The sequence below is a fragment of the Rhodoferax sp. GW821-FHT09E07 genome, assembly GCF_059416145.1.
In genome coordinates, this window is the sequence record NZ_JBWKOP010000003.1 from 450,491 (window position 1) to 507,076 (window position 56,586).

The following is a 56,586-nucleotide window of genomic DNA, read 5'->3' on the forward strand; positions in this document are numbered from 1 at the left end:
ACCAGCGGTTTCACCTACGAGGAGCTGATCGGCCAGCCGCACAACCTGGTGCGCCACCCGGACATGCCTCCCGAGGCCTACAAGGACATGTGGCAGACCATAGGCCGCGGCCACCCCTGGACCGCCCTGGTCAAGAACCGCCGCAAAAACGGCGACCACTACTGGGTGCAAGCCAACGTCACGCCCATTTTGGAAAACGGCAAGCCCAAAGGCTATATGTCCGTGCGCGTCAAGCCCAAGCGCCAGGATATCCAGGCGGCCGAAGCCCTTTACGCACAGATGCGGGCCGACGCCGAGCGCGGTGGTGGCTCCGTCTACCTGCGCGGCGGCGAGGTGCGCTACAAGGGGCTGCGGGGGCTGGGCGGCACGCTGTCGCGCCTGACACTGACTGCGCGCCTGGGACTGGCCCTGGTGGGCATGACCGCGTTGGCCATGGTGCCGCAGTTTCTGGGCATGCAGGGCTGGGAGGCCGTGGCCCTGCAACTGGCGTCGCTGCTGCTGGGCGCTGGCTGCGTGCTGGCGTGGTTCCAACTGCGTTTTTCCGCCGCCATTGGCGCCGCCGAGGCCTTTGCGGATGACCTGGCCGGCTGCAACCTGACCACCGCGGTACATGGCGAATACCCGCCGCCGCTGGGCAACATGATCCGCGCGCTGCGCCAGATCCAGATCAACCTGCGTGCCGTGGTGGGCGACGTGCGGGGAGAGATTGAAACCTTTACCCGCTCGGCGGCCGAGATCGCTGCCGGGGGGATGGACCTGTCTTCGCGCACCGAATCCCAGGCCAGCAGCCTGGAAGAAACTGCCGCATCCATGGAGGAGTTGGCCAGCACAGTGAAACAGACGGCCGAGACGGCCACCCGCGTCGCCAGCCAGAGCGCCAACAGCACCGATATCGCGGCACGCGGTGGCCAGGCGGTGCACCAGGTCAGCCAGTCCATGCAGGCCATCGACGCGTCTTCGGGGAAGATGCGCGACATCATTGGCGTCATCGAGGGCATCGCCTTCCAGACCAACATCCTGGCGCTGAATGCGGCGGTAGAAGCCGCCCGTGCCGGGGAGCAGGGTCGCGGCTTTGCCGTGGTGGCCAGCGAGGTGCGGGCCCTGGCGCAGCGCAGTGCAACGGCGGCCAAGGAAATTCGGGAACTGATTGCCCAGTCTGCCGAACAAATCTCGGCCGGCCACCACCAGATGACCGGGGCAGGCCGCACCATCGACGAGGTGGTGCAGTCGGTCAAGGAGGTTGGCGAACTGATCCAGCTCATCACCAGCGCCACCAAGGAACAATCCATTGGCATTGCCCAGGTCAACGAAGCTGTGACCCAGCTGGACACCGTGACCCAACAGAACGCGGCCCTGGTGGAGGAGTCCGCCGCGTCCGCCGCCGGGCTGAACACCAGTGCGGTCACGCTGGCGCGGTCGGTTCAGGTATTCCAGCTACCTTAGAAGACCGCCGGACGCAGCCCTGCCGCACACCATGCCCACCAGCCGACTCGACACCCTGCCCCTGTCGGATCTGCAACGCTTGCTCGACGCGGTGCCCGTGCCGCTCTTTATCAAAAATGCGGCGGGCGAGGTGCTCTACCTGAATGCCGAGTGGACGCAGGCGCTGGGCTTGGGCCAAGGCCCTCTGGCAACCGCCAACAAGCCCCGCTTTTTCTCGCCCGAGCAGATGGCGGCCTTTGCAGCCCAAGACCAGGTGGCCTTTGCGCTGCGGCACTCGGTCACCAACGAGGACGAGGTCTGGCGCGAAGACCTGCAACACCACCGGCGCATGCTGACCACGCTGGCCCCGGTGTTTGACGACGCGGGGCAGCCCCAGTTTCTGGTCGGTACCACGCTGGATGTCTCCGAACAACGCCTGCTGGAGCGGCAGGCCCACTCCGAACGCCAGCTTCTGGAGATGCTGGCCAGCAGCGCCAAGCTGGTGGACATCATGACCACCTTCATCCTCGACTTCGAAAGCATTTTCCGCGGGGTGACCTGCTCGGTACTGCTGCTGGACGACGACGGCGTGCACCTGCGCCATGGCGCTGCGCCCAACCTGCCGGAGGCCTACTGCCAGGCGATCGACGGTGTCGCCATTGGCCCCCACACAGGTTCGTGCGGCACGGCCGCCTACACTGGGCAGGACACGCTGGTGGCCGACATTACCGCCGATGTCCGCTGGGACGACTACCGGGAACTGGCGCTGGCGCATGGCTACCGCGCCTGCTGGTCGATCCCCATTCGCTCCACCAAAGGGGTAGTGCTGGGCAGCTTTGGCAACTACTACCGCCACGTGTGCGCGCCTTCCGAAGCCGAGCTGCAAGCCATCACGCGCAGCGCCTACCTGCTGGGCCTGGCCATTGAACGTGACCGCAACGAACGCCAGATGCTGGCCGACCGCCACGCCTTGGAAGAAGCCGGCCGCTACCGCCAGGCCATTCTGGACAGCATGGTGGACGGCCTGCTGACGCTGGACCGGCGCGGCGCCATCCATTCCTATAACAATGCGGCCTGCCACATGCTGGGCTATGGCAGCGGCATGGGCTTTCACCGCACGCTGAATGACCTGCTGGCCGTTCCGCTGGATGCCGAAGCCGACGGCACCCTGCACCTGCTCTCTGACGCCAACACCCTGGCTGGCGCGGGCAAGACCGTGGAGGTGCAGGGGCGTCACCAGAGCAGTGCCGTCTTTCCCATCAGCCTGTCCGTCTCACGCATCCCGCAGTACGCCCAGGAAACCTATGTGGCCGTGTTACGCGATGTCACGCAACAGCGCCAGGACGAGGAGGAAATCCGCCGCCTGGCGTTCTATGACCCGCTCACGGGCCTGCCCAACCGGCGCCTGCTGATGGACCGGGTGCGCCAGGCCATGGTGAACTCGTCGCGAGTGGGGCAGCACGGGGCGCTGATGTTCCTGGACCTGGACCACTTCAAGCTGCTCAACGACACGCTGGGGCACGACGTGGGCGATGAACTGCTGCAGCAGGTGGCCCAGCGGCTGCGGCTGTGCGTGCGCGAGGGCGACAGCGTCGCACGCCTGGGCGGTGATGAATTTGTGCTGCTGCTGGAGGCACTAAGCCCGCACATGCACGAGGCCGCCACCCAGGCCGAAGTGGTGGCCCACAAGGTGCTGGACGCGCTGGCGGTGCCCTACAACTTGCGCCAGCACACCTACAGCAGCACCCCCAGCATCGGCATCGTGATGTTCATGCAGGACCACGAAAGCATGGACGATCTGCTCAAGAAAGCCGATGTCGCCATGTACCAAGCCAAGGCAGCGGGGCGCAACACCGTGCGCTTCTTTGACCCGGTGATGCAGGCCGCAGTGGCGACCCATGCGGAGCTGGCCAAGGAGATTCGCCTGGGCTTGCAGCGGCATGAGTTTGTGCTGCACTACCAGGTGCAAATGGACACACAGGGCCATTGCATAGGGGCCGAAGCCTTGGTGCGGTGGAACCACAGCGTGCGTGGCCTGGTTGCGCCAGCACACTTCATCCCGCTGGCCGAAGAAACCGGCATGATCCTGCCGCTGGGGCAGTGGGTGCTGGAGGCCGCATGTCGCCAGCTGCTGGAATGGGGCCGCCACCGTGCCACCGCACAGTGGACGCTAGCCATCAATGTGAGCGCCTCCCAGCTCGCACAACCCGATTTTGTGGACAGTGTGACCACCGCCCTGCGCACGACCGGTGCGCCCCCCGAGCTGCTGAAGATGGAGCTGACCGAGAGCATGCTGGTGAACGACGTGGAAGACCTCATCGTCAAGATGGGGGCCGTGCAGGCCCTGGGCGTGAAGTTCTCGCTGGACGACTTCGGCACCGGCTACTCCTCGCTGTCCTACCTCAAGCGGCTACCGCTGTCACAGCTCAAGATCGACCAGTCCTTTGTGCGTGACGTGCTCACCGACCCCAGCGACGCGGTCATCGCGCGCACCATCGTGGCGCTGGGCCACAGCCTGGGCCTCTCGGTGTTGGCCGAAGGCGTGGAAACGGCCGAGCAGCGCGACTTTCTGGCGGGCATCGGCTGCGATGCATTCCAAGGCTACTATTTTGGCCGACCCATTCCGGCTCTGGCCTTGGCCGCCACCATCGCCCTGGCGCCACACTAGGCAGTTTCCATAGGGTTCGGGCCCGCCACTTGGCGTTACAGTGGCGGCCATATACGTTGGATCCGGAAAACAAGCGCGCGAAAGGCGACGATGGGTGGTACGCATCACACAATGGCACGACAGTTGGCAGCCACCCGCCGGGTGCTGGGCCTATCGGCGTGCCTGTGCGCAAGCCTGGTCAGCACCGTGTATGCCCAGGCCATACCCAGCACGGCGCCGGGGCAAAAGCTCCACATCGTGGGGGGCTTGGCGGGGGTCAACCAGTACACCCGCAACGAAGAGCCCTTCTGGACCAAGGATCTGCCGCGCCTGACCGGCGGTAAATACTCTGCCGAGATTGCGCCGTTCGACCGCGCCGGCGTGCCTGGCGCCGAGATGCTGCGGCTGATGCAGCTGGGCGTGGTGCCATTTGGCACGGCACTGCTAAGCAATGTCTCCGCCCAATACCCGGAGTACGCCGCGCCCGACCTGGCCGGACTGAACCCTGACATGGCCACGCTCAAAAAGACGGTGGCAGCGTTTCGCCCTTACCTGCAAAAAGCATTGCGCGAACGCCAAGGGGTGGAAATGCTGGGCCTGTACACCTACCCCGCGCAGGTGGTGTTCTGCAAACGTCCTATGGGCAGCCTGGCTGACTTGTCAGGCCGCCGCATCCGCGTGGCGTCGCCCACGCAGGCCGACTTTGTGAGCGCACTGGGCGGCATTCCGGTGCTGGTGGGGTTTGCACAGCTGCTTCCCAACATGGCGTCGGGCAACACCGAATGCGCCATCACCGGCACCATGAGCGGCAATGCGCTGGGACTGTTTGAGGTCACCACCCATGTACACGCGCTGCCGGTGAGCTGGGGCCTGGCCATCTTCGGGGCCAACCAGAGCGCCTGGGACTCGTTGCCCGGGGATTTGCGCGCCGTGCTGACGAATGAGCTCCCCAAGCTGGAGGCCGCCATCTGGCAGGAGAGCGAGCGGGAAACCGCCGAGGGCATGGCCTGCAACCGCGGCCTGCCCGCCTGCACCAGCGGGCGCAAGGGCCATATGCAGGAAGTGCCCATCTCGGCCCAGGACGAACGCACGCGCAAGGACATCTTCACCAGCACCGTACTGCCGCGCTGGCTGCAACGCTGCAACAACCGCTGCAAAGAGATGTGGGACCAGACCATAGGCGCCGCTCTGGGCCTGGCCGCCCCCCCTGCCAAGTGATGCGCACGACACAAACCAAAGCCGCCGCCGTGGTGGCAGGCATCGCCAGCTTCTTCGTATTGGCCGTGGCCGCGCTGGCCATCGTGCTGGTGCGCGACGGCCGCGAGTCTGCGCTGGCCGACGGCAAGGCCCAGGCCGAGCGCTTTGTGACCGGCGCGCAAGCAGCCGTGAACCGCAGCTTCCTGGGGGTGGACGTGTTGCTGGCCAGCATCGACAGCCTGCTGGGCCTGCAGACCATGCAGCTGGACTGGCTAGAGGGCCCGCTGGCCAACAAGCTGATCGAAGGCGCCACGCGGCAGAACCTGCTGGTGCGCAATGTGGCTCTGGTGGATGCACAGGGCGTGGTGGTGGCATCGTCCGACGCATCGGACACCGGCCAGGCCATGTCCCTGCCCCCAGGATTTGTGACAGAGGCCATAAACCAGCAGGTGTCCACCCTGTTGGTCAGTGATCCCGTGGTGAGTTTCAACAGCACGGAGCCGGTGCTGTACTTTGCGCGCCATGTGCGCCTGGCCGATGGCCACAAGCTACTGGCCGTGGCCGAGGTGCAGGTCAACCTCATCACCGCCATTCTGGTGCAGGGCGCCGATATCAGCCAGCTGGAAGCCACCATCGAGCGGAGCGACGGAACCCTGCTGGCCAGTGTGCCCGCGCAGGAGTCGATGAGCGGGGCCCAGTTGCAACCAGCCCTGGGCATGGCCAGTGCCACGCCCGAGGCGCAAGAGCTACCCTCGCGCCTGAGCAAGCGCCCGGCCGTGGTGGCCACCCGCAGCATGCTCTACGGCAATCTGTTGATCACGGCCAGCATTCCCCTGGATTCGGTGCTGGGCGAATGGCGCAATGAACGCAAGATGGTGGTGGCAGTCGCCGCGGTGTTCATCTTGATCATCGTTGTGGCGGGCATCGTGGGCCTGCGCTACCTGCGCCACATGGGGCAGGCACAGCGCTCCATCAGCCAGGCCAAAACCACCATGGACCAGGCGTTGGAGTCTATGGAAAGCGGATTCTTGCTGCTGGACGCACAGCGCCGCGTGGTGAGCTGGAACCGCCGCTATCTGGAAATCTACCCCTGGCAGACCACGCTGATTGCCCCCGGCATGGCCTTCGAGACCATGCTGGCCAACACCGCCCACCAACTGCTGGGCGATGTGAGCGACGAAGTGCGCCATGCCTGGATTGCCAGCCGCATGGACATGCTGTCCCAGCACCTGCACAGCCACGAGCGCGTCATGCCCGATGGCGGCGTGATCGAAATCACCGAACGCGCCACCGCCGACGGCGGCGTGGTCATCGTCTACCAGGACGTCACCCGCCTGCGCCGGGCTACGGCCGAGATTGAGCAGCTCGCGTTCTTTGACCCGCTCACCGGTCTGCCCAACCGGCGCCTGCTGACCGACCGGCTGCAGCAGGCCATCGCCGCCTGCGCGCGCAGCGGTCGGCGCGGCGCCTTGCTGTTCATGGACTTGGACCATTTCAAGACGCTGAACGACACCCTGGGCCACGACGTGGGCGACCTGCTGCTGCAACAGGTGGCGCAGCGCGTGAAGACCTGCGTGCGCGAGGCCGACACCGTGGCCCGCCTGGGTGGTGATGAATTTGTGGTCATGCTGCTGGACCTGAGCCCTGACCCACTGGAGGCCGCCCAGCAGGCCCAGCGCGTGGGCGACACCATCCTGCACACGCTGAACCAGCCCTACCTGCTCAACGGAACGCAATACCGCAGCTCCTGCAGCGTAGGGGCCGCGCTGTTTGGCGACATGCACCAGGCCTCGGCCGAGCTGCTCAAGCAGGCCGATATCGCCATGTACCAGGTGAAGAATGCCGGGCGCAACGCGCTGTGCTTCTTTGACCCGCAGATGCTGGCGGCCATCCAGAGCCGGGCCGATCTGGAGAGTGACCTGCGCCATGCCCTCACCGACCACCAATTTGAACTGCATTACCAGCTGCAGACCACCGACCAGGGCGTGCCCGTGGGCGCCGAGGCACTGGCGCGCTGGCGCCATCCGCAGCGTGGCCTGGTGTCGCCGCTGCAGTTCATCGGCTTGGCCGAAGAGACGGGGCTGATCCTGCCATTGGGCCATTGGGTGCTGCAGACCGCCTGCGCCCAACTCAGGGCCTGGCAAGCCACGCCAGACAAGGCCGCGCTGCAGCTGTCGGTGAATGTCAGCGCTCGCCAGTTTCGCCAAACCGAGTTTGTGGAGCAGGTGCGCAGCGTGCTCGAAGAATCCGGCGCCAACCCCAACCTGCTAAAGCTGGAGCTGACCGAGAGCCTGGTGCTGGACAACGTGCAGGACACGATTGCCAAGATGAAACAGCTCAAGGCCATGGGCGTGCGCTTCTCCATGGACGACTTTGGCACCGGCCACTCCTCGCTCACCTACCTCACGCAGCTGCCGCTGGATCAGCTCAAGATCGACCAGTCCTTCATCCACAACATTGGCGTGCATGCCTCGGACGCGGTGATCGTGCAAACCATCATCGGCATGGCCAACACGCTGGGGCTGGAAGTGATTGCCGAGGGTGTGGAAACGGAGGCGCAGCGCGACTTTTTGGCCGCGCATGGCTGCTACCTGTGCCAGGGTTACCTGTTTGCCAAGCCTCTGCCGATTGCAGAGTTTGAAGCCATGCTGTTGCCGAACGAAATCACCGTCTAGCCCCGTCGAATAAGGGCCAGCAGCTCCTGATTCAATAGCATCCTCTCAGCGGTGCGTTATTGGCGTGCGGTACGCGTATTGGCTGGCAGAGCCTGCGGGTGGCTCGTACGGAAGGGGTTGATGTCCAGCCCGCCGCGGCGCGTGTAGCGTGCATACACGGTCAGCTTGGTGGGCTTGCAGCGTGTCCAGATATCCATGAAGATGCGCTCGACGCACTGCTCGTGGAACTCGTTGTGGTTGCGAAAGCTCACCAGGTACTGCAGCAGCCCTTCCTGCTGGATCGGCAGGCCCGAGTAACGGATCTGCACACTGCCCCAGTCCGGCTGGCCGGTCACCAGGCAGTTGCTTTTCAGCAGGTTGCTCACCAGCACCTCGTCCACCGCGCCCTCGTCAGGCACCGTGGTTAGCAGCTCGGGCGCGGGCTGGTAGTGGGTGCATTCCACGTCCAGCCGGTCCAGGTTCAAGCCATCCAGCTCGTGCACAGGCTCGCGGTCAAACAGCGTGGCGTCGATCAGCTTCACACCGATCGAGCTTTGCACCACGCCGCCGCGCCACACCGCTTCGGAAATATCGGAGCGCAACCGCTTCAGCACCTCACTCGCATCGGCAAAGCGGGTGTTGTTGTAGCTGTTGAGGTAGAGCTTGAACGATTTGCTCTCCACGATATTGGGCGACTCGCAGGGAATGGTGAAGTGCACCAGCGCCACCTGCGGTTTGCCGCGCGTGTTCAGCCAGCTCAGCTCAAACGCGGTCCACATGTCGGCACCAAAGAATGGCGCCGCACCGGTGATACCGATTTCGGCACGCTTGCCCGCACGCGGGATGGGGAACAGCAAGGACGCGTCGTACTGGTCCACATAGGCCGAGGCCTTGCCCAGCTGGGATTGTTCGGGGGTGTTCATCACGGACCTTTCAGGCGGCGGTGTGCAGGTGCGGGATCAGCGCGGCCAGGATCTGGCGCACGGGTTCGGGCGGCAGGTCGTGGCCCATGCCATCGATGGTGAGCAGCTTGGCGCCGGGAATGCGGCGTGCTGTGTCTTCGCCGCAGGCCAGCGGCACCAGCGGGTCTTCCTTGCCGTGGATCACCAGCGTGGGCGCGGTGATGCGGGTGAGCAGTGCGGCGCGCGTGATGTCGGCCACCACCGCCAGCATCTGCCGCGCCGTGCCCACGGGGTGGAAGGCGCGCAGCACCCCCTCGGTCACCCGGGCGCGCATGTCAGCTTCAGGCAAGGGGTAGGCGGGGCTGCCAATGGCCTTGAAGAGACGCATGGTGTGGTCCACCACGGCGGCGGTGCTGGTGCCAGAGGGACGGCTCAGCAGCACACGCACCACCTCGGGCGCGGCCTGCGGCAGGCCGCGTGCACCGCTGGTGCTCATGATGCTGGTCAGGCTCAGCGTGCGCTGGGGCGCGGCAATGGCCACGCGCTGCGCAATCATGCCCCCCATGCTCACGCCCACCACATGGGCCTGGTCAATCTTCAGCGCGTCCAGCACGCCCAGGGCGTCGGCCGCCATATCCGCCAGGCTGTAGGGCGCAGCGGGCACCAGCCCCAGCTTGTACTTGAGGCTGGCCCACAGCAGGTTGGGCTTGCCCAGCGTGTCAAAGTGGCTGGACAGGCCCACATCGCGGTTGTCAAAACGCACCACGCGGTAGCCCGCCTCTTCCAGCGCGCGCACCATCTCGGGCGGCCAGGCAATCAGCTGCATGCCCAGGCCCATGATGAGCAACACCGCGGGCTTGCTGGCGAAGGACGCGTCCGTTTGGGCGCTGTCTTCCACTTCGATGTTGATTCCGTTTGCTCTTATTTTCATAGCTGCTCGCGCAAGTAATTCAGGGGCTCAGACCTGTTTTCTTCTGAAAACCAGGCGCTCGGGGGTGGATTCAGCCGCGGCCCAGGTGTAGCCGTCCACGTCGAAGCCGCGCAGTTGGTCCGGCGTCATCAGGCGGTGTTCAATCGCGTAGCGCGCCATCAGGCCACGGGCCTTTTTGGCGAAGAAACTGATGACCTTGTACTGGCCGTCCTTGTACTCCTGGAACACGCACTCCACCACGCGGCCTTTGAGAGCCTTGGTGTCCACCGACTTGAAATATTCGTTGGAGGCCAGGTTGACGACCACGGGCGAGGCGTCCTTGCGCAGGCGGGTGTTCAGGTAGTCGGCAATCTGGCGCCCCCAGAAGTGGTACAGGTTGCTGCCATGCGGGCCCTTGAGCGCCGTGCCCATCTCCAGCCGGTAAGGCTGCATCAGGTCCAGCGGGCGCAGGACGCCATACAGGCCGCTGAGGATGCACAGGTGGTCCTGCGCCCAGGCCAGATCGTCCGCACCCAGGGTCTTGGCCTGCAGGCCGTCGTACACATCGCCATCAAAGGCCAGTGCGGCCTGGCGTGCGTTTTTCTGGGTGGCACGGGACGACCACGCCGCGTAACGCGCCACGTTCAGCGTGGAGAGCTTGTCGCTGAGATCCATCAGACCCGAGATCTGGGCGGGCGTGTATTCGCGCAGCAAGCCAATCAGCTCCTTGGACTGCTTGACGAACAGCGGCGCCGTATGCGGCTGGCCATTCAGCGGGGTGTCGTAGTCCAGAGATTTAGCAGGAGAAAGCAGGAACAGCATGGTGATGGGTGAGAAGCAGACAGGGTGCGCCACACGGGGGTGCGGGGCAGTTTAGCGTGAAAGGCTGGGCCAGCGGCGTAGCGGGTCTTGCGTCACGGGGGTTTCACACAGCCGCCGTAGGCTAGGCCGCTTGATCCACTTGCGCCCCTCCCCCATGCCCCGTTTCACCCTCTCCCACCTGGCTCTGGCCTGCGCGCTGGCCCTGCCCGCCACCGTATCCCTGGCACAGACCGAAGTGACTGCCATCCTGGCCGGCCATGCAGCCCTGCCCGCCAGCAGCACCGTGGCCGCGCCCAAGGCCGCTGGCAAGTTCTTCGAGACCACCGGCAAATTCACCGCCGCCAACCGCCAGCGTACCGAGGTGCTGCACAGCATCGAGGGCATCAGCTTCGTGGGCGACCCCAAATACCAGCGCAAGTCGGGGGGCACACTGCCGATCCGTGGGCAATCGGTGCAGGGCTTCTCCGGCATCGTGGCGCTGGGCAAAGACCATTTTCTGACCCTGACTGACAACGGCTTCGGCAGCAAGATCAACTCGCAGGATGCACTGCTCATGGTCCACCATGTGCAGGCCGACTGGGCCAAGGGCAACGTCAAACGCCTGCACACCACCTTTTTGCACGACCCCGACCGCAAGGTGCCATTCGCCATCCAGAACGAGGCCACGCGCGAGCGCTTTTTGACCGGCGTGGACTTCGACCCCGAATCCATCCAGGTGGTGGGCAAGGAGTGGTGGATTGGGGATGAATTCGGCCCCTATGTGCTGCGCGTGGACGGCAAAGGCAAGGTGCTGGGCGTGATCGACACCGTGGTGGGCAACAAGGCGTACCGCGGCCCCGACCACTACCTGAACGGTCGCCTGCCCAACTACCCCGGCGACGCCGGTTTTGAAGTGCGCCGCAGCGGCGGCTTTGAGCCCATGGCCAAGTCCATCGACGGCAAGACGCTGTACCCCATGTTTGAGTGGCCCTTGTGGGATGCCGCTGCCAAGACGCAGGAGATGCGCAACGGCAAGCCCTACACCCGCATCCTGGAGCTGGACGTGGCCAGCCAGAAGTACAGCGAACGCCAGTGGAAATACGCATTTGAAGAGGCCGGCAATGTGGCCTCGGACTTCCAGATGCTGGACGCGACCACCGGTCTCGTCATCGAACGCGATGACGCCTCGGAAGGCTCGGGCAACGTCTGCAAGGACGAGCCGCGCACCGACTGCTTCACCCGCCCCGCGCGCTTCAAGCGCATCTACAAGATCGACATGGCACAGCTGGACGCCGACGGCTTTGTGAAGAAGGTGGCCTTCATTGACCTGACCAAGATCGCCAACCCCAAGCACCTGGCCAAGCGCGGCCCCAACGACGACAGCTTTGTGCTGCCCCACCTGGGGCCTGAGGGCCTGACTGTGGTGGACGCGACGCACATCGTGGTGGTGAACGACAACAACTTCCCCTTCTCCAGCGGCCGCACGCTGGGCCAGCCCGATGACAACGAGATGACTCTGCTCGATATTCAGGCCTTGGTGGAAGCCAAGTAGCCCCCGAGCGAGAGCAGCATGGCGCCGCATAATGGCGGCGCCATGTCTACCCCCCTGCACACCCTGAATTTCTCTGCCCCGCCGCGCAACGGCGGCGCCCTGTTCGCCAGCCTGTTTGCGGGCCGTCCCACGCAGGTGGCAGCAGACCAGCAAGCCATCCGCTTTGACGCCCGTTGGCAAGGCGCCCGCGCCGATGCGGCCCGGCTGGCCCGTTACCGCCAGGTCTGTGACCTGCCCGACACCGGGACCCTGCCGCTGCTGTACCTGCATGCCATGGCCATGCCGCTGCACATGGCCATCCTCAGCCATGCGCGTTTTCCGCTACGCCTGCTGGGCCTGGTGCACTGGAGCAACCAGTTGGAGAGCCTGCGCCCCATCGCCAACGGCGAGGCCGTGGACATGCACTGCACGCTGGAAGGCATCCAGACCACCGAGCGCGGCCAGTCCTTTGCCATCCACACCACGCTCAGCACCAGTGGCAGCGTGGCCTGGCGCGAAACCAGCACCTTCCTGTCGCCGCTGGCCCGCAGCAAGAGCGGAAAAAAACCAGCAGCAGATGGCAGCGAACCCGACTGGGGCGCGCCCATCGCCCAGTGGGCCGTGGCCGCCAACGCCGGGCGCCGCTTTGCCGGACCCTCGGGCGACTGGAACCCCATCCATGTGAGTGCACTGACGGCCCGCCTGTTTGGCTACCCGCGTGCCATTGCGCATGGCATGTTCAGCGCCGCTCGCTGCCTGGCGCTGCTGCAGCAGGGCCTGCCGGCCGACGCCCCGCTAGTGCTGGATCTGCGCTTCAAGCGTCCGCTGTTGATTCCGGGACAGGTGGCCCTACATACGGCGCAGGGTGCGGACCAAGACCCGGGTGCGACCCGATTTGTTTTGAAAGTGCAGCCCAGCGGCGAGCCACATATCGACGGCACGCTGCGTCTGCTGTGAGCCATTGACTTGACGCATTGCCTACAGGATTGACCATGACCGATACCAACCCCTCTGCCCTCACCCACTTCGACACGAAGGGCGATGCCCACATGGTGGACATAGGCACCAAGCCCCTGACCGCACGCAAGGCCGTGGCCGGCGGCCGCATCCAGATGAAGCAAAGCACGCTGGACCTGATCCAGAGCGCCCAGGCTGCCAAGGGCGATGTACTGGGCGTGGCACGCGTGGCCGGCATCATGGCCGCCAAGCGCACCAGCGACCTGATCCCGCTGTGCCACCCCATCATGCTGTCGCGCGTGGCCATCGAATTTGAAGTGGTGCCCGCCACTGCCACCAGCGGCCCCGCCGTGCAGTGCCTGGCGATTGCCGAGACCACAGGCGGCACCGGCGTGGAAATGGAAGCCCTGACCGCCGTGCAGATCACCCTGCTGACCATCTACGACATGTGCAAGGCCGTGGATAAAGGCATGGTGATGACCGATGTGAAGCTGCTGGAAAAGCACGGTGGCAAGTCTGGCACCTACCTGGCGGCACCTTGAACGTTTGCTCGTGAAACATTGTTTGTGCGTCCCGCAAGCATGTAGCCCCTGATCCCCAAGCACTCCAAGGCGACCCAAATCAAGGGTGTCGAACCCGCATGTCTTCGTGGCACGGAGGCCAATTTAACATTTGTTCCCAAATATGGAACAAGTGTTATACTGTGGGCCATGCCAATGAAAATTGTCGGAACTTCTCGCCTTGACGAGTTTTGCCTTAAACACCCCTTAACCAGATCTTGGGTTAAGTCATGGCTGGCCGAGTGCAAGGCGGCAAATTGGCACGTACCTACCGACATTAAGCAAAGATATCCGTCAGCAAGTTTTTTACAGGACAACGTAGTCATCTTCAATGTCAAGGGGAACGACTACCGCTTGGTGACTCAGATCGCCTACAAGACCAGTGTCATTGTCGTGAAGTGGATTGGCAGTCATCAGGCCTACAGCAGCATCAATTGGGAACAAAGCAGCAATGAAACCCGCAGTAATTAAGAGCAAAGAACAGTACTCAAAGTACTTAGCTCGAATCGAGGAACTGGTCGTTAGTGATCCAGAGCCCAGTACTGCCGTGGGCCAAGAGCTCGAGCTTTTGTCACTACTGGTTGAAGACTATGAATCTAAGACTTATCTGTTTGAGAAACCTGATCCTGTTGACGCAGTGAAATTTCGGATGCTTGAACAAGATCTGAAACAGATTGATCTAGTTCCCTATTTCGGGTCTAGAAGTAGAGTCTCTGAGTTCCTCTCGCGACAAAGACCTTTGACTGTTGGCATGATTCGCGACATCTCTGCCGGCTTAGGAATACCCGCCGACGTACTTTTGCAAGAATCTGTGCGAGAGGAGTCTGCCGCTGATGTTGCCAGCGATTGGGATTGGCTTAAGTTTCCAGTGAAAGAAATGCTTTCAAGAGGCTGGATTTCTGTAGCGAAGAAGGCTGCCAAACCAGATGATGTCGCTCATATTGTTCAAGCATTTATAGAGAGGTCTCTTGGTGGTGCTCAGGCTGGCGTATTGACGCGCAGAACATTCAAGGGGGATGCATTTTCTTGGCCAGCTGTTTACTCTCTAACGGCATGGCAAGCACGAGTGCTTCAAAAAGCGGCCTCTGACAACTCATGGAGTGAGACTCCCTTTAGATACGAAGACCTAACTGAAGAGTTTCTACGTGATTTAGTTAAATTGAGCAGACATTCAGATGGTCCAAAGCAAGCGATCAGCGCATTGCGCGATATTGGTGTAGCGGTTGTAATTGAAGAACACTTGGCGCGCACCAAACTAGACGGAGCTGCAATGCTGGCGGCAAATGGTAAGCCTGTGATTGGGTTAACGCTGCGCTTTGATCGACTAGATAATTTTTGGTTCACTCTGATGCATGAAGTGGTGCACGTTTGGAAACATCTGAGCAATCCAGGGGAAGTCTTTCTTGATCGACTAATGGACAAGGAAAGTACAGAAGTTATAGAAAAAGAAGCAAACAGACTCGCTAGAGATTTGCTTATATCCCGTTCAGAGTGGAGAACTGCTGCCGTTCGGCAGATGCCAACAAAGGGTGGGATTTTGTCTTTAGCTGCCGAACTAGAAATACATCCTGCCATTGTTGCCGGACGCATTCAAAAAGAACAAGAAAACTATGCGATCTTCACCGATCTGGTAGGACGCGGAGTAGTCAGAGAAATGTTGAATTAGCTCTTAATTTCAAAAAACTGCGAGGTAATCCATGGATATGAACTTCACATACGCCCCTGTAATTAAGGGCAAGCTGAACGACATCAAAGCGGCCTCTTATCTCGCACACGACATTGCTGACCAAACGAAGCCTATTTTTGAACTGCCGCCGTTTGTCGAAACAGACAAACCAGAGGCTGTGCTCTCACGCTTTGCGGTCCGGTTGTCAAAGCTATTCCCTAGTCGTCCATGTTTTATCGACTTTCCTCTATTGAAAGCGGGCAGCAGAACATCTGATGGGCACAACACGCTATCAGTTGCTTACGCCCAACTTAATCTCCTGGGAATTAACTTCGATCCTGTGTACGGATTTGATCGTGATGAGTCTCAATGGGGAGTTGTAATTGAACAGGCAAATCTGTCAGGCGGAATGCTCTTACGTCTCGAGCCTGACGACTTGGAGTTTGCAGACGACACATTGGACCGAATCCAAGAACTACAACTTCGCGGATTGTCAACCCGACAAATGGATGTGCTTATCGATTGCCGTTATTTGCAAGGATCATCTTCGGCGATTGCACTTTCAGAAACGATCGCTGATTTTGTAGAAAAACTATCTGACACTTTCCACGTTCGAAAATTAATTGTTGCGGCCTCTAGTGCGCCCAAAACAGTTGGCGGCATTGAGAAAAATTCATGTGGCGGAGTACTAAGAAACGAACTTTCGTTGTGGACCAATCTTCGGTTTCGGAGTTTGTCTCTTGAAGCTATCTACGGAGACTATGGAGTCATTCATCCCGACTTTACTGACCTAACCCCAAGTCCAAACATCAATGGAAAAATACGTTACACGCAAGGAAAACACATACATATTTTCCGTGGCTACAGCCTCCGCCAAGGAGAAAAGTATGAGCAATATAGAACGCTCTCACATCGCGTTTTAAACAGCGGATTTTTCCAGAATCATTCTTTTAGTCATGGCGATCGGTACATATACGACTGTGCTACTGGTCATGCAACAACGGGCAACCCAGGCACATGGGTTATGAATGATCAGAATCATCATTTCACTTATTGCGTACGACAAATCAATCGACTTGAGACTCTGATGTATAGAGGCTACTCAGAAGACGCCGTTTTGGAAATGGCGTAACTTGGTTTGGAACGTTTGCTTTGCAAAAGCCCATGCTCATAGTAGTTTGGGCGCTTACGGCACCAAAGTTCAAGGAAATAGCCAAAACAAATCAGTACGGCGTACCGTCCTTGTGCAAAAAGCGCCATTGGCCAGTGGCCACCAGCACCGCTTGCAGGTCATCGTCGGGGTAGCTCCCCGCATCACCCGGTGTGCGGTCGCCCACCTCCAGGTACAGCACCTCGGCATCGGTCTCGTTCTTGAGGCAGTGACCATTGCCCGTACCGGCCTTGAAGCCTGCACACATGCCGGGCGCCAGTGCAGTCAGGCCTTCATCGGTGTGCAGCGTGGGGTGCCCCTGCAGCACATAAATGAATTCGTCCTGCTTGGTGTGCGCATGGCGCAGTGCCGACACCGACTGCGGCGCCAGCCGCACCAGATTCACCCCAAAGTTGGCCAGGCCAAACACGTCGCCCAACTGGCGCTTTTCCCGCCCTGCCATGCGCGAGGCAAAGGGCTCTGGGTAGTTGGAAGGTTTGGTGCGGGGCGTCACCTCGGTGGCCATCACGGCAACGGGGACAACAGGGCTTGGGCGGGTGTCGGGCATGGGTCCTCCTGGGCTGGCTCCGTAGCTTAGCGCCTGCCCGGTAAAATCACGGGTCCTCCCAAGAGAACCCCATGTCTGACCAAGCTACCCCCACGCCCTCCGCCCCCGAACAACCGGGTCTGCAGTCCCTGTCCAAATCGTTTGAGCCCGTCGCGCTGGAAGCGCACTGGGGCCCCGAATGGGAAAAGCGCGGCTATGGCGTAGCGGGTTACCGCGGCACCCAGGCACCCCGAGCCGGCCAGCCCGCCTTTGCCATCCAGCTGCCGCCGCCCAATGTGACGGGCACGCTGCACATGGGCCATGCGTTCAACCAGACCATCATGGACAGCCTGACGCGCTACCACCGCATGGCCGGTTTCAACACCGCCTGGATTCCGGGCACCGACCACGCCGGCATTGCCACGCAGATCGTGGTGGAGCGCCAGCTGCAAGAGCAAAAGATCAGCCGCCACGACCTGGGCCGCGAGGCCTTCACCGCCAAGGTGTGGGAGTGGAAGGAAAAGTCCGGCAACACCATCACCGGCCAGATGCGCCGCATGGGCGACAGCGTGGACTGGAGCCGCGAGTACTTCACCATGGACCCTAAACTGTCCAAGACGGTGACCGAAACCTTTGTGCAGCTCTACGAGCAAGGCCTGATCTACCGAGGCAAGCGCCTGGTGAACTGGGACCCCATCCTCATGAGCGCGGTGAGCGATCTGGAGGTGGAGAGCGAAGAGGAAGACGGCTCGCTGTGGCACATCCGCTACCCGCTGGCCGATGGCTCCGGTGACATCACCGTGGCCACCACACGGCCTGAGACCATGCTGGGCGACGTGGCCGTGATGGTGCACCCCGAAGACGAGCGCTATACCGCCCTCATCGGCAAAATGGTAAAGCTGCCTTTGTGCGACCGTGAGATCCCGGTGATTGCCGACGACTACGTGGACAAGGCCTTTGGCACCGGCGTGGTGAAGGTCACGCCCGCCCACGACCAGAACGACTATGCCGTGGGCCAGCGCCACAAGCTGCCCATGATCTGCGTGCTGACGCTGGACGCGAAGATCAACGAGAACGCCCCCGCGCCCTACCAGGGTCTGGACCGTTTTGTAGCGCGCAAGAAGGTGGTGGCCGATCTGGAGGCCGGCGGTTTCCTGGTCGAAGTGAAGAAACACAAGCTGCAAGTGCCGCGCTGCGCACGCACCGGCCAGGTGATCGAGCCCATGCTGACCGACCAGTGGTTCATGGCCATGAACACTGTGGGCAAGGGCGACGCCACCGGCAAGTCCGTTGCGCAGAAATCCATCGACGTGGTGCAGAGCGGCGAAGTGAAGTTTGTGCCCGAAATGTGGGTCAACACCTACAACCAGTGGATGAACAACATCCAGGACTGGTGCATCAGCCGCCAGCTCTGGTGGGGCCACCAGATCCCGGCCTGGTACGACGAAGACGGCAAGGTCTATGTGGCCCGCAACGAGGCAGAAGCCCAAGCGCAAGCCCCCGGCAAGACACTCAAGCGCGACCCCGATGTGCTTGACACCTGGTACTCCAGCGCCATGGTCCCCTTCAGCACCATGGGCTGGGGCAACAAAGGCGTAGGCACCGGCGCCACCGACGACTACAACCTGTACCTGCCCAGCAGCGTGCTGGTCACGGGCTACGACATCATCTTCTTCTGGGTCGCCCGGATGATCATGATGACCACGCACTTCACCGGGCGTGTGCCGTTCAAGCATGTCTACATTCACGGCCTGGTGAAAGACGCGCAGGGCAAGAAGATGAGCAAGTCCGAGGGCAATGTGCTGGACCCCGTCGATCTGATCGACGGCATCTCGCTGGCGCCCCTGCTGGACAAGCGCACCACCGGCCTGCGCAAGCCCGAGACCGCACCCCAGGTGCGCAAGAACACCGAGAAGGAATTCCCCGAAGGCATTCCCGCCTACGGTGCGGACGCGCTGCGCTTCACCTTTGCGGCACTCGCATCCCTGGGTCGCAGCATCAACTTTGACAGCAAGCGCTGCGAGGGCTACCGCAACTTCTGCAACAAGCTGTGGAACGCCACCCGCTTTGTACTGATGAATTGCGAAGGCAATGACTGCGGACTGAACGAGCACACCAAAGAGCAGTGCGCACCCGGTGGCGAAGCCCATGGCTACCTGGAATTCAGCCAGGCTGACCGCTGGATCGTCTCGCTGCTGCAAAAGACCGAGGCCGAAGTGGCCAAGGGCTTTGCCGAATACCGCCTGGACAACGTGGCCAACACGATTTACGACTTTGTCTGGAACGAGTTCTGCGACTGGTACCTGGAAATTGCCAAGGTGCAGATCAACACCGGCACCGACGCGCAGAAGCGCGCCACCCGCCGCACACTGATCCGCACGCTGGAAGTCATCCTGCGTCTGATCCACCCCATCACTCCCTTCATTTCTGAGGAGCTGTGGCAGAAGGTGGCGCCGGTGGCGGGTCGTCAGGGTCCTTCAGTGTCCATTGCGGCCTACCCCGTGAGCCAGCCCGAGCGCATCGACGAAGCATCCATTGCCCACGTCGCCAAGCTCAAGGCTCTGGTGGATGCCTGCCGCAACCTGCGCGGCGAGATGAATGTGTCGCCCGCCGTCCGCTTGCCGCTGTTCGTGGTGGCCCATAGCGCGGCCGAAGGCGAGTTCCTGCAAGCCTCCGCCGCCGTACTGCAAGCCCTAGCCAAGCTGAGCGAAGTCAAGGTCTTTGCCGACGAAGCCAGCTGGCAGGCCGCCGCCCAGTCCGCCCCCGTGGCCGTGGTGGGCGAGGCGCGTGTCTGCCTGTTCGTGGAAGTGGACGTGGCGGCCGAAAAGATCCGCCTGGGCAAGGAAGTGGCCCGCCTGGAAGAGCAGATTGCCAAGGCGAACGGCAAGCTCAGCAACGAAGCCTTTGTGGCCAAGGCCCCGGCCGCCGTGCTGGAGCAGGAACGCAAGCGTGTGGCCGACTTTGCCGCCACGCTGGAGAAGGTGAAAGAGCAGCTGGCCCGCCTGGGCTAAGGAACTGGCCCGCTGGGGCCTGCGCCAAAAACAAAACGCCGCACGGGAAACCCTGCGGCGTTTTTGTTGGAGTGCAGAAATGCTTAGCGTCGGCGCAGCACGTGGATGTATTCGGCACCCACGGTTTCCTGTTCCAGCAGCTCATTGCCGGTTTGCTTGGCAAAGGCCTGAAAGTCGCGGATGGAGCCGGGATCGGTGGCCACCACTTTGAGCGTCTGGCCGCTCAGCAGCTCCGCCAGGGCCTTCTTGGCCTTGAGGATGGGCAGCGGGCAGTTCAGGCCGCGGGTGTCAACTTCTTTGTCGGTGTGCATGCGATGGGCTTTCTGGCGTTGACGCTGATTTTAAGTCGCCAGCTTCTCGGCGTCCTGGCGCCACACCGGGTCGATGAAGGTGGGCTCGTGGCCGCGCGAGCGCAAAAACTCGGCCAGCGCATAGCCGGTGCCGGCGGGCCAGCACCTCACATCCTCGAAGTTGTAGAGGCGGTAGTCCACCAGCTCGGGGCTGAGCTTCACGTCGCCATGGCAGACGGCATGGTAGGCAATGATGACCTGGTTCATGCGCTGGAAGTCGTAGGCGCCCAGCAGCTTGAGTGCACTGGTGGTCAGGTTCGTCTCTTCCGAAATCTCGCGTGCAATGCCTTCCTCCGGCGTCTCACCGGCCTCCATGAAGCCGGTGATCAGCGCGTACATCTTGCCGGGCCAGGCTGCGTTGCGCGCCAGCAGGATTTGCCCGTTGTACTGAATGACAGCCGCCAGCACGGGCGTTGGGTTGTTCCAGTGCGTGAAGTCACAGGCCGGGCAGCGCAGGCGGGTCTTGTCGCCACCGTCTTCAGCCAGTGTGATGTGCTCCAGCGCCGTAGCACACTGCGGACAAAACTTGAATGCGGCAGACATAGGGGTTCCTTTACGCTATTGATTCCATAGCTACCCGCGCAATCAGCACGGGGGCTAGAGGCCAATTTGATTCAGATTCAGGCGGGAAACACGCCCGTGGAGAGGTAGCGGTCGCCGCGGTCGCAGACCACGAACACGATCACAGCATCGCGCTCGCGCTTGGCAATCTCCTGCGCCACCCAGCAGGCGCCAGCGGCCGAGATGCCACCAAAGATGCCCTCTTCGCGCGCCAACCGGCGGCACATGTCTTCGGCATCGGCCTGGCTCACGTGGACCAGTTCGTCCACGTTCTTGGGGTCGTAAATCTTGGGCAGATAGGCCTCTGGCCACTTGCGGATGCCGGGAATGCGCGAGCCTTCCGAGGGCTGGGCGCCAATGATGCGGATGGCCGGGTTCTTTTCCTTCAAGAAGCGCGACACGCCGGTGATGGTGCCCGTGGTGCCCATGGCGCTCACAAAGTGGGTGATGCGGCCGTTGGTCTGCGCCCAGAGTTCGGGGCCCGTGGTTTCGTAGTGGATGCGCGGGTTGTCGTCATTGCCAAACTGGTCCAGCACGCGGCCCTTGCCTTCGCGCTGCATTTGTTCGGCCAGGTCGCGTGCGTACTCCATGCCACCGCTCTTGGGGGTCAGGATGAGTTCGGCACCAAAGGCCTTCATGGTCTGGGCGCGCTCAATGGACAGGTCTTCCGGCATGATCAAGACCATGCGGTAGCCTTTGACGGCCGCGGCCATGGCCAGCGCAATGCCGGTGTTGCCCGAAGTGGCTTCGATCAGCGTGTCGCCAGGCTTGATATCGCCACGCTCCTGCGCACGGCGGATCATGGACAGGGCCGGGCGGTCTTTAACGGATCCGGCCGGGTTGTTGCCTTCGAGCTTGCCCAGCACCACGGTGTTGCGGGACTGGTTGTCGGTGGCCTGGATACGCTGCAGTGCGACCAGCGGGGTGTTCCCGATGGCGTCTTCGATGGTGGGAAATGTCATGCCCATAAATGTGCCATAATTCGCGCTTCACAGAATGACCTGCCCAGGTGGTGAAATTGGTAGACTCAGGGGACTCAAAATCCCCCGCCGCAAGGCGTGCCGGTTCGAGTCCGGCCCTGGGCACCAGATCAAAAAGCCTGCTGTTTGCAAAAACAGCAGGCTTTTTTCTTGCGGGTAACCCTGTGCGACACCCGCACACTGCGGTCAACCCTATGATGGTGCACGCTAGACCGCACACGCAAAGGAGACACCCATGGAGTTGAACATCAATGGCAAGGCGGTGACCGCCGACGCCCCGCCCGACATGCCCCTGCTGTGGGTGCTGCGCGATGTGCTGAACATGACGGGAACCAAGTTTGGATGCGGTGTGGCCGCCTGCGGTGCCTGTACCGTACATGTGGACGGCCAACCCGTCCGCTCCTGCGTGATGCCAGCCTCTGCCGTTGCTGGGCAAAAGATCACCACCATTGAAGCCCTGGGTACCCCCGACAAGCTGCACGCCCTGCAAGCCGCCTGGATTGCCGAGCAGGTGCCCCAATGCGGCTACTGCCAAAGCGGCATGCTGATGGCCGCCGCCGCCCTCTTGGCCCGCAAGCCCAAGCCCTCAGACGCGGACATCGACGAGGCCATGACCAACATCTGCCGCTGCGGTACCTACCAGCGCGTGCGCGCCGCCATCCACCGCGCGGCTGGCCAGCCCCAGGGAGCGGCAGCATGAAGCGCCGCACCTGGATACTGAGCGCCCTGGGCGCTACCGGTGCGCTGGTGGTGGGCTGGGGCCTGATGCCCCAGCGCTCGCGCCTGGGCGATGGTGCGCTGATGCTGCCGACCGAAGGCGAAGTGGGCCTGAACGGCTGGATCAAGATCGCCAGGGACGGCACCGTAGTGCTGGCCATGCCGCGCAGCGAAATGGGCCAGGGCGTGCATACCGCGCTGTCCATGCTGGTGGCCGAAGAACTGGATGTTCCCTTGGCCAAGGTGCGCTTGCAGCAGGCCGGGCCCGACACCCTGTATGGCAACGTGGTGATGCTCACGGCCACCCTGCCCTTCCACCCGCTGGAAACCGAGGGTGACAACCCGCCCGCCAAGGTGAAGCTGGGCCAATGGTTCGTCGGCAAGATTGCACGGGAACTGGGTATCAACGCCACCGGTGGCTCATCTAGCGTGGCCGATGCCTGGGAACCGCTACGCACTGCCGCAGCCCTGGCTCGCGCCAGTCTGCTGGAGGCCGCCGCCGCGCAGTGGAAGCTGCCGCGCACCGAACTGAAAATCCAGGACGGCGTGGTGCAGCATGCCTCCGGCAAGTCTGCCCACTTTGGTGAATTGGCCGCAGGCGCTGCCGGATTGAAGCCTACCGATGTAACACCCAAGGACCGCAAGGACTGGAAGCTGCTGGGCACTCCAGCGCCACGCCTGGACATTCCCGCCAAGACCAACGGCACGGCCCGCTTCGGGCTGGATGTGCGCCTGCCCGACATGCTGTTTGCCTCCATTCGCCTTGCCCCCCAGTTGGGTGGCACCGTGGGCTCGCTGGACAGCAAGGCCGCGCTGGCCATGCCAGGCATTGAGACCCTGGTACCGCTGGACGCCCTGGGTGGCTCCACCGCCGGGTTTGCGGTGGTCGGCAAGACTACCTGGCACGCACGCCAGGCGGTGCAAGCCGTCGAGGTGCAGTGGCAAGCCCCGGCCAACGGTGCGCTGGACACCCAGAAAATTAAGGAGCGCCTCAAAGCGGCACTGCAAACAGAAGACGGCTTTGCGTTCTACGACAAGGGCGATGCCAAGGCCGCTGAAGCTGCAGCGGCCAGCACTGTAGAGGCTGCTTACCAAGCACCCTACCTGGCCCACGCCACCATGGAGCCCATGAATTGCACGGCGCAGGTGAAAGACGGCGCTGTAGAGGTCTGGGCCCCTACCCAGGTGCCGGAAATGGCTCGCGCCATCGCCGCCAAGGTCGCAGGCGTGAAAGAAGACAAGGTGACGCTGCATGTGACGCTGCTGGGCGGTGGCTTTGGCCGCCGTCTGGAGGTGGACTACGTGGCCCAGGCCGTGCGCGTGGCGATAGCCTGCAAGGGCCACCCGGTACAACTGGCCTGGTCACGCGAGGAAGACACCACGCACGACTTCTACCGCCCCATGCACGTAGCCCAGCTGCGCGCATCCATCGACGGCCAAGGTCAGGTCAGCAGCCTGCGCATCAAGTCCGCAGGCGATGCCATCAGCCCGCGCTGGATGGCACGTGGGCTGCCAGCGCTGTCTGGCCCCATCGACATGCCCGACAAGACCACGGCCGAGGGCCTGTTTGACCTGCCCTACGGCTTTGCCAACCAGCACATGGCCCACGTGGCTACGCACATGGAGGTGCCGGTGGGCTTTTGGCGCTCGGTTGGGCATTCGCACAACGCGTTTTTCTCTGAGAGCTTTATTGACGAGCTGGCCGCACAAACCAAGCAAGACCCCGTGGCATTCCGTCTGGCCCTGCTGAAGGACGCGCCCCGCTACGCCGCAGTGTTGCAGCTGGCCGCCAACAAGGCGCGCTGGGGCAGCCCCTTGCCCGCCGGACAGGCGCGCGGAGTGGCGCTGCACGAGTCATTCGGCTCCATCGTTGCCGAGGTGGCCGAGGTGTCGCTGAAGAACGGCATTCCACGCGTGCACAAGGTGGTGTGTGCCATCGACTGCGGTACCGTGGTCAACCCCAACATCGTGGCACAACAGATGGAAAGTGCCGTGGTGTTTGGCCTGACGGCCGCGCTGTACAGCAAGATCGACATCAAGGACGGCGCGGTGCAGCAGACCAGCTTCCCCAGCTACCCCATAGTGCAGCTGGCCGCAGCCCCGGTGGTCGAGACCTGGCTGGTGCCCAGCACACGCCATCCCGGTGGCGTGGGCGAGCCTGGTGTGCCGCCTGTGGCACCTGCGGTGGCCAATGCACTATTTGCACTCACGGGCAAGCGCCAACGCACCCTGCCGCTGGTCACTGCGGCCTGAGCGTTTAAGGTGCCGCTGCGCCCGCAACCAAGCGGGCCAGCAAGCGGCCCGTTGCGTCTTCGAGTAGCAGCTGCCCATCTTGCAATCGCACCGTGCGGGTCGACTCCAGAGCCTTGAAGAAGCGGTCTTCCTGGCCTTGGGGCGCGGTCAGACACATCTTGCCAGTGGCAGCCAGGGGGCCCAGTGTCAAAGCCCCCTGCTCCACCACGGCGCGCCCCATGAAAGAATTGCATCCTCCGCTGCCAGCCAAGCGATCAGGGGCGGTCCACCGCAGTCGGGGCGCGGGGGCAGCCACACCGGCAATACCGTCGATATAGCTGGCCACCCATTCAGTCCCCTGCAACTGGGCACCGGACACCGGGCCCGCCTGCGGTTGCACCGGGGCAATGTCGCAGCCGGTCAACGCCAGCACCAGTACGGCCATGGCAACAGGTTTGAACGAGGTAAACAGCATGGTTGGGGTCCGGAGAATCGGGTGACAAAAGCCAATGGTAACCAGCACCGCGCCAACATCCCGCACAATCACGGTCTCCCGCGCTTCGAAATTATCCGTCTTCATGCCCACCCCCACTCCCGCTGCCACCGTAGCCACACCCCGCCTGTTCTGGGCCCTGCTGGCTCTGGCGCTGCTCGCTGCCCTGGTTCCCACTGTGTTTCCTGCGCTGGACTTGGCAGCCGCAGGCCTGTTCACTGGCGCACAGTCCGCCATCGCGTCGGGAGACTGGTGGTGGGTGCAAGGAATCAACCTGTACATCCCCGCCATTTTTCGCGGCGTCCTGGCGCTGTGTTTTGTGGGCTGGCTGGTGTCCACTTTCTCGGGACGCTGGAAGCAGCTCCGCCTGCCCCTGGCGTTTGTGGTGCTGGCAGGTATCGTCGGGCCCGGTGTGGTGGTGAATGCCGGGTTCAAAGACCACTGGGCGCGCGCACGGCCTTACCAAGTGGAGAACTTTGGTGGCACGCAGCAGTTCACGCGCGCCGCCGTCATGACCGACCAGTGCGACAACAACTGCTCCTTCGTGAGCGGCCACGTAGCCTGCGGTTTCTTTCTTACCACCCTGCTATTGGTGCATCGCCGCCGGCAAATCGCCTGGGCCGTGGTGGGCACGGCCAGCGGATTGGTGATTGGCTTCGCCCGCATGTCGGATGTGGCGCACTGGCTCAGCGATGTACTCTGGGCCTACCCCATTACTCTGGCAAGCAGCTGGTTGGTGTGGCGAGCCCTGCAATGGGCTTACCGGCGCTACGCGCCCTGAGTGCTGCGCAACCCCTGCTCAACATCCGGGTAACGCAGGGCCAGGCGCAGCTCCTGCTTCATACGCTGGTTCACCAAGCGACGTGATTCGCTCATGAAACTCAACAAGACCACGGGCAACTGCTCGCGTGCGCAGTCGCGAGCCACCCGGGGCGGACGAGGCAGGCCGTACAGATCGGCCGCCATATCGAAGTAGTCGCCCATCTTCAATTCAGAGTCATCACAGATGTTGTAGGTGCGCTGCGGAGCACCGCGCCACAGCGCCAGCCAGCAAGCGCGCGCCAAGTCGTCGGCATGGATGTGGTTGGTGTAAACGTCATCCTCCGCGCGCAGCACGGGCGTTCCCTTCAGTAATCGGGCATAGGGGGTTCCTCCCTCGCGGTTCGGCGCGTAAATGCCGGGAATGCGCAGGACGCTCAGCGGTACCCCGCTGGCCCGACCCCAGGTGCGCAGGGTTTGCTCCGCATGCACGCGGCGCTGGGCACGTGGCGTCTGCGCACCTGGCGTGCGCGTTTCGGCAACCCATTCGCCTTGGCAGTCGCCATACACACCGCTGGTCGATCCATAGACCGCATGCTGTGGGGCGCTGCGCCGACGCAGCGCCTGCCCCAATTGGCCCGCGCGGGGATCCGACCACCCCTCTGACGGCGGGGGTGCCAGGTAGACCACACGGTGGGCCACACCGGCCAGACGATTCAGCGTCGCGGCACGGTCCAGGTTGCCCAACAGCGGAACAGCACCCAGCGCACGCAGCTCCGGCACGCGCGCGGCACTGGAGGTCAGCGCTAGCCAGCGCACCGAGCGCTGGGCAGCCACCATGCGACCGCCCACGTCTCCACAGCCCACCACCAGGACACGTTGGCGTTTGAAGCGGGATGGCAGGGCACCAAGGGGGGATTGGATTGAGGGCAAAATCGGGGGCTAAAGACAGATTAGCCCTTGAGGATACCCAAAAGATGACCGCCCCTGCGGACGCCGCCACCACTTTCTCCGTCACCGTGCAGCCCAGCGGACGTACATTCAGCACCCAGGTCGATGAAACCATTTTGGCCGCCGGCATCCGCCAGGGGATTGGCCTGCCCTATGGGTGCAAGGACGGCGCTTGCGGTTCCTGCAAGTGCAAGCTGCTCTCAGGTTCGGTGCGGCATAGCCTGCACCAGGCCAAGGCGCTGAGCGAACAGGAAGAGGCCGCGGGCCTGGTGCTGACCTGCTGTGCCACGGCGCAAAGCGATGTGGTGCTGGAGTCGCGCCAAGTGACAGAGGCAGGGGCAATGCCCATCAAGAAAATGCCCACGCGCGTGACCACCATGCAGCGTGTGTCCAGCGACGTCATGGTGCTGCAACTGCAGCTACCGGCCAATGACAGCTTTGCCTACCGCGCGGGCCAGTACGTGGAATTCATCCTGCGCGACGGTGCACGGCGCAGCTACTCCATGGCCAACGCACCGGGCCAGGGCGCCGGCATGGAACTGCATATTCGCCACATGCCCGGTGGCAAGTTCACCGACCACGTGTTTGGCGCGATGAAGGAGAAAGAGATCTTGCGGCTGGAAGGGCCTTATGGCTCCTTCTTCCTGCGGGAAGACTCGGACAAGCCCATGATATTGCTCGCTTCCGGCACGGGTTTTGCCCCCGTGAAGGCCCTGCTGGAACACATGTTGGCCCAGGGCATTGCGCGGCCTGTGGCGCTGTACTGGGGCGGACGCCGACCTGCGGACCTGTACATGGACACCTGGGTGCGGGAAATGCAGCAGCGCATGCCGCATCTGGTCTACGTGCCCGTGGTGTCCAACGCGCTCCCCGAGGATGCATGGCAAGGGCGCACCGGCTTTGTACATCGCGCCGTGCTGGATGACCTGCCCGACCTCCGCGGGCATCAGGTGTATGCCTGCGGCGCACCGATTGTGGTGGACTCAGCCCGCACCGATTTTTGTGCACTTGCGGGCCTGCCAGACGAAGAGTTTTTTGCGGATGCGTTCACGTCGGAGGCCGACAAGGCACACGCCTGAAACAGCAGCGGGGCTAGAAGGCCCCGCTCGTCTTGTAGGTCGCTGGCTTACAGCTTGCCGTTCTTGCGATCACGCTTGCCGTCGTGGTTCAGGTCCACTTGGCGGTCATGCTTTTGGTAAGCAATGTCCCGGCTCTCCGCGCGTTGCAAATGGGCAATGCGCTTGCGCTCTTGGCCAGTAACTTTGCCATCGGCTTCGGCGCGGTCTTCCACCTTGTCAATCCGGGCCTCTCCGCGATTCAGACGACGCGCTTCACGCTTGGTAAGTTGGCCAGAATCCACGCCCTGTGCGATGCGCTTTTCCTGGTTCGTCTCCCGCTGGTCGATTCTGGGGGTGGCCAGCGGGTCTTTGGGTACAGGGCTTGCCGTTTGCGCAAACGCGGTGCCGGTCGCGACCAATACCAGACCAGCCAGCAAAGCGTGAATTTTCATCGTGAACTCCTGTAGAGGTTATGCATGGAATGGCTCCATGCTCCGTCAACGGGCCCACAGCATCTCCGTCTGACATCCCGAATGCAAAGTGCCGTAACCACTTGTATCCGGGATGCCAGTCAGGCTTATTCGCCCAGATAGGCGGCCCGCACCTTGGGATCGGTCAACATGTCGGTTCCCTTGCCCGTCATGGTGACGATGCCGGACTCCATGACATAACCGCGGTTGGCAATGGACAGCGCGCGGCTGGCGTTTTGTTCCACCAGCAACACGGTCACGCCCTGGGCGTACACGTCTTTCACCACTTCAAAGATCTTGTCGACCATGATGGGCGACAGGCCCATCGAGGGCTCATCCAGCAGCAGCACCTTGGGGCGGCTCATCAGTGCGCGGCCCATGGCCAGCATTTGTTGCTCACCGCCCGACATGGTGCCGGCCAGTTGGTCCTTGCGTTCGCGCAGACGGGGGAAAATAGTAAACATCTTCTCGATGTCAGCCAAGATACCGGCCTTGTCGGAGCGGATGTAGGCGCCCATCTGCAGGTTTTCGGTAATGGTCATGCGGGTGAACACACCGCGACCTTCCGGCACCATGGCCAGGCCTTGTTTGACCAAGTCCCATGGGCCCTGGCCCTTGATGCTTTTGCCCAGGTATTCGATGTCACCTGCGTTGATGGGCAAGATGCCGGTGATCGCTTTCATGGTGGTGGTCTTGCCCGCACCGTTGGAGCCGATCAGCGATACCAATTCGCCTTCATGGACTTCAAAATCCACACCTTTGACGGCCTGAATACCGCCATACGAGACCTTCAGGCCTTTTACTTTGAGCAGAGTCTGGGTTGTCATGCTAATTCCTTAGTGGCCGCTCGTGCCCAAGTAGGCCTCAATCACTTTTTCGTTTTTCTGTACATCGGCAGGCGTGCCTTCGGCAATCTGCTTGCCGTAGTCCAGCACCGTCACGCGGTCGCACAGGCCCATCACCAGCTTCACATCGTGCTCAATGAGCAGGATGGTGCGGTTGTCCTTGCGAATGCGGTCAATCAGTTCGCGCAACATGACCTTCTCGGTCGCGTTCATTCCGGCGGCCGGTTCGTCCAGGGCAATCAGTTGCGGGTCGGTTGCCAGTGCACGGGCAATTTCCAGGCGGCGCTGGTCGCCGTAGCTCAGCGTACGAGCCTTGTAGTCGGCAAATTTGCCGATGCCCACATAGTCCAGCAACTCCTGTGCGCGCTTGGCAATCGCCAGTTCTTCCGCCTTAAAACCAGGGGTACGGAACACGGCGCCCAGCAACCCGGAGTGGGTGCGAATGTGGCGACCCACCATCACGTTTTCCAACGCTGTCATTTCGGCGAACAGGCGGATGTTCTGGAAGGTGCGCGCGATACCGGCCTTGGCCACGGTGTGCACCGCAGTGGGCTGGTAGGGCTTGCCGGCCAGCTCGAAACTTCCGCTATCCGGCGTGTACAGGCCGGTCAACACGTTGAAGAAAGTGGTTTTGCCAGCGCCGTTGGGGCCAATCAGGCCGTAGACCTGGCCGCGTTCGATTTTGATGCCCACGTCACTCAGGGCTTGCAAACCGCCAAAGCGCTTGGATACGCCGGAGACGTTCAATACTGTATCTGTCATATGGATTCCGTTCTGTTGAGGGCCAGCGGGCTTGCACGCGGTGCGAAGCCGTGGCCCTGCAAAATTCAGGTTTTGGCGCTTTGCAAAGACTTGCCGTGTTCCGGCGAAGGCCAAAGCCCACGTGGACGCAACAGCATGACGCTGATCATGGCCAGCGCAATCAGCAGCTGGCGCAGGATGGACGCATCGAGGCGGCCACCGGTCATGGCTTGCAGAGGACCAGCCACGTAGCGCAACACCTCAGGCAAGGCGGACAGCAAGACGGCGCCCAAAATCACACCGGGCAAGTGACCCACGCCACCCAGCACGACCATGGCCACGATCATCACGGACTCCATGAGACTGAAGGATTCGGGCGAGATGAAGGTTTGGAACGAGGCGAACATGGCACCAGAAACACCACCGAACGTGGCACCCATGCCAAACGCCAGCAGCTTGGTATTTCGGGTATTGATGCCCATGGCCTTGGCAGCGATTTCGTCTTCACGAATGGCCATCCAGGCGCGGCCCACACGGGATAGCTCCAGGCGGTGGCAAATGATCACACTGACCACGACCAATACGAGGAACAGGTAGTAGTAAAGCGACACCGAGGACAGTTCAAAACCACCGACGGTGATGCGCTTGCCCAGGTTCAGCCCGAAAAAGTGCAGCGGATCAATCTGGTTGATCCCCTTGGGGCCATTGGTGATGTTGATGGGGTTGTCCAGGTTATTCATGAACACGCGGATGATTTCACCAAAGCCCAGGGTCACGATGGCCAGGTAGTCTCCGCGCAGGCGCAGTGTGGGCGCACCCAGCAAGATGCCGAACACGCCGGCCAAGCCCGCACCCAAGGGCAATATCACCCATAGCGGCGCATGCAAACCATCGGGAAACATGGCCGCAATGGCCGGGAAGTTGTCAGTCAGTTGGGACGAGGCCAGCAGACCATACATATAGGCGCCAATGGCGAAAAACGCCACATAACCCAAGTCCAGCAGACCGGCGTAGCCCACCACAATGTTCAGCCCGAGGGAGAGCAACACAAACAGCAAAGCCATGTCCACAATGCGGACCCAGGCGTTGCCAAAGCCCTGCAGCACCAGCGGCAGGATCAACAGGCCGGCAGCGGCCACCAGCATGGTGATCAGTCGTTTTTGAGAGTTCATCGGTTGGGTCTCCTTACGCACGATCGGCCACACGCTCACCCAGCAAGCCGGAGGGACGCAATGTCAACACGATGATCAGAACAATGAAAGCAAAAATATCGGAGTAGTGGCTGCCCAACACGCCGCCGGTCAGGGCGCCGATGTAGCCGGCACCGATCGACTCGATCAGGCCCAAAAGGATGGCGCCGACCACGGCACCTGCCAGGTTGCCGATGCCGCCGAACACAGCCGCCGTAAAGGCCTTGAGGCCCGGCAAGAAGCCCATGGCGTGCTGTGCGGTGCCGTAGTTGGAGGCATACATCACACCGGCGATAGCGGCCAGCACGGCACCAATAATGAAGGTGGCAGAAATCACCATGTCGGGCTTCACACCCATCAGGCCGGCCACACGGGGGTTTTCAGCCGTGGCACGCATGGCACGCCCCAGCTTGGTGTAGTTGACCAGCCACATCAGCAGCGCCAGCGACACGGCCGTCACGCCCAGAATCATCACCTGGGTCGGCGTGATCACCGCACCACCGATTTCAAACGGGGTGTTGGGCAAAAGCGTGGGGTAGGACTTGTAGTTGGGTTTCCAGATGATCATCGCCAACGTTTGCAGCAAGATGGACATGCCGATGGCGGTGATCAGCGGTGCCAGCTTGGGGCTGTTGCGCAGGGGACGGTAGGCCACTTTCTCAATGACAAAGTTGAGGGTAGCGGCCACCACGCAGGCAATGATGAGGGCCAGGAAAAGAATGATGAAGCCGGGGGTGCCGGGCATCGCATCCTGCATGAGGCCGATCATGGTCCAACTGGTCAGGGCCCCAACCATCACCACTTCGCCGTGGGCAAAGTTGATCAGGTTGATGATGCCGTACACCATCGTGTAGCCCAGCGCGATGAGCGCATACATGCTACCTAACACCAGACCGTTGATGATCTGCTGTATCAAAATATCCATAAAAACTCCGTTGTTCTTGGGTGCGAACGGCATGGCCGTCAACACTGGTGGCGTTAGACCATCGAAAGCAATAAGCCTGCCACGTCAGGTTCACTGGCGGTGCAGGCCAAAGCAGTGCCGGGATTCTAGCGGGGTCCCGTACACGGGTCTTTGCCCTTTGGGGTGGGTTTACCCTTGAAAAGTATGCAGATTCGGCAACACTTTCTGCATATTCATGCAGTATTAACTTTGCTTATGATTGCGCGCTTTGAGATCGCGTAACTTCTCACTGATACGAATCTCCAGCCCGCGCTCCACCGGTCTGTAGAAATTCGTACCAGTCATGCCATCCGGCAGGTACTGTTCGCCGGCTGCAAAACCATCTTCTTCATCATGCGCATAGCGGTAGCCCTTGCCGTAGTCCAGCTCTTTCATGAGCTTGGTGGGCGCATTGCGCAGGTGCATGGGCACCGGGCGGGTGCCGTCCTTCTTCACAAAGGCCTTGGCTTCGTTGAAGGCCTTGTAGACCGCGTTCGACTTGGGTGCCACGGCCAGGTAGACCACGCACTCGGCCAGTGCCAGCTCGCCCTCCGGACTGCCCAGGCGCTCGTACACATCGGCAGCATCCAGCGCCAAACGCAGGGCGCGCGGATCGGCCAGCCCGATGTCTTCAGCGGCCATGCGAATCAACCGACGCGCCATGTAGCGCGGGTCGGCACCGCCATCCAGCATCCGAACAAACCAGTAGAGCGAGGCATCGGGGTCTGAGCCGCGCACGCTTTTGTGCAGCGCAGAAATGGTGTCGTAGAACTGCTCTCCCCCTTTGTCGTAGCGGCGCATGCGCTCGCCCAGCACTTTGAGAAGCCAGACGTCGGTGATCTCGCCCACCTTTTCCTGCACGGCGGCCACTGCCAACGTTTCGAGCGTATTCAGCAGGCGGCGCGCATCACCATCGGCGTAGGCGACAAGACGTTCCTCTGCTGCGTTTTCAATAGCAGGAAGCCCACTGTTGACGAGGGCTTTGGCCACAATCTGCTTCAAGTCGCCCGCCGCCAGCGGTTGCAGCACATACACGGCAGCGCGTGACAACAAGGCCGAGTTCACCTCGAACGACGGATTTTCGGTGGTGGCGCCAATGAAGGTGAACAAGCCGCTCTCCACATGCGGCAAAAACGCGTCCTGTTGGCTCTTGTTGAAACGGTGCACCTCATCGACAAACACGATAGTGCGGCGCTGCTCCAGCCCGTCGCGCGCATGCTGGGCATGCTCCACCGCTTCACGGATGTCCTTGATGCCGCCCAGCACCGCGCTGATGGTGATGAATTGCGCATCAAAGGCATCGGCCATGAGCCGCGCAATGGTGGTCTTGCCCACGCCGGGCGGCCCCCAGAGGATGCAGCTGTGCGGCTGACCCGACTCAAAGGCCAGGCGCAGCGCCATGCCGTCGCCCAGCAGGTGCTGCTGACCAATCACCTCACCCAGCGTCTTGGGGCGAAGCAGTTCTGCCAGCGGCTGGTGCTTGGGAGGGGCGGTGGCCATCGGGCTGGCGGCTTACTGCCGCACGACATCCGCGCCCGCCGGCGGCTTGAACTGAAAGGCTGCGGCGCCCAGCGTCGCGTTGGGCTGGAAGCCCACAAAACTCAGCACCGAGCGCTGGCCAAAACTGTCCAGGATTTCCAGCACCGCCAGCTGGTCTTGTTTGAAGCCCACACGCACTTGCTGTAGCTGGCTGTCCTTGGTCTTGGGCGTGCCTTGCACCCACTGCAGGCCATCCTTGTCCGGCGCATCGGCCAAGGCAAAGTCCGCTTGCAGGGCTTTCAAATCGGGCGCCGCTGCAATCAGTGCGGCGGGCGTGGAGCCCAGTGCCGCAGACTGTTTGCGCGCGGTGACTTGGTTCAGGTCCACGTCATACAGCCAGAGCGTCTGGCCATCAGCCACGATGGTTTGTTCAAACGGCTTTTTGTAGACGAACTTGAAGCGGCTGGGGCGCGCAAACTCGAAGCTACCGCTCGACGTTTTGCTGCGTGCGGTCTGCCCCTCCTTGGCCGGCGCGGTCACCACCTGGGTGAAATCGGCCTTGCCGCTCTTCACCGTCTTCACAAACGACTCCAGGCTTTCCAACCCTCCAGCCCCCGCCGATATTGCGTTAGCCGCTATAAAAATAAGAGCAATTTGTTTGATCATAGGTTTACTCACTGCGCGCAGGAACCAGAATCTCGCGCTGGCCACTGCCGCTCATGGCGCTCACCAAGCCGGCCTTCTCCATGTCTTCCACCAGCCGTGCGGCGCGGTTGTAGCCAATCTTGAGGTGGCGCTGCACCAGCGAGATGCTGGCCTTGCGGTTCTTCAGTACCACTTCCACGGCCTGGTCGTACATCGGGTCTTTCTCACCGCTGGCATCACCGCCGCCCTCGCCATCTTCGCCGTCCACCGTGCCGCCTTCGAGCACGCCGTCGATGTAATCGGGCTCGCCCTGGCTCTTGAGGTAGCTCACCACACGGTGCACTTCCTCGTCACTCACAAACGCGCCGTGCACGCGGATCGGCAGGCCAGTACCGCTAGGCATGTAGAGCATGTCGCCCATGCCCAGCAGGGCTTCGGCGCCCATCTGGTCCAGGATGGTGCGGCTGTCGATCTTGCTGCTGACCTGGAAAGCAATGCGGGTCGGGATGTTGGCCTTGATCAGCCCAGTGATCACGTCCACACTGGGGCGTTGCGTCGCCAGGATCAAGTGGATACCGGCAGCACGCGCCTTCTGCGCCAGGCGCGCAATCAGCTCTTCAATCTTCTTGCCCACCACCATCATCAGGTCGGCCAGCTCGTCGATCACCACCACGATGTGCGGCAGGCGGTTCAGCGGCTCGGGGCTCTCGGGCGTGAGGCTGAAGGGGTTGTAGATGAACTCGCCCTTGGCCTTGGCGTCGTCAATCTTGGTGTTGAAGCCCGCCAGGTTGCGCACGCCCATCTTGCTCATGAGCTTGTAGCGCTTCTCCATCTCGGCCACGCACCAGTTCAGGCCATGCGCCGCCTGGCGCATGTCGGTCACCACGGGCGCCAACAAGTGCGGAATGCCTTCGTACACCGACATTTCCAGCATCTTGGGATCGATCATCAAGAGACGCACATCGCGGGCTTCTGCCTTGTACAGCAAGGACAAAATCATCGCGTTGATACCAACGGACTTGCCGGAGCCCGTGGTACCCGCCACCAGCACGTGCGGCATCTTGGCCAGATCGGCCACGATGGGGTTGCCAATGATGTCCTTGCCTAGGCCCATGGTCAGCAGGCTCTTGGCTTCGTTGTACACCTGCGAACCCAAAATCTCGGAGAGCTTGATGCTCTGTCGCTTGGCGTTGGGCAGCTCCAGCGCCATGTAGTTCTTGCCGGGGATGGTTTCCACCACGCGGATGGACACCAGGCTCAGCGAGCGCGCCAGGTCCTTGGCCAACCCCACGATCTGCGAGCCCTTCACACCCGTGGCGGGTTCGATCTCGTAGCGCGTAATCACCGGGCCCGGCTGGGCCAACACCACACGCACCTCTACGCCGAAGTCCTTGAGCTTCTTCTCGATCATGCGGCTGGTCATTTCCAGCGTCTCGGGCGCCACGGTTTCCTGGCGCAGCTGCGCGCCGTCCAGCAAATCAACCTGCGGCAGCTTGCTGTCGGGCATTTCCACGAACAGCGGCTTCTGGCGCTCCTTGGCCACACGCTCGCTGCGCGGCGGCTCCACGATCACAGGTTCGATCAGCACCGGCGTGGGATGGTGAATCACCTCTTCCTCGCGCTCTTCCAGGAACACCTCTTCGCGCTCACGCACCGCCAGTTGGCCCAGTTCACGGTCCTGCGCGGCTTCGATCTTTTCGCGGCGGGATTCGATCAGCCCGTCCAGCAACGCCCCGATGCGCTCGGCAGCGCGCGTCCAGGAAAACCCGAACACCCAAGCTGCACCCACCAAGCCCAGCACAATGGCCACCAAGCCAGCGCCAGCAAAGCCCAGCCACTGCACACTCCAGGGTCCGACCAACCGGCCAATGGCGCCACCACTGGTACCCGGCAAATGGTTTTCCCAACGGTACAGACGCGCCCATTCCAGCGACGTGCTGGCGTACACGAGCAAAAGCAGACCACCCCAAAAAATCCAGCGCCCGCCACGCGTGGGCCCATGGGCTGCTCGGTTTACCGCATCAGGCGATTCGCTACGCAGGCGCACGGCCAGCAAAGAGAGCCAAATACGCCATCCCGCAGCGACACACCACCAAACGGAATAGCCAAACACAAAATAGCTCATGTCAGCCAGCCACGCCCCCAGGCGCCCGCCATGGTTGGCAATCGGCTGGCCCGTACCCGACGTAGACCAGGCTGCGTCTTGCGGCGAATAGCTCAGCAGCGCAATGAGCCACAAAGCCAGCGCTACAAAACCGGCCACCAGGGCGAGTTCACTGGCAAAGCGCACGACACCGGTAGGCGGTTCAGGCGCCTCACGGGCGGAAGACTGAAGGGTGTGAAGTGAATAAGTCATGGTGCAAGCCAGTAATGCACCGGCAGAAAAAGCATGGGGGTCAACGGGGTTTGGAACGGCGTTCCCACACGCGCATTCCACCGTCTTTGAGCGTTTTGACGAAGCCTTGCTCTTCAAAATCCTTCATCACGCGGCTGACCATTTCGCGGGACGCCCCCACCATCTTGGCCAGATCCAGGCGCGAGATCTTGTCGCGGATCAGCAGTTCCCCGCGCTCGTTGGGTTCAGCAGCGTCCAGCAGCACATTGGCCACACGGCCATACACGCCCATAAGCGCCAGCGAAACAATCTTCTGGTCCGCATTGCGCAGGCGCTGTACCAGACCCCGCATGACAGCCGCCGCAATAGCCGTGTTCTCCGTCACGCAGCGGGTAAAGTCCTCGCGGCCCAGGATCAACAGGTCCATCTGGGTGTCGGCAACCACGGTGGCCGAGTGCGGCTCGTTGTCAATCAGGCTCATCTCGCCAATGTAGTCACCCGCCTTCAGCGTGGCCAAAATCACTTCTCGCCCTTTGCTATCAGTCATCACGACATGGGCACGACCGGCGAGGATCAGGTGCAGTGCATGGGAGGTCGCCCCCTGTTCCACGATATTGACGCCGCGCTTGACGCGCTGCTTGTCGACGTTGGCCGCCAGCGAATCCACCTGCGCAGGAGTCAACATGGAAAACAGGGGCACCCTGCGTATCAATTCCTGGTTGCTCAGCATTGCCATTCAACGGTTCCCTGAACTTTTAAATCCTGTTTCTTACAATCAGCGGGCTAAAGGGTGAATAGCCCGCCGCGTTTGACGCTTTCCCACTTGATCCGGAGAGCGACGCCCCGAACTGTACACGGCACGGCCGGTCAATTCGATCCTCGACAACAAAGGTTACAACATGTCCAACACCAAGCACGCCAAGGTCCTGATTCTGGGGTCTGGCCCTGCAGGTTACACCGCCGCAGTTTACGCAGCCCGCGCCAACCTGAACCCGGTGCTGATCACCGGCATGGCCCAGGGCGGCCAGCTGATGACCACCACCGAGGTGGACAACTGGCCCGCCGACGTGGCCGGCGTGCAAGGCCCGGAGCTGATGCAGCGCTTTCTGGAGCACGCTGAACGTTTCAAAACCGAAGTGGTCTTTGACCATATTGGTGCTGTGGACCTGTCCAAGCGCCCGTTCACCTTGACCGGAGACAGCGGCACCTACACCTGCGATTCGCTGATCATATCTACCGGCGCCTCGGCCAAGTACCTGGGCCTGCCCTCCGAGACAGCCTTCATGGGCCGCGGCGTCTCCGGCTGCGCCACTTGCGACGGTTTCTTCTACCGCAACGAGATTTGCTGTGTGGTGGGCGGCGGCAACACCGCCGTGGAAGAAGCGCTATACCTCTCCAACATCGCCAGCAAGGTCTACCTGGTGCACCGCCGCGACAAGTTCAAAGCAGAGCCCATCCTGGTCGACAAGCTGATGGAAAAGGTTGCCGCGGGCAAGATCGAACTCAAGACCTTCAAAACCCTGGACGAAGTGCTGGGCGACGCCTCAGGCGTAACCGGCATCCGCCTCAAGAGCGTGCACGATGGCAGTACTGAAGACATCACCCTCAAGGGCTGCTTCATCGCCATCGGCCACTCGCCCAACACCGACATCTTCCAAGGCCAGTTGGAGCTGGAAAACGGCTACATCGTGACCCAGGGCGGTCTGAAAGGCTTTGCCACCCAAACCAGCATCCCCGGCGTGTTTGCAGCCGGCGACGTGCAGGACCATGTGTACCGCCAGGCCATTACCAGCGCAGGCACCGGCTGCATGGCGGCCCTGGACGCACAGCGTTTTCTGGAACAAGACTGAGCCAATTGCGGCCTCCGGGCCAAAACGGCTATAATTTGAGGCTTTGCTGCGTTCGCCCCGTGAGGGGCCTGCCCGTAATTGGGAGCGCAGTGAGTTCCGCCCTAGCAAAAGGCGGGGGGTTACCGCCACCCTTTTTCATGGCGAGGTGAGGTTTGAGCGAGATCGGACGGGTTTGTTTTTCAAGCCGTTTGGATCGTCAGTGAAAACCGTTTATATCGGAGTGTCCACATGGCACGCGTATGTGAAGTAACGGGCAAAGGCCCCATGGTCGGAAACAATGTTTCCCACGCCAACAACAAAACCAAGCGCCGGTTCCTGCCGAACCTGCAATACCGCCGTTTCTGGGTCGAGACTGAAAACCGCTGGGTGCGTCTGCGCATTTCCAACGCCGGTTTGCGTCTGATCGACAAGAACGGTATCGATTCTGTGCTCGCCGATCTGCGCGCACGTGGTCAAGCTTAAGGAGTAGAGCACCATGGCAACCAAAGGCGGACGCGAAAAAATCAAGCTGGAATCCACAGCTGGTACAGGTCACTTTTACACGACCGACAAGAACAAGAAAACCATGCCCGAGAAAATGCTGATCAAGAAATTTGATCCCGTTGCTCGCAAGCATGTGGACTACAAGGAAATGAAGCTGAAGTAATTCAGGTTCTTCCAGTCCCCCAAAAGCCCGCCCTATGCGGGCTTTTTTGCGTCTCGTCGTTTTTTGGGGCAGTTGTCTCGCACGCCTCAGGTAGGGCTTGGGTGCCCTGCTTCGTGTCCCCCGCCCTTCGGGCTCCTCCTTGACCTACGCAGGACACCCAAGCCCTACCTGCTGCTGGGAATTGATAGCACGGGACTGAATTTGGCCCAGTTGGCGCTCCACGTCCTCGCAAGAGCAGTCGGGGTAGGCGTTTTGCGTAGGTCAAGGAGGAGGCCGAAGGCCGGGGGACACGAAGCAAAACGCCTACCCCGACTGCGCTGGAGCGCGCAAGAAAAAGCCCGCACAAGGCGGGCTTTAAGGAATAAGCGAAGGGAGGTCTTAAACGTGCGCAGCCCGCAACTTCATGGAGAACTCACGCAGCGCAGCAATGCCGCTTTCTTCTGCACGGTGGCACCAGGCTTGCAGATCCTTGGCCAACTGTTCACGCGACACATGGGTGTTGAGCCACATCTGACGCAGCTCTTCACGCATGGTCACCATCTTGTCCAGCACGGGAGAAGCGGCGCGCGCTTGAGCCAACTGGGGAGCGGCGGCGGCGGGCACCTTTTCTTCGTCACGGTGCATCCAGCGCTTGGCAGCCTTGATCACGGCGGCATCAGCGCTGCGTGCCTTGACTGACTCGAACTCGTCACGGGCGGCTTCGCGCACGCCCTTGGCGTAGGTGGCCATGATCTCGTAGCGGTTGGCAATCAATGCTTCCAGTGTCTTTTCATCAGCCACGGGGCGAATGTCGCCAAAGGCGGCCTTGGGTGGCGTCTTTTTCACGGTAGCCAAGCCCACAGCCTGCATGATGGTGATGTACATCCAGCCAATGTCGAACTCGTACGGCTTGACCGACAGCTTGGCCGAGGTGGGATAGGTGTGATGGTTGTTGTGCAACTCTTCACCGGCAATGATGATGCCCCATGGAGAAATGTTGCGGCTTTGGTCGGCAGCTTCGAAATTGCGGTAACCCCAGTAGTGGGCTGCGCCATTAATGATGCCGGCGGCGGTGATGGGAGTCCATGCCATTTGCAAGGCCCAGACTGCCAAACCGGCAGCGCCAAACAGGAACAGGTCGATGATCATCATCAAACCCACACCCTGCCAGGAGTAGCGGGTGTACAGGTTGCGCTCAATCCAGTCGTCAGGGGTGCCGTGGCCAAAACGGGCCATGGTTTCCTTGTTCTTGGACTCCGCACGGTACAGCTCGGCACCTTCCAGCAGCACCTTCTTGATGCCATACACGTGAGGGCTGTGGGGATCTTCGGCCTGCTCGCACTTGGCGTGGTGCTTGCGGTGGATGGAAGCCCATTCTTTGGTCACCTGACCGGTGGTCAGCCACAGCCAGAAACGGAAGAAATGCGAAGCGATGGGGTGCAGGTCCAGCGCACGGTGCGCCTGATGGCGGTGCAGGAACACAGTCACACTGATCATGGTGACGTGTGTCATTGCCAAGGTGAACAGCACGATCTGCCACCACGCGATGCTCCACATGCCATGGGCCAGCCACTCAATTGCTGCGTTCAGCACAGCCCAATCAGGTAACAACATAGTCAATTCAATCTCTCAACGAGGTGTGGTTAGTTATGACGCTGGGACGCCCTGCATCCCACCAAAGTCGTAATTTTAAATGCTGCTGCTTTATTTGGCCAGATAAATCGTACAGAAGTTAAAAAACATTAACTTGCGTCAAATTATTCACTTCTTTTGCCAAACCGCCGCGAAGAATCCATCGGTTGCGTGCATGTGGGGCCACAAACGCAGGTACAACTGGCTATCCTCACCGCCACTGCACAAACTTGGTGCATTCTCGACCTTCAATCCGGCCAGTACCTCGCCCGCAGGCAAGGCCACAAAGTCGGGGTTGGCAGCCGCAAAGGCTTCCGCAATGGCCTCGTTTTCCTGCGGCAGCACGCTGCAGGTGGCGTAGACCAAACGTCCACCGGACTTCACCATGCGCGAGGCGCTTTGCAGAATGGCCGCCTGCTTGACCGCCATCTCTTCCACAGCTTGTGCGTTTTGGCGCCATTTCAAGTCGGGGTTGCGGCGCAGGGTGCCCAAACCGGTACACGGCGCGTCCACCAGCACCCGGTCCATCTTGCCGGACAGGCGCTTGACGCGGTCGTCCCGCTCATGGGCGATGGCCGCGGGATGCACATTGGACAGGCCGCTGCGGGCCATGCGGGGCTTGAATGAATCCAGGCGATGGGCGGAGGTGTCAAACGCATAGAGGCGGCCGGTGCTGCGCATGGCGGCGCCCAACGCCAGAGTTTTGCCACCGGCGCCGGCGCAAAAGTCCACCACCATCTCCCCGCGTTTGGCGTCCACCAGCATGGCCAGCAGTTGCGAACCTTCGTCCTGCACTTCGAAATCGCCGCGCACGAAAGCGTCGTTCTTGTTCAGCGCCGGTTTGCCTGCAATACGCAGGCCCCAGGGGGAATACGGTGTGGGCACGGCCTTGATGCCGGCCTGCTGCAACTCTTTTTGCACATCGCTGCGCTTGGCCTTGAAAGTGTTGACGCGCAGATCCAGGCCGGCGCCCAGATTCAGGCTGTCCACCAGCGGCCAGAAACCGTCGCCCAGCTGGTCCTTGAGCGGTTGCACCAGCCACTCCGGCAGGTTGTGGCGATGACGTTCCATCAAATCTTCAGGCTTGACGGCCTCGCACTGGTCCAGCCAGCGCTTTTCCTGGTCCGTCAGGGCGCTGCGCAGGAAATCGCCCGGGCCGTAGAAGCCCAGAATCGCCAGGCGGCGCTCCTTGGGGCCACTGCCCGAGGGGGCCAGGTGGTCGAACAAGAGCTTTTTGCGCAGCACGGTGTAGGCGGTTTCGGCCAGCGTGGCGCGCTCGCGCGGGCCCAGGCCGCGGTTGTCGCGGAAAAAACGCGAGACGATGGCGTCTGCGGGATGGTCAAATTTGAGAACGAGCCGGACCAATTCGGAACAGGCGTCAAGCAGGGCTTTTGGATGCATAGCCTAGGATTGTCCCATGAGCGATGAAAACCTCCCCCCTTTAGTTACCACCCCGACTGGCCGCTACCGCCACTACAAGGGCATGGAATACCAGGTGCTGGACACCGTACGCCACAGCGAAACGCTGGAGCCCATGACCCTGTACCGCGCGCTGTATGGCGAAAACGGCCTATGGGTGCGACCCGCCGCCATGTTTCTGGAGACGGTGGTGATTGCGGGCGTAGCGCAGCCCCGTTTCACCCGCATCGGGGATTGAATCGGCCTCTAGCCCCCGTGGAATATGTGCGAGCAGCTCCTAATTCAGGAGCGTTTTGGGCTCCACTGCTTTGCGTGGCAATAGCAGCTCCGCCTGCAAACCGCCGCCTGCGCGGTTGCTGAGCTGCACGCTACCGCCATGCTGGCGGGCAATGTCGCTGGCGGTGGCCAGGCCCAGCCCTACCCCGCCGCTGTTGCGGTTGCGGGATGCCTCCACGCGGTAAAACGGTTGCAACACCTTGGCCAGCTCCGCCTCGGGAATGCCAGGGCCGTGGTCCAGCACAGTCACGCGCACGCCCTCGGCGTCTCCGGTCAGCCGCACTTGCGCGGCACCGCCATAGCGCACCGCGTTGTCCAGCAGGTTGGCGATGCAGCGGCGCAACGCCGAGGCTTGCGCACGGAGGGGGGCCAGCGGAGCACCGGCAGGCGGCTCTACCGCCACATCATGACCGCAGTCCTGCTGATCCTCCACCAGGCTGCCCACCAGCGAGGCCAGGTCCAGCGCCACCCAGGGCTCGGCGTCGGCCGCGCCGCGCAGGTAGTCCAGCGTGGTGCGGATCATGGTGTCCATCTCGGCGATGTCTTTGCCAAAGCGCTGGCGCTCGGCCGCGTCCTTTAGCGACTCCACACGCAGGGCAAGGCGGGTGAGCGGCGTACGCAGGTCGTGCGACACCGCGGCCACAAACTGGTCGCGCTGCTCCAGCTGGGCGCGGATGTGCTGCTGCATCTGGTTGAACACCCGCGTGGCCTCACGGCACTCCAGCGTGCCGGTTTCGGGCAGCGGCGCGCGGTGGATGTTCAGGCCCAACTCGCGCGCGGCCCCGGCCAGACGGCGCATGGGGTCAGACAGCCAGCGCGCGGCCACCCAAGCGGCCAGCAGTAGCGCACCCAAGCGCACCGCGATGTCGAGCAGCAGACCCAACGTGGGCGGGCCCGGATGGCGGTCTGGGCCGTTGGGGCCACGAATATGCAGTGGCGGCGGCGGTGGCTGACCAGACGCATCCATGGCTACCGATGGGCGGTGCATGCCATGGGGTGGCCGCAGCTCAAACATCAGCGTCAACGCCAGCACATGGCTGGTGACCACGGCCACGCCCAGCAGCAGCGCCAGGCGGCCAAACAGGCTATCGGGCAGCCAGCGCTCCACCCAGGCGGCCGCTTGCCGGCCCAGGGTACGCAGCGGCATCAGGCGCGCCACGCCACCCGCCCCTGTACGGACTGCACGTTGAACATATAGCCCGCACCGCGCACGGTCTTGATCATGGAGGGCTCGTTGGGGTCATCGGCCAGCTTTTGCCGCAGGCGCGAAACCAGCAGGTCGATGCTGCGCTCAAACGCGTCCATGGCGCGGCCACGGGCCTGCTCCATGAGCTGGTCGCGGCTGAACAGGCGCCGTGGGGTTTGCAAAAAGGTGTTGAGCAGGCGGAACTCGGCATTGGACAGCGCCACCACCAGCCCTGTGGGCGAGACCAGGGTGCGCTCGTCGCGGTGCAGCTCCCAGCCGTCAAAGCAGACCACGTCGCTGCGCGCCAGGATGGGCGTGGAGTCTTTGGCGCCCTGGGCGCGACGCAGCACGGTGTGGATGCGGGCGACCAACTCGCGCGGCTCAAACGGCTTGCCCATGTAGTCGTCGGCGCCGCTCTCCAGCCCCATGACGCGGTCGATCGTGGTGGAGCGCGCAGTGAGCATGATGACCGGGATGTGCGAGCGCTCGCGGATCTCGCGCGACAGCGTGAGGCCGTCGGTGCCGGGCAGCATCACGTCCAGCACCACCAGGTCCACGCGGTGCTGTGCCAGTTGCTGGCGCATGGTGTCGGCGTCACACGCGGTGTGCACGTCCAGGTTGAAGCGGCTGAGGTATTCGCTCAGCAGCGCGGTGATGTCAGCGTCGTCATCGACAAGAAGAATAGAGGTTCTAGCGGTCATGGGCAGTCCTTGCGGCCGGACCAGTGTAGAAAAACGCCCTCTTTCTTAAACGATGAATTGGCCGGTAAGCCCGCGCCAGTTGTGCGCTTGCAGAGGGCCTTTGTATCGGCTTTGGTACACAGAGGACAAACCTGCGTTACCTGCGGCCCGAAGAATGGGTTGGCCGCTCGGTCCCTCTCCGGGGCTCGGGTGGCATTTCAACCACCATCGAGAAAGGAAGTGACCATGAGCACCATCAGCGGGGTGAGCGGTTCAAGCAATGCTTGGGCCGCACTCAACACCCAACGCAGCCAGCACCAGGCCAAGATGTTCGCCAAAGTTGACACCGACGGCAGCGGCAGCGTCGACCAGGCCGAACTCAGCACCATGCTGGACGACATCAGCAAGAAAACCGGCACCAGCCTGGGCGACAGCAAGGAGCTGTTCACCAAGATGGACAGCAATGGGGACGGCAGCCTCTCCAGCGACGAGCTGTCCGCAGGCATGAAAGACCTCATGCCCCCCCCCTCCACCATGGACTTTGCACAGTCCCGGGGCACGGGTGGCAGCGGCGGCAGCCAGGACGACCTGTTTGCCAAGGTGGACACCGATGGCGACGGTACGGTCAGCAAGGACGAGCTGCAGGTACTGACGGACAAGATCAAGTCGGACACGGGCAAAGACGTGAGCCAGGACTTCAGCAAGCTGGACACCGACGGCGACGGCAAGCTCTCGAAGGCCGAGTTTGAAGCCGGCCGACCCCAGCCTCACCAAGGCGCGCAGAGTGCCCAAGGCGGCGACGGCCCCAAGGGCCCACCGCCCGCGGGAGGACCCGGTGGCCCGGGCGGCGCACAGTCAGCCTCCAAGAGCGACACCACCTACGACCCGCTGGACACCAACCAAGACGGCACAGTGTCCGAGATGGAGCGCTTGGTGGGCGAGTTGCAAAGCGCCAGCTCCAAACTGGGCGCCAACAACGAGACCAGCAGCACTGCCAGCTTCGACATTGCCAGCCTGGCCAAGCAGATCTACGCCCAGGTGGCGCAGGGCTTGGGCAACACCAGCGGCAACCTGCTCAGCGCTTCGGCCTGAACAGGCCTCTAGCCCTCGAGGAGACTGCACGTGCAGCTCCTCTTTTTATAGCGCTTTGATTACTCAGAGCAATCCGGCGATCGCCTTGGGGTAGATCAGGTGCTCCTGCGTGAGCACGCGCGCCGCCAGCGTGTCGGCCGTATCATCCGGCAGCACTGGCACCACGGCCTGCGCCAGGATGGGGCCATGGTCCAGCTCCGCGGTGACCTGATGTACGGTCACGCCGGCAAACTTGCAGCCCGCGTCAATCGCGCGCTGGTGCGTGTGCAGCCCCGGGAAGGCCGGCAGCAGCGAGGGGTGGATGTTGACCAGACGCCCCGCATAACGCGCCACAAAGCCCGGGGTGAGGATGCGCATGAACCCCGCCAGCACCACCAGCACCGGCGCCTGTGGCGTGTCGTAACGGTCAATCAGCGCGGCCAACGCGGCGTCAAAGTCCTCGCGGCTGGCAAATTCCTTGTGGTCCAGCACCTCGGTGTCGATGCCCTGCTCCTTGGCAAACACCAGGCCACCGGCCGTGCCCTTGTTGCTGATCACAGCGGCCACTTCGGCACCGTAGCGCTTGGCCCAGTCCTCGCGCTGGGCGGTGCGGACGATGGCGGCCATGTTGGAGCCGCCGCCAGAGATCAAAATGACGATGTTTTTCATAACTGGCTGAATTATGACCACCCCTGTGCTCCTGACCCCTGTTGAAGCCCGCGTGCTTGCCACCCTGATGGAGAAGGCGCGCACCGTGCCCGACAGCTACCCGCTGACCTTGAACAGCCTGCTGCTAGGCTGCAACCAGAAGACCAGCCGCGAGCCCCTGATGGAGCTGAGCGAATCCGAAGTGAGCGGCGCGGTAGAAACACTGCGCGAAGCCGGTCTGGTGCACGAAACTACGGGCGGACGTACCACCAAGTTCACCCACAACGCACAGCGAGGCATTGGCGTACCCGAGCAGAGCGCGGTGCTGCTGGGCCTGTTGATTCTGCGCGGCCCGCAGACCTCGGCCGAGCTGCGGCTGAACGCCGAGCGCTGGTACCGCTTTGCCGACACCTCGTCAGTGGAGGGCTTTCTGGAAGAAATGCAGGACCGGCGTGAGGAAAAAGGCGGGCCGCTGGTCATCAAGCTGGACCGCGCACCCGGTGCGCGCGAGCAACGTTGGGCCCACCTGCTGTGCGGGCCGGTGGACGCCAGCGCCGCCGTGGCCAGCCGCATGGCTGCCCCCGCCAGCGCCGACCTGCAGGCCCGCGTGGCCCAGCTGGAAACCGAGCTGGCCGAGCTGCGCACCACGGTGCAAAAACTGTGCGCCGAGCTCGGCATGTCACAACCCGGACAACCATAAACGAACGACCGTGCTAAAAACTATGCTGTAAACGGCCCGAAGGCCGATCAACCGGAGACTTTTCCCATGGATTTGGCATTCACCCCCGAAGAGCAGCAGTTCCGCGAAGAGATTCGCGCCTGGGTCCGCGCGAACCTGCCCGCCGACATTTCCCACAAGGTGCACAACGCCCTGGAGCTGACCCGCGACGATCTGCAGCGCTGGGCCAAGATCCTGGGCAAGAAAGGCTGGCTGGGCTTTGGTTGGCCCAAGCAGTTTGGCGGCCCCGGCTGGAACGCGGTGCAAAAGCACCTGTTTGAAGAGGAATGCGCGCTGGCCGGTGCGCCGCGCATCGTGCCCTTCGGCCCCGTCATGGTGGCGCCAGTGATCATGGCGTTTGGCAATGCCGAACAGCACCAGCGCTTTCTGCCTGGCATCGCCAGCGGCGAGGTGTGGTGGAGCCAAGGTTACAGCGAGCCCGGTTCCGGCTCCGACCTCGCATCGGTCAAAACCCGCGCCGAGCGCCAGGGCAACAAGTACATCGTCAACGGCCAGAAAACCTGGACCACACTGGGCCAGTACGGCGACTGGATCTTCTGCCTGGTGCGCACCAGTACCGAAGGCAAACCGCAAACCGGCATCAGCTTCCTACTCATCGACATGAAGAGCCCCGGCGTCACCGTGCGCCCCATCATCATGCTGGACGGTGGCCACGAGGTGAACGAGGTGTTCTTCGACAACGTGGAAGTGCCCGCCGAGAACCTGATTGGTGAAGAGAATAAGGGCTGGACCTATGCCAAGCATCTGTTGAGCCACGAGCGCACCAACATTGCCGATGTGAACCGCAGCAAGCGCGAGCTGGAGCGCTTGAAGCGCATTGCCAAGCGCGAAGGCGTGTGGGAAGACACCCGCTTCCGCGACGAGATCGCCAAGCTGGAAGTGGACGTGATCGCACTGGAAATGATGGTCATGCGCGTGCTGGCGGCGGAGAAATCTGGCAAGCAGTCGCTGGACGTGGCCGGCCTGCTGAAGATCCGCGGCAGCGAGATCCAGCAGCGCTACTCCGAACTCATGATGCTGGCCGCCGGCCCCTTCGCCCTGCCCCTGATCCGCGAGGCCATGGAGGCCGGCTGGCAAGGCGACTTCCCCGGTGGCGAGGTGGGCAACGCCCCCCTCTCCTCCACCTACTTCAACCTGCGCAAGACCACCATCTACGGCGGCAGCAATGAAGTGCAACGCGGCATCGTCTCCCAGGTCGTGCTGGGTTAATTACAAGAGGACACAGACATGGACTTCGATTTTTCTGACGACCAGGTACAACTGGGTGACGCCGTGCGCAAATGGGTGGACAAGGGCTACACGTTTGAGCGCCGCCGCACGATTGAAAAGGCCGGCGGATTTGACCGTGCCGCCTTCAACGAGCTGGCCGAACTGGGCCTGACCGGCCTGTACGTACCCGAAGACGATGGCGGCTTGGGCATGGGCCCCATCGAGGGCATGGTGGTGATGGAAGAGCTGGGTCGCGGCATCGTGATGGAGCCCCTGGCCCAGTCACTGATCGCCGGTGCCGTGATTGCCGGGTATGGCGACGCTGCCACCAAGGCTGCCTGGCTGCCCGGTGTGGCCAGCGGCGAGAAGCTGGTGGTGCTGGCCTACCAGGAGCGCGGCGCGCGCTACCGGCTCGACGTTTGCGAAGCCAAAGCCACACAAGCCCCCGGTGGCTATGTGCTGAATGCTACAAAAAGCGTAGTGCCTGTGGGCGACCAGGCGGATGCCTTCATCGTCCCCGCCAAGGTCAACAGCCAGCTGGCACTGTTCCTCGTGGAGCGTGAATCGGCCGGCGTGAGCACGCGCGGCTACGGCACACAGGACGGCGGCCGCGCTGCCGAGCTGGTGCTGAAAAACGCCCCTGCCACACTGCTGACCACCGACGGCCTGACCGCGCTGGAACACGCCGTGGACATTGGCATCGCCGCCATCTGCGCCGAGGCCGTGGGCGTGATGGACAAGACCATGACGATCACCGCCGAGTACCTGAACACACGCAAGCAGTTTGGCGTGACCATTGGCAGCTTCCAGGCCCTGCGCCACCGCGCGGCCGACATGAAGATGCAACTGGAACTGGCCCGCTCCATGAGCTATTACGCCAGCCTGAAGCTCAACGCACCAGCGCCCGAGCGCCGCGCGGCGCTGGCCCGCGCCAAGTACCAGTTGGGCCAAAGCATGCGCTTCATCGGCCAGCAGGCCGTGCAACTGCACGGCGGCATCGGCGTGACCGACGAGTACATCGTCAGCCACTACTTCAAGCGCCTGACGCAGATGGAAATGACCTTCGGCGACAGCCTGCACCACTTGGGCGAAGTGTCGAGCCGCATGCAGGAAACGGCGGGGGCGTTTGCCTAAGCAGCTGGCTGAGCACCTTCTGCAGATTCCCCCAAAAAAGCCCGCTGGCAATGCACTAGCGGGTTTTTTTATTGATTGGGAATATCCGACGCGCTATGGCGCGTCATGGCACGCCACACACAGCTTGTTGCCCTCCGTATCTCGAAAGTAGGCGCCGTAGTAGTGGGCGTGGTATTCGGGCCGCAAGCCCGGCGCCCCATCACTGGTACCGCCATGCGCCAGTGCGGCCTGGTACACCGCGTCCACCTGCGCACGGCTCTCCGCCAGAAAGGCCGTCATCTGCCCATTTCCGGGCTGGTGCTCGCCTTCAAAGGGTTGGCCAATCAGAAAGAGCGGACGGGCCTCACCCGGTTTTTGCCAACCTGCCCACGGTCGGCTGCGTTCACAAAAGCGGGGCAACAGACCTAGCGCCTGAAGCACGGGGGTGTAGAAGGCTAAAGCGCGCTCAAAGTTGGAGACACCGACAAACAAGTGTGAGTACATAAGCAGAACCTTTCAATCGCGGGAATGCGCAACTGCAACTGAATGGTAACGACGGACCCACTATGTTTACGCCAGCTCCGGTGCAGCCAACCTGGCCTGTTTTGCCTGAAATGAGATGCTGCGACTGTGTACCACGCCGGATTGTCGATTTGGAGCATATCCGCCCCCTTCGCCGGACAGCTTGAACACCGCAACGTTGCCCACCAAGTCCTGGGCCTGGCTTTTAAGACTCGAAGCCGCTGCCGCCATTTGCTCCACTAGCGCCGCGTTTTGTTGGGTGGCTTGGTCCATCTGCGTCACCGCCTCTCCCACTTGGCCCACCCCAGCGCTTTGCTCTGAACTCGCAGCGCTGATTTCACCCATGAGGTCGGTGACCCGGCGAATCGACCCCACCACCTCGGTCATCGTGGCGCCCGCTTGATCCACCAGCAGCGTGCCTTGTTCAACCCGTTCCACGCTCGCATTGATAAGGGTCTTGATTTCCTTGGCTGCTTCAGCACTACGTCCAGCCAGACTGCGCACCTCGGAAGCTACTACCGCAAAACCCCGGCCTTGCTCACCCGCACGTGCGGCTTCCACCGCCGCGTTCAACGCCAAAATATTGGTCTGAAAAGCGATCCCGTCGATCACACTGATGATGTCGGAGATTCTTCGGGAGGAGTCATTGATGCCTTTCATGGTGTCGACGACCTGCGCAACTACGTCGCCTCCTTTTATCGCCACGGTACTGGCACTTTGGGCCAACTGGTTGGCTTGGCGGGCATTGTCAGCGTTTTGCTTCACGGTGGCGCTGAGCTCCTCCATAGAGGTAGCGGTTTCCTCCAAAGCGCTCGCTTGGTTTTCGGTGCGGGCACTGAGATCGTGGTTGCCTTGCGCGATTTCTGCGGAGGCCGTAGAAACACTTTCAGCGCCTTCGCGTACCGCCGAAACGACTTTCGTCAGGTTCTCCTGCATATCCTTCATAGCAACCATTAGCTCGCCAGTTTCATCACGAACATGGATCTCGATGCGGGAGGATAAATCTCCTGCAGCGATTGTCTGCGTCAACTGCACAGCACTCTTGATGGGAATTACTATGGAGCGAGCAATCAAAATGGCCGCCCCAATGCCCAATAGCATAGCCAAGGCACTGAGAGCAAGAACGAGAGTTTTTGCATCCTCATAAGTCTGCTCTGCGGCCGTAGCGGCATCATCACTGGCCTTGGCCTCGAAATCGGCCAGCTCCCCCAATGCAGACAACCAAGCACGTTGTGCAGGCAGGGCCTCTTTCATGAGAACCGCGACTGCCTCCTCGTTTTTGTTCGCCAGCCCCAACTCCACCACTTTGCTCAAAGACGGGCGTGCTTGGTTTTTTAATTCCTTAATTCTAAAAAAGAGGTCTTTCTTTTTCGACATCGTGTCGGATTGGGTTTCCAGCATCTTCCCCAAAATTTCCTCGTTTGCATCGTAGTCAGTGCGGAACCTCTTCAAATCTTCGGCCGCTGCCATCGACTCTGCGTCATCTGTCAACAACACAATGTCACGCGCTGCCGCACCAACTCGGTTGACGCTAATACGCATGCTCACAGCCAGCTTGATCTCTGGAATATTGACATGCGTGATTTTTTCCGTAGCCTCGTTGATTTGGGCCATGCGACTCAGCCCCAGGCCAGCTACACAAGCCAGCAGAATCAACACGACGCCGAAGCAAATGCCGAGACGTGAACCAATTTTCAAGTTCTTAATAAATTTCATAGTTTCTCTATCCCACTTCAACTGGCGTGTACAAATTCCTAATGGGGAGCCAATCGAAGGACGAACACCCCCGCCGCCCCCAACAGCTGCTGTGCTTGGCCGTTCAAACTAGAGGCAGCTGCGGCCATCTCCTCCACCAATGCGGCATTCTGTTGAGTGGACTGGTCCATTTGAACGATGGCCCGTTCAATGTGTAAAACGCCCACACGCTGCGCCTCACTGGCGCGACTAATCTCTGCAACGATTTCCGTCACCTTTCGGATAGATTCAATCACCTCCAGCATCGTTGCACCTGCACGGTCTACCAGCGAAGACCCACGATCCACGTTTTCGACACTGGTACCTATCAATGACTTGATTTCTCGCGCTGCTTGGGCACTCCTTCCCGCCAAGCTACGCACTTCTGACGCGACAACAGCGAAACCGCGGCCGTGCTCTCCCGCGCGAGCTGCCTCGACGGCGGCATTCAGCGCCAAGATATTGGTTTGAAACGCGATGCCTTCAATCACACCAACGATCTCAGATATTTCTCCAGAGCTTTGGTTGATCTCCTTCATCGTCTTGACCACGTCAGCCATTGCCGCTCCACCGTCTCCGGCCACCTGAGATGCAGCGTAGGCAAGTGCGTTGGCGGACTGGGCATTCTCCGCATTGAGGCGAACCGTAGTACTGAGGTCGCTCATCGAAGAGGCAGTCTGTTGCAATGCACTTGCTTGGTTTTCCGTTCGACCCGAGAGATCAAAATTTCCCTGTGAAATCTCACTGGATGCAATCGATACGCTTTCTGCACCCTCACGCACTTTTTGCACGAGACTTGCGAGTCCCGTCTGCATTTTTTCCAGTGCACGCAGAAGTTGTGCCGACTCATCTCGTCCATGTGGTGCCGGGATATCTCCATCCAAAACACCATTGGCAATACATTCAGCCGCTGACGTCGCCTCACAAATAGGATTCACGATAGACCGAGTTAGCCGCCAAGCAATGCCGACACCCAATAGCAAAGTTGCAACGCCGATGCACACAACGACTATTTGACCTCGGCGAGCATCCTCCTGCGCATCACGCAATGCGTTTTCGTAGACATCGTTTTGATGGACCTTGAGGCGCTGAATTTCCGCGACATACGCCTTTGCCAGTGGCTCAAGTTTCTCTGTTACTGCCCCCTTCACATCCTCGCCCGCCAGATGTTGCTTTATCAGTTCACTTCGCGGACTTCGGTAGGCATCCCGCGCCTTGGCTATTGCAGCCAAAAACCCTTGCGCATCCACCGTATCGGTGAGCGTCTCCAGCTTCTTCTTCGCAACGTCAATCTGTTGCGACGTAGCATCCATTTCTTTCTGCCACACAGCCACTTGGTTGGTATCGGGATCTAACAGGGCAGCCCTGGTACGCGTCCAATTCAGATCGATACCGTCGTGCCATTGCGCCGCCAGATCGTACTTTTCCTTGTCAACAGTTGCCAGACGGCGTGTCACAGTGCTCAACTCTTGGAGACGCCAAATCCCTATACCAATGGATAGCAACAGCAAAGTGAGCACCAGACCAAAGCCAATGCCCAAGCGAGTTCCAATACGAAATTTATGCATGGTCACAGCAGCCAGTTACTACCCATGAAAGCGATCCACGCTGCGGAGACCGAAGTGGAAAATTGGAATCAGCGAAATACATAGATGCCAATAAACGTTGCGAAAGAGAGAAATATCAATACGACGGGATACACCGTCCAAGCGAAATCCAGTACGCCATTGGCTTTGTATTCAGTGAATAAATACTTGAAATTGTTTTCACGTCCAGATTTAAGAACGCTCTCTAGGCTGCCACGCAGATCTCTCCCGCGTGAATTGAGGACCTGCTGGGCAAATGCTTTTTCACCCAACTTGGAATGTCCAAGGAAGTCCTGCTGCATTTGCTTGTAAAGATCGAACCCCCCGCGCACGGACAGCAATGAAAAGCTCTGTTTCCCAACATAGTTCAGTGAAGCAAACTGCTTCAACGCTGCTTCAATGTCCATCCAGAGTGCACCCAACAACTCTTCGACCTCTTGGGCCAGCTTCTGCTGAACATTGAGTAAATGAACTTTTTCCAAAACGTGCAATTGCGAGAGAGATGCCTCCAACCCCAAAAAAATCCTGTTTGAAGCAACGTATTTTTTAATCTGAACTTCCAACTCCAGGTATCGCCTACGTATATGGAAAATTGCAAAAAAAATGGCCCCAAACAGGAGGGCAACGATCAGCAATGAAAAGGACATCGCTGTCTCAGAACGCATAAATTCAGCCACAAAACTCTCCGTCAATAGGAACGTTTACTTCTTGCAAAGGGGTCAAAACCCACCGGTAAAACTCCATAGGCGACATTCCGTATTTGCGTTTGAAGGCACGACTGAAGCCCGATAGATCATTGAATCCGCGGCTCAATGCCAGCTGCTTCATATTCAAATCCGAACGTTTGCTGGCGATGGCAAGCCGACAGTCCTCCAGGCGACGGTCGCGAACGAACCCCTGTATCGTCAAGTCCACCCGAGCAAACAAGAGATACAGACTGCGCAACGACATGTGCAAGGCTGTTGCGATCTTCTTCGGTGTTAGTTCAGGGTCATACAAATGGTGTTCGATAAACCGCATGGCAGCTGTCAAACGCTTGGAATCTGGGTTGACGAGTTGCTCACCTTTCTTCTTCTGTACCGCCTTGACCATCACGCTTCTTGCTGCCAAGAGTGCCAAGGAGAGGTCGGCCTCCGATAGGGAATACCACTCGTTCAAGATCCCTTGCATAAAGCCACAGAGAATCGATCCGAAAGGATCCTGCGGTCTGAAGTGCATGCCAGTGACCGAGGCAATGTCCAATATCTCCGACTTCAAATATTTGTCGGCAAACACCAGGTTCAGCAAATGGTATGGCTCTTGAACATGAAAATTCATTGGAACACTGCTATGCCACAGGGAGACATCCCCTGCCTGCAGTGTGATGCGGCCATAGGGGCCTTCCAAGGCACTGACCCCAGACACCGAGAGCCCCATGGATATATAGGAGTCATCCTGGTTTCGAGGATCGAACCGCCCAATGCAACGTCCCAGCCGGGTCTCTGTCACCTGCATCCCCGCAACGGTAGCCCGGTTCAATGCAAAGATCGCTTGTTCGCCATGCGGACGATAGATGTACCACCCCCTGTGGGCCAAGCCGAGTTCGACCGCGACATTGGATTGATCAACATCGTCTTTGAAAGCAGAGGGAACGGACAGCTTGTTCATTATTGGTTAACTTCTACTCGACGTCTGCCCGCAAAAAAGTGTTCTCCGCGCAGCGTTTCCAACGGATCGACTTTTAGTGGAGCAGTCGAACTAAGTGAGCTTATGTTTTGCCAACGTACTGCGTCAAGGATGTAGGAGAAATTCGACTTGTCAATGCGTGCAATGTCGAATGACCGTCGAGACGGTAGCGCTATCCCAATCAAAAGCACTCAGATAAAAAAATCCGCCCAGAAGAAATTAAGTGCCTGTGTGAACAGAGTGGGTTACAAGCTTCGGCTCTTGGCGAAATACTCAATGCATTGCTGCTCAGGCAGCGCAGGACTGTAGAAATATCCCTGAAAGATGTCGCACCCCAGATCTGCCAACATCTGTCGTTGCTCCAAGGTTTCCACATACTCCGCAACCACTTCCACATTTTGGGATCGCCCCAACCCCACAATGGTGCGAATAATGTCGGCGTTGATGCAATTATTCAAAACATCACGCGTCAAGGATCCGTCGATCTTGATGGAGTGCACGTGGAAACGCCGCAGATACAAAAGCGATGAATACCCCATACCAAAATCATCCATGGCAAGACGAACACCCATATCCGAAAATTTATGCAGGGTCTGTTCCACCGCTTGACTGTCGGGAATCACCGCAGATTCGGTGATCTCCAATTCAAGTTCTTCCGGCTCCAAACCATAGTGCTGTAGAAGTTGCTCTAGCTTGCTGGTCAAAGCATAGTTTTCCAGTTGGAGAGGAGAAAGGTTCACCGCCATGGTCATATCGCGATAGCCTTGTGCGTTCCACCGCGCCTTGCATGCACAGGCCTGCTCCAGCACCCAGGTTCCCAAGTCGTGGATGGTCCCGCCGTTTTCCGTGAGTGCCACCATCACCACCGGTGAAATAGGGCCAAAAGCACCGTGATTCCATCGCACCAAGGCTTCTACTCCCATCATGCGTCCCTGTGCATCATGTTTGGGTTGATAGGCAAGCCACAGTCCGCCATCGTTAGACTTAAGTGCACCGCGAAGATCAGCCAGCAAGCCTCTGGCGATGAAGCCGGTCTGGTCATGGCGAATAACGAACCTACCAAGTGTCTGGCTTTCATCGGCAACCTGTTTCAGGGCGCGCGATACCGCACGGACCTCTCGTTCCTTGCGGTTCACTTCAGCCGCTCGGACAAAGGGGAGATAAATGGCGACCCCCACAGCAATTTGCATACTCTGCAATACAGCCCCTCGCCAAGAGCCCGTGAGCAACCAACCGGACCAAATAGGCGGAGTCGTCCAAGGTATATCCACTGCGAGGAAGCTGACAAGTCCCAACTCACTTGCCGCCAACGTCGTCAAGACGAACAACAGTGGCACACAAAGGAAAGGCACCAAATAAGCACCGTTCAGCACGATCGGAAGGCCATAGAGTATGGCCTCATTGATATTGAAGAGTGCCGGCAATACAGACCACTTCGCAACCCTGCTTTGTGGACCTTGTCTGACATATAACAAGATGGCAATCACCAAACTCAGCGTGGCACCCGCCCCTCCCATGAGAGCAAAGTGATTAAGCAAAGGCCTCCAGGCCAATGCATTGGTGTAAGGCGACCCAATAGGCGCAAAAAGCGCCGCACCGTAGGTGTCCAGAATTTGCGCGCCATGGATACCGAAGAGCCATGCAATTTGATTCAGCACGGTGGCCAGGCTGGTCAACACCCAAGTGGCATCGGCCTGCTGCAGTTGCGCCCAAATGACTACCGGCGACAGTACATAGGGAGAAACGACGGGCAGTCGGGCAAGAATCTCAACAACCAAGAAGAAAGCGAATCCAGCCACAAGGACAGACGGTGTCAAGCGCATGGCGTGGTGATAGATGGAGTCTGCGTCATAGGGGGTATCGCTCAGCCGAGGCCAATGCCACTGAATGGCGAGCTGCAGCAACTCAGCAGTCACAATCCCCACCA

52 protein-coding genes and 1 tRNA gene (2 of these 53 only partly in view) are annotated in these 56,586 nt (G+C 61.1%); 24 read left to right on the forward strand and 29 right to left on the reverse strand.

Going from position 1 to position 56,586, the window contains the following annotated elements:
• The 4 genes from AC07OE_RS07935 to AC07OE_RS07950 all read left to right on the forward strand — a co-directional run.
• Positions 1 to 1,443, forward strand: the 3' portion of a protein-coding gene (locus tag AC07OE_RS07935) for a methyl-accepting chemotaxis protein (RefSeq protein WP_495070016.1). It extends 117 nt beyond the left edge of the window; only the last 1,443 of its 1,560 coding nucleotides appear in the window; the start codon falls outside the window, past its left edge; the stop codon is at positions 1,441 to 1,443.
• Positions 1,444 to 1,474: 31 nt separating this feature from the next.
• On the forward strand, positions 1,475 to 4,090 hold the full coding sequence (locus tag AC07OE_RS07940; protein ID WP_495070017.1) for a sensor domain-containing protein: 2,616 nt from the start codon (positions 1,475 to 1,477) through the stop codon (positions 4,088 to 4,090).
• Positions 4,091 to 4,201: 111 nt separating this feature from the next.
• Positions 4,202 to 5,287 (forward strand): TRAP transporter substrate-binding protein, encoded by a 1,086-nt coding sequence (locus AC07OE_RS07945; RefSeq protein ID WP_495070018.1) that lies wholly within the window; start codon positions 4,202 to 4,204, stop codon positions 5,285 to 5,287.
• A complete protein-coding gene (locus AC07OE_RS07950) occupies positions 5,287 to 7,941 on the forward strand; it encodes a bifunctional diguanylate cyclase/phosphodiesterase (protein WP_495070019.1) in 2,655 nt (884 codons plus the stop codon). The genes AC07OE_RS07945 and AC07OE_RS07950 overlap by 1 nt, the downstream gene beginning before the upstream one ends.
• Positions 7,942 to 7,997: 56 nt before the next feature.
• On the opposite strand, the gene queF is transcribed toward AC07OE_RS07950, so the two are convergent.
• From queF to yaaA, 3 genes are read right to left on the reverse strand one after another with little or no spacing between them, the layout of a single operon-like run.
• A complete protein-coding gene (gene queF / locus AC07OE_RS07955) occupies positions 7,998 to 8,843 on the reverse strand; it encodes an NADPH-dependent 7-cyano-7-deazaguanine reductase QueF (protein ID WP_495070020.1) in 846 nt (281 codons plus the stop codon).
• Between the two features lie 10 nt (positions 8,844 to 8,853).
• Complete coding sequence (locus tag AC07OE_RS07960) at positions 8,854 to 9,753, reverse strand: alpha/beta fold hydrolase (RefSeq protein WP_495070021.1); 900 nt, start codon at positions 9,751 to 9,753, stop codon at positions 8,854 to 8,856.
• A gap of 27 nt (positions 9,754 to 9,780) precedes the next feature.
• Positions 9,781 to 10,554 (reverse strand): peroxide stress protein YaaA, encoded by a 774-nt coding sequence (gene yaaA, locus AC07OE_RS07965; protein WP_495070022.1) that lies wholly within the window; start codon positions 10,552 to 10,554, stop codon positions 9,781 to 9,783.
• Positions 10,555 to 10,708: 154 nt separating this feature from the next.
• Here yaaA and AC07OE_RS07970 point away from each other — a divergent pair, with 154 nt between their 5' ends.
• The 6 genes from AC07OE_RS07970 to AC07OE_RS07995 all read left to right on the forward strand — a co-directional run bounded on the left by AC07OE_RS07970 (position 10,709) and on the right by AC07OE_RS07995 (position 16,379).
• The gene (locus AC07OE_RS07970) at positions 10,709 to 12,085 is read left to right on the forward strand and encodes an esterase-like activity of phytase family protein (RefSeq protein ID WP_495070023.1); all 1,377 of its coding nucleotides are present in this window, start codon (positions 10,709 to 10,711) and stop codon (positions 12,083 to 12,085) included.
• Positions 12,086 to 12,127: 42 nt separating this feature from the next.
• The gene (locus tag AC07OE_RS07975; RefSeq protein ID WP_495070024.1) at positions 12,128 to 13,021 is read left to right on the forward strand and encodes a MaoC family dehydratase; all 894 of its coding nucleotides are present in this window, start codon (positions 12,128 to 12,130) and stop codon (positions 13,019 to 13,021) included.
• Between the two features lie 35 nt (positions 13,022 to 13,056).
• A complete protein-coding gene (moaC, locus tag AC07OE_RS07980; RefSeq protein ID WP_495070025.1) occupies positions 13,057 to 13,563 on the forward strand; it encodes a cyclic pyranopterin monophosphate synthase MoaC in 507 nt (168 codons plus the stop codon).
• 168 nt (positions 13,564 to 13,731) lie between these two features.
• Entirely contained in the window at positions 13,732 to 14,052 is a 321-nt protein-coding gene (locus tag AC07OE_RS07985) for a type II toxin-antitoxin system HigB family toxin (RefSeq protein ID WP_495070026.1), read from the forward strand.
• A complete protein-coding gene (locus AC07OE_RS07990; RefSeq protein WP_495070027.1) occupies positions 14,033 to 15,247 on the forward strand; it encodes an ImmA/IrrE family metallo-endopeptidase in 1,215 nt (404 codons plus the stop codon). The genes AC07OE_RS07985 and AC07OE_RS07990 overlap by 20 nt, the downstream gene beginning before the upstream one ends.
• 31 nt (positions 15,248 to 15,278) lie before the next feature.
• Positions 15,279 to 16,379: a beta family protein gene (locus AC07OE_RS07995; protein ID WP_495070028.1), complete on the forward strand. Its 1,101-nt coding sequence runs from the start codon at positions 15,279 to 15,281 to the stop codon at positions 16,377 to 16,379.
• 91 nt (positions 16,380 to 16,470) lie between these two features.
• On the opposite strand, the gene AC07OE_RS08000 is transcribed toward AC07OE_RS07995, so the two are convergent.
• Complete coding sequence (locus AC07OE_RS08000) at positions 16,471 to 16,965, reverse strand: cupin domain-containing protein (protein ID WP_495070029.1); 495 nt, start codon at positions 16,963 to 16,965, stop codon at positions 16,471 to 16,473.
• Positions 16,966 to 17,036: 71 nt separating this feature from the next.
• Between AC07OE_RS08000 and AC07OE_RS08005 the strand changes: the two genes are divergently transcribed.
• On the forward strand, positions 17,037 to 19,955 hold the full coding sequence (locus tag AC07OE_RS08005; protein ID WP_495070030.1) for a valine--tRNA ligase: 2,919 nt from the start codon (positions 17,037 to 17,039) through the stop codon (positions 19,953 to 19,955).
• An 83-nt stretch (positions 19,956 to 20,038) separates the two neighbouring features.
• Here AC07OE_RS08005 and AC07OE_RS08010 read toward each other — a convergent pair whose 3' ends face one another.
• The 3 genes from AC07OE_RS08010 to cysM form a co-directional block, all read right to left on the reverse strand.
• Positions 20,039 to 20,266, reverse strand: coding sequence for a sulfurtransferase TusA family protein (locus AC07OE_RS08010; RefSeq protein WP_479597475.1), 228 nt, complete (start codon positions 20,264 to 20,266; stop codon positions 20,039 to 20,041).
• A gap of 30 nt (positions 20,267 to 20,296) precedes the next feature.
• Positions 20,297 to 20,848, reverse strand: coding sequence for an NUDIX domain-containing protein (locus AC07OE_RS08015; RefSeq protein ID WP_495070031.1), 552 nt, complete (start codon positions 20,846 to 20,848; stop codon positions 20,297 to 20,299).
• Between the two features lie 77 nt (positions 20,849 to 20,925).
• The gene (cysM, locus tag AC07OE_RS08020) at positions 20,926 to 21,828 is read right to left on the reverse strand and encodes a cysteine synthase CysM (protein WP_495070032.1); all 903 of its coding nucleotides are present in this window, start codon (positions 21,826 to 21,828) and stop codon (positions 20,926 to 20,928) included.
• A 41-nt stretch (positions 21,829 to 21,869) separates the two neighbouring features.
• On the opposite strand from cysM, the gene AC07OE_RS08025 reads away from it, so the two are divergent.
• The 3 genes from AC07OE_RS08025 to AC07OE_RS08035 all read left to right on the forward strand — a co-directional run bounded on the left by AC07OE_RS08025 (position 21,870) and on the right by AC07OE_RS08035 (position 24,816).
• A tRNA-Leu gene (locus AC07OE_RS08025) sits at positions 21,870 to 21,954 on the forward strand.
• Between the two features lie 127 nt (positions 21,955 to 22,081).
• Positions 22,082 to 22,546, forward strand: a complete 465-nt coding sequence (locus AC07OE_RS08030) for a (2Fe-2S)-binding protein (protein ID WP_495070033.1) — start codon at positions 22,082 to 22,084, stop codon at positions 22,544 to 22,546.
• Positions 22,543 to 24,816 (forward strand): xanthine dehydrogenase family protein molybdopterin-binding subunit, encoded by a 2,274-nt coding sequence (locus AC07OE_RS08035; RefSeq protein WP_495070034.1) that lies wholly within the window; start codon positions 22,543 to 22,545, stop codon positions 24,814 to 24,816. Before AC07OE_RS08030 ends, AC07OE_RS08035 begins: the two co-directional genes overlap by 4 nt.
• A gap of 4 nt (positions 24,817 to 24,820) precedes the next feature.
• Here the strand turns inward: AC07OE_RS08035 and AC07OE_RS08040 are convergent, their stop codons facing one another.
• Positions 24,821 to 25,270, reverse strand: coding sequence for an META domain-containing protein (locus AC07OE_RS08040; protein ID WP_495070035.1), 450 nt, complete (start codon positions 25,268 to 25,270; stop codon positions 24,821 to 24,823).
• 103 nt (positions 25,271 to 25,373) lie between these two features.
• Between AC07OE_RS08040 and AC07OE_RS08045 the strand changes: the two genes are divergently transcribed.
• Positions 25,374 to 26,069, forward strand: a complete 696-nt coding sequence (locus AC07OE_RS08045) for a phosphatase PAP2 family protein (protein ID WP_495070036.1) — start codon at positions 25,374 to 25,376, stop codon at positions 26,067 to 26,069.
• Here the strand turns inward: AC07OE_RS08045 and AC07OE_RS08050 are convergent.
• Positions 26,057 to 26,980, reverse strand: coding sequence for an SDR family oxidoreductase (locus AC07OE_RS08050; protein WP_495070037.1), 924 nt, complete (start codon positions 26,978 to 26,980; stop codon positions 26,057 to 26,059). The two genes, AC07OE_RS08045 and AC07OE_RS08050, sit on opposite strands and share 13 nt — an antisense overlap.
• Before the next feature lie 44 nt (positions 26,981 to 27,024).
• Between AC07OE_RS08050 and AC07OE_RS08055 the strand changes: the two genes are divergently transcribed.
• Positions 27,025 to 28,077, forward strand: a complete 1,053-nt coding sequence (locus AC07OE_RS08055; RefSeq protein ID WP_495070038.1) for a CDP-6-deoxy-delta-3,4-glucoseen reductase — start codon at positions 27,025 to 27,027, stop codon at positions 28,075 to 28,077.
• A 47-nt stretch (positions 28,078 to 28,124) separates the two neighbouring features.
• Here AC07OE_RS08055 and AC07OE_RS08060 read toward each other — a convergent pair whose 3' ends face one another.
• The 9 genes from AC07OE_RS08060 to AC07OE_RS08100 form a co-directional block, all read right to left on the reverse strand.
• Entirely contained in the window at positions 28,125 to 28,508 is a 384-nt protein-coding gene (locus AC07OE_RS08060) for a hypothetical protein (protein WP_495070039.1), read from the reverse strand.
• A gap of 125 nt (positions 28,509 to 28,633) precedes the next feature.
• Complete coding sequence (locus AC07OE_RS08065; protein ID WP_495070040.1) at positions 28,634 to 29,353, reverse strand: ABC transporter ATP-binding protein; 720 nt, start codon at positions 29,351 to 29,353, stop codon at positions 28,634 to 28,636.
• A 9-nt stretch (positions 29,354 to 29,362) separates the two neighbouring features.
• On the reverse strand, positions 29,363 to 30,133 hold the full coding sequence (locus AC07OE_RS08070) for an ABC transporter ATP-binding protein (RefSeq protein WP_495070041.1): 771 nt from the start codon (positions 30,131 to 30,133) through the stop codon (positions 29,363 to 29,365).
• Between the two features lie 65 nt (positions 30,134 to 30,198).
• Positions 30,199 to 31,284 (reverse strand): branched-chain amino acid ABC transporter permease, encoded by a 1,086-nt coding sequence (locus tag AC07OE_RS08075; protein ID WP_495070042.1) that lies wholly within the window; start codon positions 31,282 to 31,284, stop codon positions 30,199 to 30,201.
• Between the two features lie 13 nt (positions 31,285 to 31,297).
• Positions 31,298 to 32,227, reverse strand: coding sequence for a branched-chain amino acid ABC transporter permease (locus AC07OE_RS08080; RefSeq protein ID WP_495070043.1), 930 nt, complete (start codon positions 32,225 to 32,227; stop codon positions 31,298 to 31,300).
• Between the two features lie 222 nt (positions 32,228 to 32,449).
• Positions 32,450 to 33,745 carry a replication-associated recombination protein A gene (locus AC07OE_RS08085; RefSeq protein ID WP_495070044.1) on the reverse strand — a complete coding sequence of 432 codons (1,296 nt, stop codon included), beginning with the start codon at positions 33,743 to 33,745 and terminating at the stop codon, positions 32,450 to 32,452.
• Positions 33,746 to 33,757: 12 nt separating this feature from the next.
• A complete protein-coding gene (gene lolA / locus AC07OE_RS08090; RefSeq protein ID WP_495070045.1) occupies positions 33,758 to 34,390 on the reverse strand; it encodes an outer membrane lipoprotein periplasmic chaperone LolA in 633 nt (210 codons plus the stop codon).
• A gap of 4 nt (positions 34,391 to 34,394) precedes the next feature.
• On the reverse strand, positions 34,395 to 36,725 hold the full coding sequence (locus AC07OE_RS08095) for a DNA translocase FtsK (protein ID WP_495070046.1): 2,331 nt from the start codon (positions 36,723 to 36,725) through the stop codon (positions 34,395 to 34,397).
• A gap of 40 nt (positions 36,726 to 36,765) precedes the next feature.
• Positions 36,766 to 37,440 (reverse strand): Crp/Fnr family transcriptional regulator, encoded by a 675-nt coding sequence (locus AC07OE_RS08100; protein WP_495070047.1) that lies wholly within the window; start codon positions 37,438 to 37,440, stop codon positions 36,766 to 36,768.
• Between the two features lie 163 nt (positions 37,441 to 37,603).
• On the opposite strand from AC07OE_RS08100, the gene trxB reads away from it, so the two are divergent.
• The 3 genes from trxB to rpmG all read left to right on the forward strand — a co-directional run bounded on the left by trxB (position 37,604) and on the right by rpmG (position 39,200).
• Entirely contained in the window at positions 37,604 to 38,554 is a 951-nt protein-coding gene (trxB, locus tag AC07OE_RS08105; RefSeq protein WP_495070048.1) for a thioredoxin-disulfide reductase, read from the forward strand.
• A gap of 228 nt (positions 38,555 to 38,782) precedes the next feature.
• Positions 38,783 to 39,016, forward strand: coding sequence for a 50S ribosomal protein L28 (gene rpmB / locus AC07OE_RS08110; protein ID WP_272548698.1), 234 nt, complete (start codon positions 38,783 to 38,785; stop codon positions 39,014 to 39,016).
• Between the two features lie 13 nt (positions 39,017 to 39,029).
• Positions 39,030 to 39,200 (forward strand): 50S ribosomal protein L33, encoded by a 171-nt coding sequence (gene rpmG / locus AC07OE_RS08115; RefSeq protein WP_029707149.1) that lies wholly within the window; start codon positions 39,030 to 39,032, stop codon positions 39,198 to 39,200.
• 378 nt (positions 39,201 to 39,578) lie between these two features.
• Here the strand turns inward: rpmG and AC07OE_RS08120 are convergent, their stop codons facing one another.
• The gene (locus AC07OE_RS08120) at positions 39,579 to 40,793 is read right to left on the reverse strand and encodes a DesA family fatty acid desaturase (protein ID WP_495070049.1); all 1,215 of its coding nucleotides are present in this window, start codon (positions 40,791 to 40,793) and stop codon (positions 39,579 to 39,581) included.
• Positions 40,794 to 40,940: 147 nt separating this feature from the next.
• Positions 40,941 to 42,212: an RsmB/NOP family class I SAM-dependent RNA methyltransferase gene (locus tag AC07OE_RS08125; protein WP_495070050.1), complete on the reverse strand. Its 1,272-nt coding sequence runs from the start codon at positions 42,210 to 42,212 to the stop codon at positions 40,941 to 40,943.
• Positions 42,213 to 42,228: 16 nt separating this feature from the next.
• Between AC07OE_RS08125 and AC07OE_RS08130 the strand changes: the two genes are divergently transcribed.
• On the forward strand, positions 42,229 to 42,468 hold the full coding sequence (locus AC07OE_RS08130) for a DUF1653 domain-containing protein (protein ID WP_495070051.1): 240 nt from the start codon (positions 42,229 to 42,231) through the stop codon (positions 42,466 to 42,468).
• A gap of 39 nt (positions 42,469 to 42,507) precedes the next feature.
• Here AC07OE_RS08130 and AC07OE_RS08135 read toward each other — a convergent pair whose 3' ends face one another.
• Both AC07OE_RS08135 and AC07OE_RS08140 read right to left on the reverse strand, forming a co-directional pair.
• Entirely contained in the window at positions 42,508 to 43,653 is a 1,146-nt protein-coding gene (locus AC07OE_RS08135) for an ATP-binding protein (RefSeq protein WP_495070052.1), read from the reverse strand.
• Positions 43,653 to 44,393, reverse strand: coding sequence for a response regulator (locus AC07OE_RS08140; protein WP_495070053.1), 741 nt, complete (start codon positions 44,391 to 44,393; stop codon positions 43,653 to 43,655). The genes AC07OE_RS08135 and AC07OE_RS08140 overlap by 1 nt, the downstream gene beginning before the upstream one ends.
• A 225-nt stretch (positions 44,394 to 44,618) precedes the next feature.
• On the opposite strand from AC07OE_RS08140, the gene xopAW reads away from it, so the two are divergent.
• Entirely contained in the window at positions 44,619 to 45,464 is an 846-nt protein-coding gene (xopAW, locus tag AC07OE_RS08145; RefSeq protein ID WP_495070054.1) for a XopAW family type III secretion system calcium-binding effector, read from the forward strand.
• 63 nt (positions 45,465 to 45,527) lie between these two features.
• On the opposite strand, the gene purN is transcribed toward xopAW, so the two are convergent.
• Positions 45,528 to 46,112, reverse strand: coding sequence for a phosphoribosylglycinamide formyltransferase (purN, locus tag AC07OE_RS08150; protein WP_495070055.1), 585 nt, complete (start codon positions 46,110 to 46,112; stop codon positions 45,528 to 45,530).
• Positions 46,113 to 46,125: 13 nt separating this feature from the next.
• Here purN and AC07OE_RS08155 point away from each other — a divergent pair, with 13 nt between their 5' ends.
• From AC07OE_RS08155 to AC07OE_RS08165, 3 genes are all read left to right on the forward strand, one after another.
• On the forward strand, positions 46,126 to 46,791 hold the full coding sequence (locus AC07OE_RS08155; RefSeq protein ID WP_495070056.1) for a YceH family protein: 666 nt from the start codon (positions 46,126 to 46,128) through the stop codon (positions 46,789 to 46,791).
• Positions 46,792 to 46,857: 66 nt separating this feature from the next.
• Positions 46,858 to 48,039 carry an acyl-CoA dehydrogenase family protein gene (locus tag AC07OE_RS08160; RefSeq protein ID WP_495070057.1) on the forward strand — a complete coding sequence of 394 codons (1,182 nt, stop codon included), beginning with the start codon at positions 46,858 to 46,860 and terminating at the stop codon, positions 48,037 to 48,039.
• 18 nt (positions 48,040 to 48,057) lie between these two features.
• Complete coding sequence (locus AC07OE_RS08165) at positions 48,058 to 49,173, forward strand: acyl-CoA dehydrogenase family protein (RefSeq protein WP_495070058.1); 1,116 nt, start codon at positions 48,058 to 48,060, stop codon at positions 49,171 to 49,173.
• A 93-nt stretch (positions 49,174 to 49,266) separates the two neighbouring features.
• Here the strand turns inward: AC07OE_RS08165 and AC07OE_RS08170 are convergent, their stop codons facing one another.
• From AC07OE_RS08170 to AC07OE_RS08195, 6 genes are all read right to left on the reverse strand, one after another.
• Positions 49,267 to 49,656: a VOC family protein gene (locus AC07OE_RS08170; RefSeq protein ID WP_495070059.1), complete on the reverse strand. Its 390-nt coding sequence runs from the start codon at positions 49,654 to 49,656 to the stop codon at positions 49,267 to 49,269.
• Positions 49,657 to 49,722: 66 nt separating this feature from the next.
• Positions 49,723 to 51,390 (reverse strand): methyl-accepting chemotaxis protein, encoded by a 1,668-nt coding sequence (locus tag AC07OE_RS08175; RefSeq protein WP_495070060.1) that lies wholly within the window; start codon positions 51,388 to 51,390, stop codon positions 49,723 to 49,725.
• A gap of 38 nt (positions 51,391 to 51,428) precedes the next feature.
• Positions 51,429 to 52,976 (reverse strand): methyl-accepting chemotaxis protein, encoded by a 1,548-nt coding sequence (locus tag AC07OE_RS08180; protein WP_495070061.1) that lies wholly within the window; start codon positions 52,974 to 52,976, stop codon positions 51,429 to 51,431.
• Between the two features lie 68 nt (positions 52,977 to 53,044).
• The gene (locus AC07OE_RS08185) at positions 53,045 to 53,641 is read right to left on the reverse strand and encodes a hypothetical protein (RefSeq protein ID WP_495070062.1); all 597 of its coding nucleotides are present in this window, start codon (positions 53,639 to 53,641) and stop codon (positions 53,045 to 53,047) included.
• Positions 53,642 to 53,663: 22 nt separating this feature from the next.
• Positions 53,664 to 54,641 (reverse strand): helix-turn-helix domain-containing protein, encoded by a 978-nt coding sequence (locus AC07OE_RS08190; RefSeq protein WP_495070063.1) that lies wholly within the window; start codon positions 54,639 to 54,641, stop codon positions 53,664 to 53,666.
• Positions 54,642 to 54,904: 263 nt separating this feature from the next.
• Positions 54,905 to 56,586 carry the 3' portion of an EAL domain-containing protein gene (locus tag AC07OE_RS08195; protein ID WP_495070064.1) on the reverse strand. Its footprint extends 409 nt past the window's final position, so 1,682 of the gene's 2,091 nt are visible here — the last part of the coding sequence; its start codon lies off the right edge, out of view; the stop codon is at positions 54,905 to 54,907.

Coding starts and splice junctions, on each gene's coding strand:
- AC07OE_RS08085 (WP_495070044.1), bottom strand. CDS start 33,745: ATGGCCACCGCCCCTCCCAAGCACCAGCCGCTGGCAGAACTGCTTCGC.
- AC07OE_RS08015 (WP_495070031.1), bottom strand. CDS start 20,848: ATGTCTGCCGCATTCAAGTTTTGTCCGCAGTGTGCTACGGCGCTGGAG.
- cysM (WP_495070032.1), bottom strand. CDS start 21,828: ATGACATTTCCCACCATCGAAGACGCCATCGGGAACACCCCGCTGGTC.
- AC07OE_RS07945 (WP_495070018.1), top strand. CDS start 4,202: ATGGCACGACAGTTGGCAGCCACCCGCCGGGTGCTGGGCCTATCGGCG.
- rpmG (WP_029707149.1), top strand. CDS start 39,030: ATGGCAACCAAAGGCGGACGCGAAAAAATCAAGCTGGAATCCACAGCT.
- AC07OE_RS08070 (WP_495070041.1), bottom strand. CDS start 30,133: ATGACAGATACAGTATTGAACGTCTCCGGCGTATCCAAGCGCTTTGGC.
- AC07OE_RS08075 (WP_495070042.1), bottom strand. CDS start 31,284: ATGAACTCTCAAAAACGACTGATCACCATGCTGGTGGCCGCTGCCGGC.
- AC07OE_RS08130 (WP_495070051.1), top strand. CDS start 42,229: ATGAGCGATGAAAACCTCCCCCCTTTAGTTACCACCCCGACTGGCCGC.
- moaC (WP_495070025.1), top strand. CDS start 13,057: ATGACCGATACCAACCCCTCTGCCCTCACCCACTTCGACACGAAGGGC.
- AC07OE_RS08100 (WP_495070047.1), bottom strand. CDS start 37,440: ATGGCAATGCTGAGCAACCAGGAATTGATACGCAGGGTGCCCCTGTTT.
- AC07OE_RS08155 (WP_495070056.1), top strand. CDS start 46,126: ATGACCACCCCTGTGCTCCTGACCCCTGTTGAAGCCCGCGTGCTTGCC.
- AC07OE_RS08175 (WP_495070060.1), bottom strand. CDS start 51,390: ATGAAATTTATTAAGAACTTGAAAATTGGTTCACGTCTCGGCATTTGC.
- AC07OE_RS08170 (WP_495070059.1), bottom strand. CDS start 49,656: ATGTACTCACACTTGTTTGTCGGTGTCTCCAACTTTGAGCGCGCTTTA.
- AC07OE_RS08185 (WP_495070062.1), bottom strand. CDS start 53,641: ATGTCCTTTTCATTGCTGATCGTTGCCCTCCTGTTTGGGGCCATTTTT.
- AC07OE_RS08135 (WP_495070052.1), bottom strand. CDS start 43,653: ATGCCGCTGCGTACCCTGGGCCGGCAAGCGGCCGCCTGGGTGGAGCGC.
- AC07OE_RS07970 (WP_495070023.1), top strand. CDS start 10,709: ATGCCCCGTTTCACCCTCTCCCACCTGGCTCTGGCCTGCGCGCTGGCC.
- AC07OE_RS07960 (WP_495070021.1), bottom strand. CDS start 9,753: ATGAAAATAAGAGCAAACGGAATCAACATCGAAGTGGAAGACAGCGCC.
- xopAW (WP_495070054.1), top strand. CDS start 44,619: ATGAGCACCATCAGCGGGGTGAGCGGTTCAAGCAATGCTTGGGCCGCA.
- rpmB (WP_272548698.1), top strand. CDS start 38,783: ATGGCACGCGTATGTGAAGTAACGGGCAAAGGCCCCATGGTCGGAAAC.
- AC07OE_RS07950 (WP_495070019.1), top strand. CDS start 5,287: ATGCGCACGACACAAACCAAAGCCGCCGCCGTGGTGGCAGGCATCGCC.
- AC07OE_RS07985 (WP_495070026.1), top strand. CDS start 13,732: ATGCCAATGAAAATTGTCGGAACTTCTCGCCTTGACGAGTTTTGCCTT.
- AC07OE_RS08180 (WP_495070061.1), bottom strand. CDS start 52,976: ATGCATAAATTTCGTATTGGAACTCGCTTGGGCATTGGCTTTGGTCTG.
- AC07OE_RS07940 (WP_495070017.1), top strand. CDS start 1,475: ATGCCCACCAGCCGACTCGACACCCTGCCCCTGTCGGATCTGCAACGC.
- AC07OE_RS08035 (WP_495070034.1), top strand. CDS start 22,543: ATGAAGCGCCGCACCTGGATACTGAGCGCCCTGGGCGCTACCGGTGCG.
- queF (WP_495070020.1), bottom strand. CDS start 8,843: ATGAACACCCCCGAACAATCCCAGCTGGGCAAGGCCTCGGCCTATGTG.
- AC07OE_RS08120 (WP_495070049.1), bottom strand. CDS start 40,793: ATGTTGTTACCTGATTGGGCTGTGCTGAACGCAGCAATTGAGTGGCTG.
- yaaA (WP_495070022.1), bottom strand. CDS start 10,554: ATGCTGTTCCTGCTTTCTCCTGCTAAATCTCTGGACTACGACACCCCG.
- AC07OE_RS08040 (WP_495070035.1), bottom strand. CDS start 25,270: ATGCTGTTTACCTCGTTCAAACCTGTTGCCATGGCCGTACTGGTGCTG.
- AC07OE_RS08030 (WP_495070033.1), top strand. CDS start 22,082: ATGGAGTTGAACATCAATGGCAAGGCGGTGACCGCCGACGCCCCGCCC.
- lolA (WP_495070045.1), bottom strand. CDS start 34,390: ATGATCAAACAAATTGCTCTTATTTTTATAGCGGCTAACGCAATATCG.
- AC07OE_RS08160 (WP_495070057.1), top strand. CDS start 46,858: ATGGATTTGGCATTCACCCCCGAAGAGCAGCAGTTCCGCGAAGAGATT.
- AC07OE_RS07990 (WP_495070027.1), top strand. CDS start 14,033: ATGAAACCCGCAGTAATTAAGAGCAAAGAACAGTACTCAAAGTACTTA.
- AC07OE_RS08190 (WP_495070063.1), bottom strand. CDS start 54,641: ATGAACAAGCTGTCCGTTCCCTCTGCTTTCAAAGACGATGTTGATCAA.
- AC07OE_RS07975 (WP_495070024.1), top strand. CDS start 12,128: ATGTCTACCCCCCTGCACACCCTGAATTTCTCTGCCCCGCCGCGCAAC.
- AC07OE_RS08125 (WP_495070050.1), bottom strand. CDS start 42,212: ATGCATCCAAAAGCCCTGCTTGACGCCTGTTCCGAATTGGTCCGGCTC.
- AC07OE_RS08010 (WP_479597475.1), bottom strand. CDS start 20,266: ATGCACACCGACAAAGAAGTTGACACCCGCGGCCTGAACTGCCCGCTG.
- AC07OE_RS08165 (WP_495070058.1), top strand. CDS start 48,058: ATGGACTTCGATTTTTCTGACGACCAGGTACAACTGGGTGACGCCGTG.
- AC07OE_RS08080 (WP_495070043.1), bottom strand. CDS start 32,227: ATGGATATTTTGATACAGCAGATCATCAACGGTCTGGTGTTAGGTAGC.
- AC07OE_RS08045 (WP_495070036.1), top strand. CDS start 25,374: ATGCCCACCCCCACTCCCGCTGCCACCGTAGCCACACCCCGCCTGTTC.
- AC07OE_RS08005 (WP_495070030.1), top strand. CDS start 17,037: ATGTCTGACCAAGCTACCCCCACGCCCTCCGCCCCCGAACAACCGGGT.
- AC07OE_RS08055 (WP_495070038.1), top strand. CDS start 27,025: ATGACCGCCCCTGCGGACGCCGCCACCACTTTCTCCGTCACCGTGCAG.
- AC07OE_RS08140 (WP_495070053.1), bottom strand. CDS start 44,393: ATGACCGCTAGAACCTCTATTCTTCTTGTCGATGACGACGCTGACATC.
- purN (WP_495070055.1), bottom strand. CDS start 46,112: ATGAAAAACATCGTCATTTTGATCTCTGGCGGCGGCTCCAACATGGCC.
- AC07OE_RS07995 (WP_495070028.1), top strand. CDS start 15,279: ATGGATATGAACTTCACATACGCCCCTGTAATTAAGGGCAAGCTGAAC.
- trxB (WP_495070048.1), top strand. CDS start 37,604: ATGTCCAACACCAAGCACGCCAAGGTCCTGATTCTGGGGTCTGGCCCT.
- AC07OE_RS08065 (WP_495070040.1), bottom strand. CDS start 29,353: ATGACAACCCAGACTCTGCTCAAAGTAAAAGGCCTGAAGGTCTCGTAT.
- AC07OE_RS08095 (WP_495070046.1), bottom strand. CDS start 36,725: ATGACTTATTCACTTCACACCCTTCAGTCTTCCGCCCGTGAGGCGCCT.
- AC07OE_RS08060 (WP_495070039.1), bottom strand. CDS start 28,508: ATGAAAATTCACGCTTTGCTGGCTGGTCTGGTATTGGTCGCGACCGGC.
- AC07OE_RS08000 (WP_495070029.1), bottom strand. CDS start 16,965: ATGCCCGACACCCGCCCAAGCCCTGTTGTCCCCGTTGCCGTGATGGCC.